The sequence below is a fragment of the Shewanella sp. NIFS-20-20 genome (assembly GCF_019209865.1).
In the GTDB taxonomy this organism is placed as follows: domain Bacteria; phylum Pseudomonadota; class Gammaproteobacteria; order Enterobacterales; family Shewanellaceae; genus Shewanella.
In genome coordinates, this window is sequence record NZ_JAHUTT010000005.1 from 1 (window position 1) to 57,671 (window position 57,671).

Sequence of the window (57,671 nt, forward strand, 5' to 3'; positions counted from 1 at the left end):
GATTGATATGAGTACGCGCCAAAGCTTCTGAAAGTTGCATAAAAAAATCCGATGACAAGGGGTCATCGGATTTTGATCCTTTCAGTGAGATCGTCAAGCGATCTGTCTTAACTGATCGGCATTAGGCCAAGGCCGCTTTTTTGTTTATTTGTTTAATGATTGGGGAAACACATCAGGTCTTATGCGTTAGTTGCATTAGTTGCATTAGTTGCATTAGTTGCATCAGTATCAGTGTTCGCTGCTGTATCAGTCTCAGCCACTGGCATCGGCCAACCCCCTAAAGCTTTCCAGCGATTAACGATATAACAAAATAGCTCGGCGGTACGTTCGGTATCATAGAGCGCTGAATGAGCCTCTTTATTATCAAATGGTATGCCTGCCATCATACAGGCTTTAGCAAGAACGGTATGACCTACAGCCAACCCTGCTAACGTTGCGGTATCTAAAGTTGCAAAAGGATGGAAAGGACTACGCTTTAAATCGCAACGCTCGATGGCCGAACTGACAAATCCATGATCAAAGGCGGCATTGTGAGCAACGATAATACTGCGGTGACAGCCAACGGCTTTCTGCGCCTTTTTGACTTCTTTAAAAATCGTGAGAAAGGCCTCTTTCTCACTCACCGCACCACGCAAAGGGTTGGTTGGATCTATGCCATTAAATGCCAGTGCTTCAGGTTCTAAGTTGGCACCCTCAAACGGCTCAATATTAAAGTGCAAGGTTTTATCAATACTGAGTTCACCGTGACTATTCATTTTTAACATAGTGACGGCAATTTCTAAAAGTGCATCTGTTTTGCAATTAAAACCGGCGGTTTCTACGTCAATGACGACAGGGAAGTAACCACGAAAGCGGTTTTTAAGAAGGTTTGCGTCTAAAGAGTCACTCATAGTAAAGCCTGATAAAAAAACGGACGGCTATTATGCGCAAACCAATTGCCACTGTCATGCTCGAATGACTAATATTTGTGCTAAAGAAAAGAAAAATTATGCCGATAGCACTATGTAAGTGATTTTGGGAGCGATTACATGAACGTAAAAGCAAGTTTGGTGTTGTCGTTGTTAGTGGGGCTCGTGCTATCGGTACCCGCTAAAGGCGAATTAAGACATTATGTGGCGAATTTGGATCAATCGGCTTGGCAGTTAAGTCGCAGCAGCCCCATAGAATGTCGCCTAGAGCATGACATTCCTGCCTATGGCACCGCGGTGTTCACCAGTATCGCCAGCAAAGAGCTCAATTTATTGTTCACTTTGGATATGTGGAATAAACCGGATGAAGTCACCCAAGCCACGTTGATGAGTCGGCCACCGGCATGGCGTCCTGGTGCGAATACCAAGCACCTATCTGAATTAACTTACCAACGTTATTTTAATGGCGAAGTGCCTAAACGGGCGGCATGGAATATGTTGACTGAGCTTGAGCAAGGCATGGAACCGACCTTTTATTATGCGGACTGGCATAATCGGAATAACAAGGTGGCGGTAGGCTTATCCGCGGTCAATTTCCAGCAACGCTATCGTCAATTTAAGCAGTGTATGGCTGGTTTACTGCCATACAGTTTTGATGATATCGCGTTTACCGTATTAAATTATGAGTTTGATAGTACGCAATTGAATCCATTTTCTAAGCAACAGTTGGCTAGAATCGAAGAATACTTACGTTATGATCCGAGCTTAGAGTTAGTGTTGGTCGATGCCTATACCGACAGTTATGGTGGTCGCGGCATTAACGATAAAGTGTCATTGTCTCGGGCGACAAACGTCAAAGATTTCTTTATTGCTCAAGGGATTGAACCTCAAAGGATCCTTACGGTCGGTCACGGTGAACGACGTCACGTGGCAAATAACGATAACAGTGATGAACGTGCCCGAAATCGGCGGGTGGTGATCCGGATCAGCAAATAAGCGTTATCTGGAATAAAAACCTTGCTTGGCAAGGTTTTTTTTTGCGCGCAAAAAAAAAGCCCACTTAACTATAAGTGGGCTGCAAAAATTAGTATTGCAATCAACAAATTGAAGGAAGGAAGTCAAGCATAAGAACCAGGGAGTTATTAACGGGTTGGGTACCCATTAATAAAGATTCTTCGTTTTCAATATCCATAAGCCTATGAACACTTCCTGAAAACTGGCGCCATTGTACGTTTTAGCGGAAATTCGACAACCGAAAAAAATTACCATATAGCATGAGAAAAACTAATGAAATAAAAGGTGATCTTCTTCACTATAGTCATTTTTTCACTTAACAAATAGTTTGTTATCCACTGTTTCTGCATAAAAAATCAGATTGCAAGCATTAGTAATGTTGCGCAAATATTACTAAAGTTTATTGGCGCGTTCTTTTCTGAATCTAGGCTTAATCCCCCTGGCTATTGCCTTCAGTTTTTCGCTCAGTATAGTAATGCCATCACCTGCAATCTTTGACCGACAGTCACAGGTGCTGACTGGGGTTGAAAATGCACTGAGATTGATTGCCCGTTCAAAGGCGTAGACCCGAAACCGGCCTGATAGAGCCGTCGAAATAATACAGGATGTCATCATGAAATCGTCAATTTGGATAAGGCCTAGTGCCTTAGCACTTACCTTTGCTGCAAGTTTGGCCGCTTGTCAGCATCTTCCTGAAAATACACAAACTTCTGCAGCTGCTCGCGAGTATCCTGCGACGGCCAAGCAGCCTTTGGTTGAAACGCTGCATGGTGTCGCGGTCGCTGATCCTTATCGTCACCTCGAAGACAGTAGTAAAGCGACTGAGGCGTGGGTAAAAGCTCAGCAAATTTATGGGGATGAGTATCTGGCCGCGATTCCAAACAAGCAGTCGATTATTGATCGCATCACCGAGTTATGGGATTTCGAAAAAATTTCGGCGCCGTTTGAACATGGTAATCATCAATTTCAGTTCCGTAATGATGGATTGCAGTCGCAGTCTGTGCTGTATGTGACCCCCGTTAATGGTGATATGCGGGTGTTATTAGATCCGAATAAATTATCAGAGAATGGGACTGTTGCTTTGTCAGGCATTGCGGTCAGTCGTGATGGAAACACTTTGGCATACGGGGTGTCTAAATCGGGTTCTGATTGGCAAAGCTGGCATTTTATTGATGTCGCAACAGGCGACAAACTGGGGGATGAACTTGAGTGGATCAAGTTTTCTAGCGCCAGCTGGGATAAAGATAATCAAGGGGTGTATTACTCTCGCTACGATGCCCCTGCGGGTGGCGATGTGTTAGCCGATGTGAATTTTAACCAGAAAGTGTACTACCACAAAATGGGAACGCCGCAATCTCAAGATAGACTGGTCTATGAACGCCCTGATTTTAAAGAATGGGGCTTTGGTGCCAATGTTTCAGACGATGGTGAGTATTTATTGTTATCAATTTCACAAGGAACCGACCCGCGTAATCGAGTCTTTTATCAAGCACTCAATCAGCCGAATGCTGATTTTGTCGAGTTACTGCCCGATCTTGAAGCGGAATACATATTCCTTGGCAATGATGGTAGCCAGTTTTATTTTAAAACGGATTTAGAGGCGCCCAATGGCAAAGTGATTGCGATTGATATCCATCGTCCAGAGCGCCAACATTGGCAAACGATCATTGCCGAATCTGCTGACCCAATTAATCAAGTGGCAATTATCAATGATCACCTTGTTGTCAGTTCTCTGCATGATGTGCTTGGGCAAGTTGAGATTTACAGTCTGGCTGGCGAAAAGCGTCAACAGCTGGAATTACCTGGTAAAGGGGCGATAGCAGGTCCTTATGGTAAGCGCAGTGGTCAATATTTTTATTACAGTTATAACAGTTACATCCAACCCCCGAGTGTGTACAAGTACGACTTTATCAACGGCCAGACCAGCTTAATTGCGCAGGCAAAAGTGGCCTTTAATCCTGATGATTATGTGTCTGAGCAAGTCTTTTACACCAGTAAAGACGGGACAGCGGTCCCCATGATGATTTCCTACAAGAAGGGGCTTAAGAAAAATGGGGATAATCCCACCATGTTATATGCCTATGGCGGTTTCTCTCTGTCGATGACACCGAGATTTAATCCGGCCAATATTGCTTGGATGGACTTAGGCGGCATTTATGCTGTGCCGAGCATTCGCGGCGGCGCTGAATATGGCGAGGCCTGGCATAAAGCGGGGATGTTAGATAAAAAACAAAACGTTTTTGATGATTATTATGCCGCTGCAGAATACCTCATCAACGAAAAATACACTTCACCATCAAAGATGGGCGCTTATGGACGCAGTAACGGTGGCTTACTTATGGGGGCAGCACTGACCCAGCGACCAGAATTGTTTGCCGCAGTGTTACCCGCGGTCGGTGTGCTTGACATGCTTAGGTTTCAAAAGTTTACGATTGGCTGGGCGTGGACCAGTGAGTATGGAAGCAGTGATGATAAGGAGCAGTTTGCCACCTTATTAGCTTACTCTCCTTATCATAATCTCACTTCGCGCGAGTATCCGGCAACTATGGTGATGACCGCTGATCATGATGATAGGGTGGTGCCTCTGCATAGCTTCAAATTTGCGGCCATGATGCAAGAAATGCAGCAAGGTAATGAGCCGGTGATCATGCGGATTGAATCCAATGCTGGCCATGGCGCAGGAAAGCCCACCTCGATGCGCATTGCTGAGCAAGTCGATATTTATGCCTTCTTATGGCACAGCTTTGGATTAACCTTGCCGGAGAGGTTGCACTAATTTTGACCTAAACGCTGGGAAATACAGCTTTTCCCAGCGTGTTATTGTTTAGCTTGGATCATTCACAAGCGCTAGTGCTACAGGTATAGTAAGCTCACCATTAATCCTTGGTTTGTATGACTCACTTATGTTTATTTGGCCCATATCTGTTTATTACGAAGACACGGATGCCGGTGGCGTCGTGTATCATGCCAATTATCTAAAATTTTTTGAACGGGCCCGCAGCGAATGGTTAACCTGTGTCGGTATTTCTCAGACCCAATTGCTCAAGGATGATCTGGCATTTGTGGTGAAACGTGCATCTTTGGATTTTATTTGTCCAGCGCGCTTTGAACAGAAACTGGCAGTACATTCTCAAATAACTGAAATGACACGGACTTCAATCAAATTTACGCAACGACTACTGGATGACAATTCAGTCTGTTATTGCGAAGCTGAGGTCTTAGTGGTGTGTGTTCAGTTATCCAAAATGCGCCCTAAAGGTATCCCATCATTTATTAAGCAGGAGTTGTTAAGTGCACGCTGATATGTCGTTTATCGGATTATTTATGCAGGCGAGTTTATTAGTTAAATTCGTCATGTTGACCTTGTTGGCATTATCGATTGTGTCTTGGGGCGTGATTTTTCAACGCAGAGCTTTACTCACTAGCACCCGCCAACAGTCGTTGCAATTTGAAGATAGGTTTTGGTCGGGTGTGGATTTAGGTCGTCTTTATCAAGACTTATCGACTCGCACGAATCCAGATCTTGGATTGTCTAATTTATTCGTCAGTGGTTTTAAAGAATATTCTAAGCTGCGAGGGCTTAATAATCGGGTACCTGATGCTGTGATGGACGGCACGTATCGAGCGATGCGAGTGAGCTTAAACCGTGAACTTGAAAAACTAGAATCCCATCTTTCACTCTTGGCGACAATAGGCTCGACTAGCCCTTACATAGGTCTATTCGGTACGGTTTGGGGGATTATGAATGCCTTTATCGCGCTTGGCGCGGTAGAAAATGCCACATTAGCCATGGTTGCCCCTGGTATTGCTGAGGCTTTGATTGCTACGGCGATGGGGTTGTTTGCGGCGATCCCTGCGGTCATTGCCTATAACCGCTTTACTGCGCAGGTCGAAAAGCTCGAGATGTTGTATGCCAATTTCATGGAGGAGTTCACCAGTATCTTACATCGCCAAGCCTACAGTGAACGGGATACTGACCAATGATCCCCGCTTACCAACGTAAACGTCGGCGACCCGTGGCCGAAATAAACGTCGTACCTTATATCGACGTGATGCTGGTACTCCTGATTATCTTTATGGTGACGGCGCCGATTGTGACCCAGGGCGTTAAGGTTGATTTGCCTCAAGGCAAAGCTGAAACCTTGCCTGCGGATAGTAAACCACCGGTCGTTGCCTCAATTGATGCGGCGGGTGAGTACTTTTTAGATGTGGGTGCTAGCCAATCTCGGGAGCCTTTAGATTTAGAGCAAATGGCGATCAGAGTCGCTGCCATTATTCAGTTGGAACCAGAGCGTCCAGTAGTGGTCAAAGCCGATAAGAATATTCCTTATGAGCGTGTGATCCAATTGATGGTGACTCTGCAACAAGCTGGTGTACCAACCGTAGGGTTAATGACTGATCCTGTGGAGAATAAATAAGTGTCTTCTAAAACAAGCCTAACCTGGCCGATGGTGATTTCGGCAGGGTTGCATATTACCGTGATTGCGATTTTGATCATTGGCGTAAAATTTGAAAGTAAACCGCCTTTGCCTCAGCCAAGCAGTGCACCGGCCTTGCAAGCGGTGGTGGTGGATCAACGACAAGTGACTGCTCACGTTGAGAAGTTAAAACAACAAGAGTTAGCAGAGAAACGTAAAGAGCAGGAGCGTCAAAATAATTTAGATAGACAAGCAAGGCTTGCTCGTGAAGAACGTCAGCGTGAGCAGCAAAGAATAAAACAACTGCAACAAGAGCGAGCTAAGAAGGAACAAGAAACCAAACAAGCCCAGGCTCAGGCAGAAGCTGCAAAACTCAAGCAGCAGCAAGAAAAGGCGAAGGCAGATAAAGCAGAAGCGGTTCGAATTGCCAAAGAGGCTGAGCGTAAAGCGGCTGAAGCGGCAGCCTTAAAAGCTGAGCAAAAGCGTAAAGAGCAAGAAGTCGCGGCTGCCAAAGCGGAGGCTGAACGCAAACAGCAAGAAGCTGAGCGTAAGCGACAACAAGAGGCAGAACGTAAGCGCAAGGCTGAAGAGGCGGCGCGTTTGGAACAAGAAAATCTGATGCAACAAGCATTAGCTGAAGAACAAGCGGCATTGTCTCAAACCCGTAACCGGCAAGTGATGTCAGAGGTTCAGCGCTTTACCGCCATGATCCAGGCCACTATCCAGCGAAATCTAGTGGTCAATGACAGTATGCGGGGCAAAAGCTGTACTGTGTATTTGCGGTTGGCTAACGATGGTTATGTGACGGCGATCCGAACGGTCGGCGGCGATGCTGTTGTGTGCCGCGCCACAGAAGCGGCGATCAATAAAGCGGGGCGTTTGCCGGTATCATCCCAAGCGGATGTATATGAGAAGATGAAAGAAATTAATTTAATGGTGCAACCGGAATTTAAGTAAGGGAGTTTCATGAAACGTTTGTCTCAACTAGTTGTACTTTGGGCGTTTATGTTGGTTACACCGGCAAATGCTGCGCTGGATATTGTGATTACCGAGGGGGTTGATGCATCTCGACCAATCGCGGTGATGCCCTTTGTTTGGCAAGGCGCAGGCCCCGCGCCACAGCAGATCGCTGATGTAGTGACCGCTGACTTAGCCCGTAGCGGCAGTTTTAAACCTGTGGATGTTCGCAGTTTGCCCCAGCAAAATATCAAGGATATTAGTCAGTTTAAACCGGCGTTGTGGTCAAGTGTCGCCGCTGAAGCTTTGGTGATTGGAGCAATCAAGCCTTATGGCGATAACCAATATTTGGTGAGTTTTGAACTGATTGACTTGCTGAAAACCCAAATGCAGCAATCAGGGGCCAATCTCAATAAAGCCGATTTATTGATGGACAGCCGAGAAACTGTGATTAGTGAAGCCCAGTTCCGCCAGTATGGTCATCGTATCAGTGATATTGTCTATGAAAAGCTGACGGGCGTTCGTGGGGCATTTTTGACTCGCATTGCTTATGTGGTGGTGGATCATAAACAATCTTCACCCTATCAATTAATGATTGCTGATTATGATGGGTATAATGAGCAAATGTTGCTGCGCTCGCCTGAGCCGTTAATGTCTCCCGCTTGGTCTCCAGACGGTCGTCAATTGGCGTATGTCAGCTTTGAAAATAAGCAGGCAGAAATTTTCGTTCAGGATATTTATAGCCAGCAGCGTAAGAAGGTCACCAGTTTTCCTGGGATCAATGGTGCGCCAGTTTTTTCTCCTGATGGCAAACAGCTAGCTGTGACCTTATCTAAGGATGGTCAACCTGAGATTTATGTTGTCACTATTGCCACTGGTGCGATAAAACGCATTACTAATCATTATGCTATTGATACTGAGCCTTCATGGTTTCCGGATGGCAAGTCTTTACTATTTACCTCTGAGCGTGGCGGTCGACCACAACTTTATCAGGTTAATTTAGCGTCGGGTAAAATTAGTCGTATGACATTTGAAGGAGAATGGAACCTAGGCGGTTCAATTACCCCTGATGGCCGCAGTATGGTGTTTGTTAATCGAACCAATGGTAAATACAATATTGCTCGCATGGATCTCGATACACGGTTTATGCAAGTGTTAACTTCAACCCGATTGGATGAGTCGCCAAGTGTTGCCCCCAATGGCAGCATGGTGATTTATGGCACGACTCACAACGGTCGACAATTACTTGCGGCAGTGTCGATGGACGGTCGCTTCAAAGCAAGATTGCCAGTCGGTGAGGGTGAAGTGAAATCTCCATCATGGTCACCGTTTCTATAATTGAATAACAAGGAATAACAAATGCAATTGAATACTCTTTTAAAAGCGATGGCTGTAAGTATCCCATTACTTACCTTGGCTGCGTGTAGTTCAACTTCTGAGTCTGAATTGGACTCATCGTCTTCGACTTCGCAGGCGGGTCAAGAAACTGGCTTGACAAATAATGGCGTAGAAACCGGTGGCGTAGCTCCGATGCTAAGTCCGGAGGAACAACAGAAGCAAAAACTGGAAAATTTGCGTAAAGAACACATCATTTACTTTGATTTCGACCGCAGTGATATCCAACCACAGTTTGCGGAAATCATTCAAGCCCATGGTGAATACCTGCTCGAGCATCCAAACGTACGTGTATTAATTGAAGGGCATTCTGATGAGCGTGGTACACCAGAATACAACATTGCGTTAGGTGAGCGTCGTGCTCAAGCAACTGCTAAGTATTTGCAGAGTATGGGGGTTCAACCGAGTCAGTTGACACTTGTCAGTTATGGCGAAGAAAAACCATTGGACTTGTCTCGCACTGATGAAGGTTTTGGTAAGAATCGTCGAGCAGTATTGGTGTATTAATTCAAAGGAAGAGTGCAATGAAGAAGTCCTTAATTGCGACCTTGCTCTGCGCCAGTTCAGCACTAGCAATCGCGGCTCCAGCGCCAGTGGAAGACCTGGGTTCTGGCAGCAGTGATCAGCGATTACAGCGAATTGAGCGTATAGTAAAAGCGAAACAGCAAGCTGACTTTGCGCTACAACAGCAAGTGGATCGCCTCCAACAAGACGTACAAGATTTGCGTGGCTTGATTGAACAACAAAATTATCAATTAGAGCAGATGCAACAGCGTCAGCGACAATTGTATGACGACATTGCTAAGTTACAGCAAGGCGCGGCGGCTAAACCTGTGGCCGTGTCGGCGGCAAGCGTTGCGGTCACGCCGACTTCAACCGTTGCAACCTCGACGTTAGGTGAAACTGCAAGTTATGAAAATGCGGTCAATTTAGTGTTGAAGCAACGTCAATATGATCAAGCGATCCCGGCGTTTAAGCAGTTTATTGCGACGTATCCGAAATCAACCTATGCTGCCAATGCGAACTATTGGCTAGGACAGCTGTTATATAACAAGGCTGAGTTGGCTGACGCAAAAGTAGCATTTGATACAGTGGTCACTGATTTTCCTCAATCTAATAAACGGGCTGATAGTTTAGTGAAGCTTGGATTGATTGCGGAAAAGTCTAATCAAGTGCCATTGGCTAAAACCTTATATACTCAAGTGAGTAAAGAATACCCTGACTCATCTGCAGCAAGAATCGCGGCGCAACAATTGGCCGGCCTTTAATAATATCGCAGCCTAATGGCTGCGATATTTCGTTATATTTCTGTACATCTTTTAGATAAAAGATGGTGAATTTCGATATTTTTTGTCTAAAGTGAAGGATAAATATCTAAAAAATAAACTGTTAGATTGTTTTTGCGGCAAACAGTTGGAAAATGGGAATTTGCACTTGCATGGGAATTTGAAAACGGTATTATAGGCGCCCTCAGAACGGCTCAGGTCGCAAAGAGAAAGGGAAGGTGTGTTTGATAGTCTTTCCTTGGTCGTGTGCATAGCTCTGACGTTTGCAATAGTGGCGAGAGAGTCGTTGAGTATAAGTCATCAATAGATAACTTTAATTCAGCATCACACATCACTGGCTTGCAGTGTAAAACAAGAAATACCATATGGGTCGTTAGCTCAGTCGGTAGAGCAGTTGGCTTTTAACCAATTGGTCGAAGGTTCGAATCCTTCACGACCCACCACTTTCCTAATAGTGGCTAAAGAAATAGGCAATAGATGGGTCGTTAGCTCAGTCGGTAGAGCAGTTGGCTTTTAACCAATTGGTCGAAGGTTCGAATCCTTCACGACCCACCACTTTCCTAATAGTGGTTAAAGAAATAGGCAATAGATGGGTCGTTAGTTCAGTCGCTTTCTTGTAAAGCCAGGGCAGTTGGCTTTTAACCAATTGGTCGATAGGTTAGAGTCCTTCACGACCCACCACTTTCCTAATAGTGGCTAAAGAAATAGGCAATAGATGGGTCGTTAGTTCAGTCGCTTTCTTGTAAAGCCAGGGCAGTTGGCTTTTAACCAATTGGTCGATAGGTTAGAGTCCATTACTGCACGCCACTTTCCTAATAGTGGCTAAAGAAATAGGTAATAGATGGGTCGTTAGCTCAGTCGCTTTCTTGTAAAGCCAGGGCAGTTGGCTTTTAACCATCAGTCGATAGGTTAGAGTCCATTACTGCACGCCACTTTTCTATTAGTGGTTAAAGAAATAGGTAATAGATGGGTCGTTAGTTCAGTCGCTTTCTTGTAAAGCCAGGGCAGTTGGCTTTTAACCATCAGTCGATAGGTTAAGTCCATTACGGCACGCCACTTTCCTATCAATCGCAAGACCCGCGTCAGGTTCGATATTCCTTATCCCGGTTACCTCTTAGATTATCATTCACTAGATACCATTATCATCATTGTACTTTAAAATTCACAGTTCAATATTTGCTATTCGATAATAAATGCTTGGGTATTCAACCAACACCAACGCGCATTTATGATGGTTGGTGAAATTTGATCGTATCAATTCTAATGTTTTTTCAGTTTACTATATTTTCCTATCACGATTTTATCGATTTATGGCTCGTCTGCTTGGCTAATACACTTTGGTACTATAGACCTTTTGCTAATATAGCAATTGACTCATATGGTTCAAAGTGGCACTTGTCCAAATAATAAAGGGGAGAGTGCTATGAATAAAGTACTATGGTCAGGGATAGCAAGTGTTAGCTTGTTATCATTAGCAACTGCGGTGCACGCTGGCTCATTAGATGATACTAAAGTTACCTTTGGTGGCTATGTAAAAGTTGATGTCATGTTTAGTGATTACAGTAATGGCGCGCCAGATTCAGGAAATTTGTCACGTCAGTTTTATGTTCCAGGAACTATTTATGGTGTGCCTGGTAACGGCAAGGAAGTTGTCGATTTTCAAGCACGTGAGTCTCGGTTTAATTTTAAAGCGGTTAATGATATTGATGGCCATAAAGTGACCGGTTTCATCGAGCTGGATTTTATGACTCATGCAGATGGCAATGAGAGAGTTTCAAATAGTTATTCTCCTCGGATACGTCAAGCTTATGTGAGTTATGATAACTGGCTGGCAGGACAAACATGGACGACATTCCAGAATCCGGGGGCCTTGCCAGAGAATCTTGATTTCGTTGGCGCTGCCGACGGTACACCCTTTGTGAGGCAAACTCAGGTTCGCTATACCAATGGTGGCTTCCAGTTCTCATTAGAAAACCCAGAAACTACAATAACACCGTACACTGGTGGTAACAGGATCTCCAGTGGTTCGGGTGTGATCCCCGATGCAGTCGCCCGCTATAATTTTGCCAGCGATAATGGCGCAAAGTTTGCTCTGGCTGCCATTGGTCGTCAATTGAAAGTTGAGCAAGCCGGAATTGATGCCAGTGCCTTTGGTTATGGTGTGAGTTTTTCTGGCGTCGTACCTGTTGGTAAAGATGACTTTAAGTTCACAGCAACCTACGGTGATGGTTTAGGTCGTTATTTAGCACTGAATTATGCCAATGCGGGGGTATTAAACGCGAACGGTGATATTAAGTCGATAAAGTCTTATGCCGGATTTGCAGCGTATCGTCATTGGTGGAATGACCAGTGGCGTACAAGTGTCACTATCTCAGGCTTTAAGGCTGATAATCAAATTGATTTAACTGGGGGTGCAGCCAATAAAGATGCCTATTCGGCATATATTAACTTGTTGTATTCACCAATTAAGCCATTGACTGTTGGTGTTGAATATATGCATGCAAGCAATAGTCGTGAAAATGGTTTTGATGGCTCGTTAGATCGAATCTTATTCTCAGCGAAGTACGTCTTATAAAAAATAAACGGAGGTTAACTTTATTTAGCCTCCGTTTTCTTACTGATTAGAGTAATTGATTATCTTTAACGTATTGCTCAAAATCAGTACAGCCGCCCACATGAATTTTATCGACAAAAATCTGTGGCACGGTTTCAACGGGTTTACCGACAGTCTTTTCGAGATCCGCTTTACTTATTCCTTCAGCATGAATATCAATATACTTAAATTTGAAATCGTCACGCTTTTCAGATAACTGTTCAGATAATTGTACTGCTCTTACACAGTAGGGACAGCCTGGACGACCAAAAATAACAACGTACATAACAGCTCCTTCCTTTTAAGGTTTGTGGATTTATACCACAGCTTGGCTAACTTGCAAACTTAGCCTGATGAGTTTGATACTTGCCTTGATAATCGAAATAATGTTGAAGAAGATCCCAGCCCTTTTTTGACTTTTTTAAGAGCAATAAATCTGGTGCTCTAAAGGTGAACTGATCATTAACTATTTCAGACGCATGGTTATATTTTGGCGGTTTTATGCCAGGGGTTTTTGTGTGGGGGTAAATGAATAAGGCGTAGACAGCCCGAATTTGTGCGGGCGTTTGCATGGCAAATCGACGGCAGTAATCATTGCCATCAAGGTCAAGATAGCGCACGGTGAGTCCGTTGGCATTTTCTTCCAATAGCATTTCATGCACTTTAAACAAATGATGTTGCTGTTTCTTTAATACTTGTTTTAAGTGATTATCTGGGTCAACTAACACAGATTGGCATTGGTGACATTGCCGGGCGGCAATATCATTTTCTCCACCACAGTCTGGACATATCCTTGCTCTAAAGCGGTATTGGCATTGCTGCTGAGTATCTAGTAAAGCTTGGCAACGGCGTCCGTAATGCTCAATGATATCACCGTCATTATCGGTCTTTCCCCAAAAAGTGTTAGCAAAGTGACAGGCAGGGCAATGAACTTGTACTGGTACTGACTGGCTATCAGGTTTGGGTCTACCAATTTCAGGGGCGTAGAGTGAATAGCCGTTAGCGGCATAATCGATGATTAGGCAGTCGGTCTTGTTTGGTGCTAAGCGTAACCCTCGACCGACCATTTGTTGGTAGAGACTCACGGATTCTGTGGGTCTTAATATGGCGATGAAATCGACGTGTGGCGCATCAAAGCCAGTTGTTAGTACTGATACATTCACTAAGTATTTAATTTTTTGTGCTTTAAAGTTAGCAATTATCTGATCGCGGCTGGCAGAGTCGGTCTCTGCGGTGACAATTGCTTTGGGCTCATCCCCAAGTAAATGCAATATTTCGTCGGCATGTTTGACTGTTGCCGCAAAAATGATCACGCCTGTACGAGATGAGGCCAGCGATACAATTTGTTTGATAATAGCGGTGGTGGCTCGCCCGCTAGCATTAATAATATTTGCCACTTGAACCTGATCAAATTGGCCATCGCGACTTCTATCAAGATTACTAAAATTATATTGGGCTTCAATGGCATCAAATACCACTGGTGAGGTCAGATATCCTTGCTTAATCAACGGCCGCAGTGGCAGCTCGAAAATGCACTTGTCAAACACACTGTTATCAAGGTTACCGACCTTGCCATGATAATGATGTTTGTAAATAAACCCATGGCCTAGCCGGAATGGCGTAGCCGTCAGTCCTAAGATCTTAATATTAGGGTTTATTTGACGTAAATGGTTTATAAACAGTTGATATTGACTGTTTTCATCGAGACTGATGCGATGACACTCATCGACAATGACCAAACTAAATGCTTGTGAAAACGCTGACGCTGCCCGGCTGGCGGATTGAATGCTCGCCACGACCGTTTTTTGATGGGTATCTTTACTGTTAAGTCCGGCCGAATAAATGCCTGCTTCTGATGTTAGTAATCCGACTTTTTCTGCATTTTGCGCCACTAACTCCTTAACGTGAGTTAATACCAGTACCCGGCCTTTCGCTAGCCTTGCTAACTGCGCGATCACTATGCTTTTGCCCGCGCCAGTGGGTAAGACCATCAAGGCTGAATCACGACTGGCCCGAAAGTGAGCTATAGCCGCATCGACGGCCGCTTGTTGGTAATCTCGTAGTTGAATCGCTGTCACGGTCATTGGCTATCAAAGAGGGTGCTTGATTGTAATACCATTCATGTGAAATATCTAATCACACAAGTGTCAAATATGCAGCCGTTGATGGCTAATCTTGATTAAGCTTGACGGCGGTGTCAATACCGCTTGCTATCAATAACATCGCCTAAGTTTCTCGCCAAAAAAAGGAGGTCTTAACGACCTCCTGCAACATAACGCTTAAATTCAACCGTTATCGCGGTTTAGTCGTGCAGTGATTAATGTATCAATCACGGCCGGATCCGCTAGGGTAGAAGCGTCGCCCATATTGGTGACTTCATTGGCGGCGATCTTACGCAAGAAACGTCGCATAATTTTTCCCGAGCGGGTTTTGGGTAAACCTGGAGCAAATTGAATGAGATCTGGTGTCGCTAAGGCTCCAATTTCTTTACGCACCCACTGACGCAGCTCGAGTCTGAGTTCTTCTGTCGGCTCAACATCTCGGGTTAAGGTCACGTAGGCATAAATGCCTTGGCCTTTAATATCATGGGGGTAACCTACGACGGCGGCTTCGGCAACTTGTTCATGAGCCACCAAGGCACTTTCGACTTCAGCTGTGCCTAAGCGGTGACCAGACACGTTAATCACATCGTCTACTCGGCCGGTGATCCAGTAATAGCCATCCTCATCTCGTTTAGCACCATCGCCGGTAAAGTACATGCCACGGAATGTTTTGAAGTAGGTCAGTACGAAACGGTCGTGGTCGCCATACACAGTTCGCATTTGACCAGGCCAAGAATCAAGCAAGACCAAATTACCCTCGGCAGCACCGTCGATGATATTGCCCATGTTATCGACTAAGGCGGGTTGAACCCCAAAGAATGGGCGCGTTGCAGAACCTGGCTTAGTATCAGTCGCACCTGGTAGTGGACTAATTAAGATACCGCCAGTTTCTGTTTGCCACCAAGTATCGACAATCGGGCAATGTTCATGACCTATCACTTCATGATACCAGCGCCAAGCTTCAGGGTTAATCGGCTCGCCGACAGAGCCCATAATGCGCAAGCTATCGCCCTTATAGTTTGAGAACTGCTCTTTACCTTCTGCCATTAGCGAGCGGATAAGTGTCGGAGCCGTATACAGAATATTGACTTGATGACGGTCAATGATTTCACCTAAACGGGCTGGGCTTGGATAATTGGGGACCCCTTCATGCATCAGCATTGTGGCACCATTAGCAAGTGGCCCATATACCATGTAAGTGTGGCCTGTGATCCAGCCGATATCAGCCGTACACCAATAGATTTCACCAGGTTTGTAATCAAAGACATATTCATGTGTCATGGATGCATAAACCAGATATCCGCCAGTGGTGTGTAAGACACCTTTGGGGTTGCCAGTAGAGCCTGAGGTATAGAGCAAAAATAGAGGATCTTCGGCGTTCATTTCTTCTGCTAAACAATGGCTCGATGCGGTGTTCATTAGCTCGTGCCACCACACATCCCTATCAGCTTGCCAAAGAATATCACCCCCAGTGCGGCGTAACACAATGACGCGTTCGATTGAGGTCACGTCAGGATTGGCCAACGCTTCATCGATATTGGCTTTTAGGGGGATTCTACGACCGGCGCGCAGACCTTCATCAGAGGTAATTACAACTTTAGATTTACCGTCAATAATGCGTGATGCGATTGAATCCGGTGAAAAACCGCCAAATACGACGGAATGTACCGCGCCGATGCGAGCACAAGCAAGCATGGCCACTGCGGCTTCGGGGACCATTGGCATGTAAATGGTGACGATGTCACCTTTTCTAACGCCTTGACTGCGCAAGGCGTTGGCAAATTTGCAGACTTGAGTATGGAGTTCAGCATACGTTAGCTGGCGTTGTTCGCTAGCATCATCACCTTCCCAGATGATGGCTGGTGTGTCTGATTTGTCCGCTAAATGACGGTCGAGACAATTGGTTGAAGCGTTGAGCGTGCCATCGTAGAACCATTTAATAAAAAGATTATGATCGTCAAACGAGGTGTTTTTTACCTTAGTGTAAGGTTTGAACCAATCAACACGTTGCCCATGTTCACGCCAAAAGCCTTCTGGATTGACGATAGATTCTTGGTACATTCTCTTGTACGTATCTTGGTCAATATGGGCTGTTGCAGCTATGTCCGAGGGGACAGGGTAGAGAGACGGCGTGCTCATGTGGGCTTCCCTTTATGTATTAATAATGTAGTTTGAGTATCCGATGTGAGATGGGTTAACTCCATTAGACCTTGGTCTAGTTTTGTTTTTCCTTTATTTTTTAGGTTGTTGCAAACTAAGCTCGACTGGATTTTGAGCAGACTTTCACGCACAATCGACAAGATATCCCTGCTTAAGGAAATGACATGAGTTTGACTCTGGTGGTAGCTTTCATTGCCATTTGCTATGTTTTTTTACTGTTTTTATTAGCTTACGGCGCAGAGCGCCGCGTTGGCCAGTTCCCCCTTAGAGTCAGGGAAATTATTTATGGTTTGAGTTTGGCGGTCTATTGTTCTTCTTGGAGTTTTTTGGGAACCGTCGGCCAAGCCGCCAATGACATTTGGTCTTACGTGCCGATTTTCCTAGGCCCGATCCTCATATTTACTTTTGGCTTTGGCTTATTACGTAAAATGGTCATGGTATCAAAGGCGCAGCACATCACATCCGTCGCTGATTTTATTGCAGCGCGCTATGGTAAGTCACAACGATTAGCCGCCTTGGTGACGTTAATTGCGGTGGTTGGCATCATGCCTTACATCGTGCTGCAGCTCAAAGCCATAGTGGCTAGCTTGCAACTATTCCAAACCGACGGGCAGGTCAATAACGTTTGGGTACCATTACTGATAAGTGCGTTACTCGCGATTTTTGCGATCCTGTTTGGCACGCGAAAACTCGATGCCACTGAGCATAATCCCGGCATGATGCTGGCCATTGCTTTTGAGTCATTAGTGAAGCTCACGGCTTTCTTGCTACTGGGTTTGGTTGTTAGTTTTTATATGTTCAATGATGTCAGCGATATTTGGCAGCAAGCCAGTCAAGCGGGTCTCATCCATGGCGCGACAATTCGCCTTGAGAATATATTGCCAGAATTGATTGTTGGTATGGCGGCTTTTTTATGCATGCCGCGCCAATTTCACGTGATGGTGGTTGAGTGCGAGAGTGACACTATGCTGCGGCGTAGCCGCTGGATATTTCCCTTGTATCTGTTGATCTTTGGTTCATTAGTGGTGCCGTTAGCATTAGCGGGCAATCTATTACTTGGGCAAAGCGTTACGCCAGATACTTATGTGATTAATTTACCCTTGATGCAGGACATGCCTTGGCTGGCAGTCATTGCGCTACTGGGCGCATTGTCTGCGGCCACTGGTATGGTGATTGTGGCGGTGGTGACCATTAGTACCATGATTAGCAACGAATGGTTGTTGCCTGTGATGCTTAGAACCGGTGGCATTAAACAAAAAAACTTTGGTCAGTTTTCGCAGTTACTATTAAATTCGCGGCGGTTATCCATCGTTATCATCTTAGCCTTTGGCTATATCAATTATTTATGGTTAGGGCAAAGCGATAGCCTGTCGTATTTAGGGATGCTGTCTTTTGGCGCTTTTGCGCAGTTAGCACCGGCGATGGTTGGCGGTCTGTACTGGAAAAAAGGTAACCGTTATGGGGTGTTTTTAGGCTTAGCCTTAGGATTTGGCCTCTGGGGAAGTCTACTGATGGATGGGGGCGATGTGGCCACTCGTTTGGCATGGCCTGAGACGTTTTCCCCCGATATTAATGATGCACTCTTGGCATTAATCCTGAATAGCTGTGGGTATGTGTTAGGGTCGTTGTGGTTTCGAGCGGGGGTAGCGGAACGTATCCAAGCCAGTAGCTTTGTCAGTCCGGGCCACTTTAAACGTGGACAAGACAAACGGCATGTTGTGATTTCTCAACAAGACTTGTTGATCCTCGCCAGTCGTTTTGTATCGCCGACTAAAGCGTATGAAAGTTTCAGCCGTTTTTCAGCCGATGCGGTAAATAGCGACAGTTGGCATAAATCTGCGCCGGCGGGGTTGATAGCACATACTGAGCATATGTTGGCGCGCGTGTTAGGCGCCTCTAGTGCGGCGTTAGTGATGGATACTGTACTGGAAGGACGAGAGCTTGGGCTGGATGAAGTCATGAACTTAGTTGATGACGCTTCAACCAAGATCATTCTCAGTCAAGATATGTTACGTGGCGCCATCGAACACGCCTATGAAGGCATGAGCGTGGTCGATAAAGATCTCAATTTAGTGGCATGGAATAAAAAATATGTCGAACTATATCAATATCCTGATGGTTTTTTAAAAGCAGGAATGGCCATTAGTGATGTGATCCGTTTTAATGCGGCACGAGGGTTTTGCGGCCCTGGCGATGTGGAACAACAGGTCGAAAAACGATTGCAGCATATGAGTGCGGGTTCTGCCCATGTATCTGAGCGTCAGCGTCGCGATGGGCGCGTGATTAAAATTCAAGGTAATCCAATGCCTAATGGTGGCTTTGTGATGACGTTCACCGACATTACTCAGTATCGTCAGCAAGAGCAAGCGTTACGAGAAATGAACGAAACCCTTGAGGTTCGAGTGGCGGCTCGTACCCGAGAATTAGCATCGCTAAACACGGAGTTGATCGCTGCCAAAGCGCAAGAAGAAATGGCCAATGCCTCTAAAAGCCGTTTTTTAGCGGCCGTGGGTCACGATTTAATGCAGCCGTTAAATGCCGCACGACTATTTACCGCGTCTCTTGCTCAATATCCTCCACTGGATGCTGAAGCCCGAAAAACGGTGAGTCATGTGAATCAGTCGCTCAAGATTGCGGGGGAGTTATTAACGGACTTGCTGGATATTTCTAAACTCGACTCCGGCACCGTAGAAGTCAATGTTAAGGATGTTGCCATTGCCGACTTGTTAGATAATTTAGGCGTAGAGTTTAGTGCCATGGCTGCTGAGCATCATATTGATTTTACATTAGTAAAATCAAGTCTTGTGGTTAAAACCGATGTGGCGTTGCTGCGCCGCATTCTGCAGAATTTTCTCACTAATGCATATCGTTACGCCCGCGGTGATAAGGTGCTGCTTGGTTGCCGTCGTCGCGGCGAGTTTGTGGAAATTCAAGTCATCGACACCGGCTGTGGCATTGAACGTGAACATATTCAAGATATCTTTCGCGAGTTTAAGCGCCTCAATCAAAGTGGTAGTGAACAGGTGAGTGGTTTGGGGCTAGGTTTAGCCATTGCTAAACGATTGAGTTTGATATTGAATATTGAGTTGAGGGTTGATTCGGTGTACGGCCAAGGCTCGCTTTTTTCAGTATTGGTGCCGCTTGGCAGTCAACAGCAATTATTGCAACCCGTGGTATCCCGTCAGCAAATCCCAACGTTAGTGGGTTTGAAAGTCTTGTGTATCGATAATGAAGAAGCCATTTTGGCTGGGTTAAATAGTTTATTATCCCGTTGGCAGTGTGAGGTCGTGTGTGCGCCGAATGTGGCGCAAGCAAAAATAAGTTTAGGACTAAAAGGGATCGCTCCCGAGATCGTGTTGGCCGATTATCAACTCGATAATGGCGAAACCGGGCTTGACGCTATGGATCACATTCGAGCGGTGTATGGCTGCGATATCCCTGGGGTGTTAATCACCGCCAATACGAGCCAGCAACTTATCGATGATGTTCAAGAACGCGGTTATCACTATTTAGCCAAAATGATCAAACCCGCCGCCTTAAGAGCCTTACTTTCAAGCTTGGTTAAAAAATAGCAAGATGGGGCGGAGTGTTTTTAAAAGTCATACGCACTGACAATAACGCCAAAACTGAACCATAATTAGGTTTTGGAGGATGTATGATATTGGAAAATCTGAGCAATCATTTTTGTTGTGGTGGTCGTCTAAAACGTTATCGCTACCACGCCAATTGCCTAGACGCGGACATGTGTTTTAGCATTTTTTTGCCCGCCATGGCCGAGCAGACCGCGTTACCTGTACTCTATTGGATTGCCGATTGTCATCAAGATGACACCAGTATTTTTCGGTGTGGTCATCTATTGCCGTTAGCGGCGCGAAATAAAATGGTCATTGTCAGTCTTGCGGGGATCCCCGCAGACAGTTTACTTGGACGCAGTCAGCAGCCATTTCTCTATTTAAATGCCACTAAAATCCCATGGCAGCAGCATTACCAACTGTTTGATTACATCTATAAAGAATTACCAGAAGTGATCGAAAGTCACTTTCCTGTTCAACTTTATCGCGCCATTGCGGGGATTGGTGCAGGCGGGCATGCTGCGCTGGTGGTGGGTCTGAGTCAGCATAAACGGTACAAAGCCATTTCGGCGATTAATCCGGTTATTTCACCTGCCAACAATCGCAATACTCGTCAATTGTTGTTGGCGTCGTTAGGGGAGCAGGCGTCAAGTTGGTTGCAATACGATGCCTGCGAACTTTTGGCTCTGGCCGTCAATCAAAGACCGGTATTGGTTTCCCAAGCCGAACTCGACCCCGACCAAGACATGCAGGGCACGGCGTTGTTAATTGAACAAGCTCGACGTATTGGTTATCCCCTTGATTATCGAATGCATCTCAATTACGACGCCAGCGATTGGTTTACTATGTCGGTGATTGAATCTCATATGCAATTTCATCGACTCTATAGTTAATGGTGAAGGTTTCATCTCAATCAGCATCGATGTTCATTATACCGAGGTAACTTATAGTCTATGCTTTGCTGATTACAGCCAAGACAACTTAGAGAGTGTATGCCTTCTAACAAACAACTCGGGGTTTTTAGCGTTGCAGCATTAGGCATTGGTTCCATGATCGGTGCAGGTGTGTTCGCGTTGTTAGGCCAAATATCGGTCGCTGTGGGTCCTGAGACTTATGTCGTGTTTATCATCAGTGGCATTGCAGCTATCTTGTCTGGCTATTCTTATGCGCGTTTAAGTGCACATTACCCAAGCAAAGGTGGGGTCAATTATTATTTTCGTATTGGTTTACCGTCAGAGCGGTTGGCCAATGCCTTAGCTATCTTGTTCTTTGTCACTTTAATCTTGACCATTGCCATGGTTGCTAAAGCTTTTGGCGCCTACGGCGCGAGAATAATGCATGAATCCCAAACGGGGATGTGGACCAATATTTATGCCAGTGCCTGCATTATCATTCTGACAATTCTTAATATCATTGGCCCAAAAGCCGTGGGCCGGGTCGAAGTCTGGTTGGTGGCGGTCAAACTGGGCATTTTGGCGATTTTTGTGGTGGCAGGCAGTATTCAATTGCAACCTGAAAAGTTGGTTATACATCATTCAGCTCCCTTTGAAAGCATCTTGGCAAGCATGGGGCTGGCCTTTTTTGCGTATTCTGGTTATGGGATGATGGCGAATGCCGCTGAAGATGTAAAAAATCCTGAAAAGACCATGCCTCGGGCATTTATGTTGGCGATTATTTTAGTCATGGTGGTGTATGTTTTATTGGCGTTAGTCGTGTTAGGTAATGTCACGCCAGCTGAGTTATTGAAATACTCCGATACTGCCGTCGCACAAGCAGCGGAACCTATCCTAGGGCATGCTGGGTTTATTATGGTTATTATGGCGGCGTTAATCGCCACGGCTTCCTCGGTTATCGCCAACATTTTTGCCTTGTTTAATGTCAGTGATGATCTTGTCGAGCAGCGGTTATTGCCTAAATTCTTCCAGAAAAGCCATGGCTCTTTAAGTGTCGGTATGTACTTAGTGCTTGGGGTGACCTTAGTGTTAACCAATTTTGTCGATCTCGCCTCCTTGGCGTATGTAGCCAGTGCCACCTTCTTATTATGTTATTTAGCGGTATTTGTTTGTGCTTGGCGGCTACGACAAATACTGCACGCCAATGCATTACTTTTGGCGGTTGGCTTTGTTTTGATGCTAATAATCATGGTGATGTTTGTGTTTAATTTAGTGTCAACGTCACAAAATTCCGCCCTCATTATTTTAGTGCTAAGCCTGTTAGTGAGTGGTTGGCTCGGTGGCCTTAGACATAACCATGAATAGGGATAGGTTAACTATAGGCAGCCATTGGTGACGAGATTAGCCCATGTTCTTGTGCTTTGTGCACACCCAGCGATTCAGCGATCTGAAGTGAATCGAGGGATGTTTGACATCGCGACCAAGATGGATGGCGTTACTGCCATTGATCTTTACGCGCAGTATCCGGATTTTGCTATTAATGTGGCCGCTGAGCAGCAACGTTTGATTGATCATGATGTGATCATTTTTCAATTTCCTTTGTTTTGGTACTCCACCCCCGCGCTGCTGAAAGAGTGGCAAGATGCCGTGCTCCAATATGGTTTTGCGTACGGTAAAGGCGGTAATAGCCTAGCCGGAAAATCTTTTTTATGTGCGATTTCGGCTGGTGGCTATCAGTCCACTTATGCGGCCGGTGGGGTAAATCACCAATCAATTACCACTTATATAGTGCCGCTCGAACAAACCGCTACGCTGTGCCAGATGCACTATGTTCCGCCTTTGGTGTTATATGGGGCGGGTTTTGCTAAACAGCAGCAACGGCTAGAGTCTCATTTACAAGACTGGCAGTCCCTATTAGCCACTTGTGTTGACGCTTGCCGCTCCGGCGACTCAGTTGCAGAAGCAATAGTCGATGTGTTCGGAGAGCGAGGATGACCGATTATTTTCTTCAAGGTTTTATCTATCTGTGTGCAGCCGTGGTTGCTGTTCCTTTAGCTAAGCGTTGGGGGTTAGGCTCGGTACTTGGCTATTTGATCGCCGGCGTCATGATTGGACCGATTTTTGGTCTTGTTGGCCAAGAAACTGAAACTATTCAGCATTTCGCTGAGTTTGGTGTCGTTATGATGCTCTTTGTTGTGGGGCTTGAGCTTGAACCGAGAATGTTATGGCAAATGCGTCATAAATTACTTGGCCTTGGTGGGCTGCAATTAGTCGTAACGACATTAGCATTGACGCTCGGTGGCATATGCCTGAAATTAGCATGGGAAACGTCACTCGCCATTGGCCTTATTTTGGCGTTGTCGTCGACGGCAATTGTATTACAAACCTTCAATGAAAAAGGGTTAAATCGCACCCATGGCGGTCGCAGCGCATTTTCAGTCTTACTATTTCAAGATATTGCTGTGATCCCCATGTTGGCCTTATTACCTCTGTTGGCGGTCGCCGAGTTTGGATATCATAGCGACACGATGGCTGCCTCATTGCCCAGGGTGTCTTTAGTCAATGGTCTCTCTGGTTGGTTGTATGCCAGTGTCGTTATCTTGGCGATAGGGATTGTGGTGGTAGGGGGCCACTTTCTTAGTCGTCCTTTATTCAAATTTGTGGCCAGTGCCGGCTTGAGAGAAGTGTTTACGGCGACGGCATTAATGCTGGTGGTAGGCATTGCGGCGCTGATGAGTTTAGTTAATTTATCTCCAGCGCTCGGAACATTTTTAGCCGGAGTGGTGTTGGCAAACTCCGAGTTTCGGCACGAGCTTGAATCGAATATTGAGCCATTTAAAGGCTTATTACTGGGGTTGTTTTTTATGACCGTGGGAGCCGATATTGATTTTCTTCTGTTTGTTGCTGAATTTGGCTTAGTCATCACGATGGTGTTTGGGCTTATTTTCATTAAAGCGGCCGTATTATTGGGGTTAGCGTGGATATTTAAACTCCGTCAATCAGAAGGCTGGTTGTTTGCATTAAGTTTGGCGCAAGCCGGTGAGTTTGGTTTTGTGTTACTAGCGTTTACCCAGCAACAACAGGTAATTGATGAGCATCTCGGGGGGGTATTGTCACTCGTCGTGGCCATGTCGATGTTTTTAACCCCAGGCTTATTCCTGCTTTATGATCGACTGATATTACCAAGATATACCGACAGTGCTAATCAAGGCGAAGCGGATCCCATCGATAGTCAAGGACAAGTCATTATTGCTGGCATAGGACGCTTCGGCCAAATCATAAACCGCTTGCTGGTGGGCAATGGGGTGAGCACTGTGGTGTTAGATCATCAAGCTCAGCAAGTTGAGTTGATGCGTTTAATCAATATGAAAAGTTATTTTGGCGATGCGACTCGACCGGATTTACTCCATACCGCTGGTATCGAAAAGGCCAAATTATTAGTGGTTGCTATTGATAATCCGGAGCAAGCCATCACCTTAGTGGAATATGTCAAAATGACCTACCCACAAGTTAAGGTATTTGCTAGAGCGTATGATCGAGGGCATGGTTATCGGCTAACCCTTGCTGGAGCTGACTACCTAGTGTCTGAAACCTATTTTTCTGCACTTGAACTGGCTAAACATGCATTGATTTGCCTCGGGGAACATCCTTTTCAAGCAAGGAATAAACAACTGACTTTTGCAAAATTAGAAGCTAAATATCAGAAAAGCTCTATGAATTGTGGCGAGAAGCCAGTGCAGATGATAAATATAACACTGACTTTAAGGCGTTATTTCTACAACTTGAAGAGGCGCTTAGTTCAAGAGTGGCAGAGGTCGACCATCTACACTACAACAACAGCAGCGCATGGGATCCTCCACCCGAAAAGAACTCAGACGATAAGGAGTAGTGACTTGTCGTGTTATTACAATTCCACTTTATCCCTATCTAATTGTTGCAAGGCAATGACCGCTTGAGTGCGGTTGCGCACGCCCAGTTTGCGGAATATGGCCGTGGCATGGGCCTTAATTGTCGCCTCTGAGACCCCAAGGTCATAGGCTATTTGTTTATTCAATAGCCCTTCAGCAAACATCTGCAACACCTTATATTGTTGGGGGGTCAATTCGGCGAGTTTGTTGGCAATAGGATCTTCGGTTTGATCATCGATTGAATGTAATTGGACCCCTGACGGAAGCCATATGTCACCGTAAAGAATGGTGGTTAAGGCATCACAGAGGGTTTCCATTGAGGCAGATTTTGGAATAAATCCTGAGCTACCGTAATGTATCGCTCGGCTAATGGTGAGATTATCTTCATAAGCTGAGATCACCACCACCGGCACATGGGCAAAGTGATTGCGTAAATGTATTAATGTTGAGTAGCCGTGAGATCCCGGCATTTGTAGATCTAATAGGATCAGATCATAACTGTTTTTGGGGGTGTCTAACAGCTGCTGCAAGGCATCGGCGCAATCAGCTTCGAACCAGCGGGTATCAGCAAAGGCATTCGTCAATGCTTGACGAAGTGCATTGCGAAATAATGGGTGATCATCAGCGATGATAATATTTAAGTTTTCAAGCTTCATGGCTTTGTAATGAGTTATGGTTGCACTTGAAGGTTTTTTTAATGTAACAGAAAAGATACAACAGCACATATCAAAAAATAACCGATTATGAGTTTTTATTGCTTACTCATGCAGTTAAGTCAGTTGTTCGGAGGATCCAGCGGTTGCGTCATGCTGATAATGTTTATCTTAGCGGCATATGGTCAGCTATGCCGCTAAGTCATTGGTGCTTAGGCGGCCAAGATTTTGGTGGGTTTTCTGTGTTCGTCCATAGCCACAAAGGTGAACACTCCGCGAATGGCATGTTGACGATGATCGGTATACATATCTTCCACGAAAATGTTGACTTCGACCTTTAATGAGGTATTTCCTACATGGATGACCCTAGCAATAATTTCAGCCAGTGATCCTGCTGGGATGGGCTGATTAAAATCGATTTTATCTGTGCTCACCGTCACTAAGGTTTTTCGACAAAAACGCGTGGCAGCGATAAAAGCAGTTTCATCCATCCAAGCGAGTGCTTCGCCACCAAACAGGGTGTTGTGATGATTGGTGATGGATGGGAATACCGCTTTAATGACACGGGCTTCGGACTGGTTAATGCGTTGTTTAATGGCCGCAGAGCAACCTGAGCGAGCTTGAGTCAATGGCATAGTACAACCTTATCTGTGCAGACTAAAATCAGGAGTATAAAGCGTTTAGGCGTTAGGCAATATAGACTGCCAAATGAGATGGATAGCCATAGCGCTGAATAAATAGTGTAAACCCCTGATTAACAGGGGCTTAAATTGAAAATTAACCATTGTTTACTGGTTAAGAAAATTGATGCGATCTCGTGATGCCTTGGCCAGTTGACGTAACAGGTTTTTCGAATCTTCCCAATGTAAGCAGGCATCAGTGATACTTTTGCCATACTCTAATGGTTTGTTAGGTAACACTTTTTGGTTACCTTCTTCAATAAAGCTTTCAGCCATGATGCCGGCGATGACGGTATTACCCTGACGCATTTGCGCCATAATCGAGTCAGCAACCTCAAGCTGCTTCAGATGCTGCTTTTGGCTATTGCCGTGACTGAAGTCAATTACCACGCGCTCAGTCAAGCCAATATCATGCAAACGTTCACGAATCTTGTCGATATCTTGGGGGGCATAATTAGGCTGTTTACCACCGCGTAAAATGATGTGGCCATAGGGGTTACCGTGGGTACGGTATACCGACATATGACCATCTTTATCAGGCGAGTAAAAAATATGGGGCACTTTAGCGGCGCGTACAGCATCAACGGCAATGTCAATGTTACCATCGGTGCCATTTTTAAAGCCAACAGGGCAAGATAAAGCCGATGCCATTTCACGGTGGACTTGGCTTTCGGTGGTACGGGCGCCGATGGCTCCCCAAGTCACTAAATCGGCAATATATTGACCATTGACCATGTCTAAAAATTCAGTCGCAATTGGCAAACGCAACTCAGTGATTTGTTGCAGTAATTGTCGTGCCAGTTTTAAGCCTTTGTTTGGACTAAAGCTACCGTCAAGATCTGGATCTGAGATTAAGCCTTTCCAACCGACAATGGTACGAGGCTTTTCAAAATACACGCGCATCAAGATACACAAGTCATCTTTGAGCTCATTGTGCAATTCGGCTAAACGGGCAGCGTAATCCAATGCCGCTTTGGTGTCATGAATTGAGCAAGGCCCCACAATGACCAATAAGCGTTGATCTGCGCCAGTGAGTATGGCTTCCACATCACGTCGTTGCTCGACTAAGTAATCGGCTGCACCTTGCGTGAGAGGAAATTCGGCTGCCAATTCCGCAGGCGAAATGACCTTACATAGTAGGGAGGTACGTAGTTCGTCAGTTTTAATGGTCATTCAGATTACCGGACTTGGTTACAAGTCAATTTGAAACATATTGCGTTGGATTATAACGAATAACACCGTGAAGCACAGTGCCTGTTGCCTGAAATATCAGCAAGCATGCAATTTATTTCGACTAATATATGGCAAACAGGCCTATCAAAGGACAGATACGCCGGCACTTGCAACCCCAAAGGGCTGCGCAGCGTACCCTCGACATTAGAACATATGTCGTTTCATTCCGGTCATATCAAGAATTTTGGCCGCAATTTCTTCGACAGATTGATTGGTGGTATTAAGGAAAGGGATCCGCTCTTTTTTATAGAGCATTTCAACCTCTTTAACCTCAATACGACATTGGCGTAATGAAGAATAGCGACTGTTTTCTAAACGGCTTTGGCGAATTTCATGCAGACGACTGGGATCAATAGTTAAGCCGAACAATTTATGTTTGTTGCGCTTAAGTTCCTCAGGTAAGCGTAAATTATCCATATCATCTTCAGTAAAAGGATAATTGGCTGCCTTAATGCCAAATTGCATGGATAAATACAAACTGGACGGGGTTTTGCCACAGCGTGATACCCCAAGCAGAATAATTTCGGCGGTATCCATGTGTTTCATGGTCTGGCCGTCATCATTGTCCATGGCGTAATTAATCGCATCAATACGAGTTTCATAGCTTTTATTACTTTTGCCATGAGTGCGATGCAATGCTGGGGTCGCTTGAACGCCTAATTGTTGTTCAAGAGGGGCGACAAACGTGTTTAAAAAATCATAATCGAGTCCTTCACTGGAGTAGATTATGTCGCGAATTTCGGGTTTTACGATGGAATGAAACACTAAAGGGCGTTCGCCTGTGGTAATAAAACTATCATTGATTGTCTTCTTTACTGACTCAGCTTTTGCAATTGTTTCGACAAATGGAATAGTAAGTGCATCAAAACTAATAGGAAACTGCGAGAGTACAGCATGCCCAAAAATCTCGGCTGTGATCGCCGTCCCATCTGAAATATAAAATACTTTACGCGACATTTTGGCCTCATTGTAGTAATAAAATTACAAATAAAATTATACATTTACGGTAATTGTGATGGAGTGTAAAATGCCGTTGCCCTCGTGTGAAGGGGCCAATGAAATAAACATGCGGAGATAGAACTGTGCAGCAATATGTACTCTGGTATCAGGAATTAGGCATGGGCGACGTCAACCAAGTCGGCGGCAAAAACGCTTCTCTTGGTGAGATGATCAGTAATTTAGCAAATGCAGGCGTACAAGTACCGGGTGGTTTTGCCACGACGTCTTTTGCGTTCAATGAATTCTTGGAGCAAAGCGGATTAAACCAGAAGATATATGATGTCCTAAACACACTGGATGTGGACGATGTCAATGAATTGGCAAAAGTCGGCGCACAGATCAGACAATGGATCATCGATACCCCTTTCCAGTCGTCATTAGAAGAGGCAGTACAACAAGCCTACGACCGACTGGCCTCTGAAACCCACAATGCTTCATTTGCTGTACGCTCTTCTGCCACAGCAGAAGACATGCCTGATGCCTCGTTTGCAGGTCAGCAGGAAACCTTCTTAAACGTGAAAGGTTACGACTCTGTGATTGTCGCAATCAAACACGTATTTGCCTCACTCTTTAATGACCGTGCGATTTCGTATCGTGTGCACCAAGGCTATGAGCATCATGGTGTAGCCCTGTCTGCTGGTGTGCAATTAATGGTGCGCTCAGATAAATCGGCATCGGGTGTTATGTTCTCCATTGACACTGAATCGGGTAATGAAGATGTGGTATTTATCACATCCTCTTACGGTTTAGGCGAAATGGTGGTTCAGGGGGCCGTTAACCCTGATGAATTTTATGTTCATAAGCCTAGTTTGAAAGCCGGCCATCAAGCGGTTGTTCGTCGCAACATTGGTAGCAAGCTTATTCAAATGGTGTATTCAGATGATGCATCTCATGGTAAGCAAGTCAAGATTGAAGATGTGGCACCCCAGCTGCGTCGTCAATTCTCTATCACTGACGATGAAGTGATGGAATTAGCTAAGCAAGCGGTGATTATTGCTGAGCATTATGGCCGTCCGATGGATATCGAATGGGCAAAAGACGGTAATGATGGCAAGTTGTATATTGTTCAAGCACGTCCAGAAACTGTACGTAGCCGTGAAGATGTCCAATTAATTGAACGTTATCATTTAAAGAGCCGCGGTGACGTGATTAGTGAAGGTCGAGCGATTGGTCACAAAGTCGGTTCTGGTGTGGCTAAGGTACTTAAATCTATTGCCGATATGGATCAAATCCAACCTGGTGATGTGTTAGTGACCGACATGACCGACCCAGATTGGGAACCTATCATGAAACGTGCCAGTGCCATTGTGACCAACCGTGGTGGTCGTACTTGTCATGCAGCGATTATTGCTCGTGAACTGGGTGTACCGGCCGTGGTTGGATGTGGTGATGTGACGTCACGGATTAAGCATGGTCAAATGGTGACTGTGTCTTGTGCAGAAGGTGACACCGGATTTATCTATGATGGTAAACAAGATTTTGAAGTTATCACTAACCGAGTGAATGACTTACCTAGCTTACCGATGAAAATCATGATGAATGTGGGTAATCCTGATCGTGCGTTTGACTTCGCTCGTTTACCTAACGAGGGCGTAGGTCTTGCTCGTTTAGAGTTTATTATCAATCGCATGATTGGTATCCATCCGAAAGCGCTGCTGGAATTTGATAGCCAAACACCACAGCTGCAAGAAGAAATTACTGAGATGATTGCCGGTTACGCATCACCAGTAGAATTCTATATTGCTCGCTTGGTTGAAGGTATTGCCTCTATTGCTGCCGCTTTCCATCCTAAGAAAGTCATTGTGCGTATGTCAGACTTTAAGTCGAATGAATATGCCAATTTAGTCGGTGGTGATCGCTACGAGCCAGAAGAAGAAAACCCAATGCTGGGTTTCCGCGGTGCTAGCCGTTATATTTCTGATTCGTTCCGTGATTGCTTTGCCTTAGAGTGTGAAGCGATTAAGCGTGTGCGTCATGATATGGGTCTGACTAACGTCGAAATTATGATCCCATTTGTGCGGACCGTGTCTGAAGCTGAGCAAGTGATTGCTTTGCTCAAAGACCAAGGGCTTGAGCGAGGTAAAGATGGTTTACGCGTTATTATGATGTGTGAGTTGCCATCAAATGCGTTACTTGCCGACAAATTCTTAGAGCATTTCGATGGATTCTCTATCGGTTCTAACGATTTAACTCAGCTAACCTTAGGTCTAGACCGTGATTCTGGCATTATCAGTCACCTGTTTGATGAGCGTGATGAAGCGGTTAAAGTGTTATTGGCAATGGCAATTAAAGCGGCCAAAGCGAAAGGTGCTTATATTGGCATTTGTGGTCAAGGCCCATCAGATCACGCTGACTTTGCAGCATGGTTAGTAGAGCAGGGCATTGATACTGTATCGCTGAACCCTGATACCGTGATTGATACTTGGTTATATCTGGCGGGTGCAGAAAAATAACTGAGATTTATGTCAGTGAATAAGTAAATTATTCATTTATTTTATAAAAAGCCGCTTTTTGCGGCTTTTTTGTTTTAAATTTATTGCAGCCAAGATCGATCCGCGGTTAACTAAGGCCAAAACAATGAGAAATTTCGGTTATCTCATGCTCGTTATCATTGCTAAGGTTACCCTTGACTGCTATGACCCAACAATTACCCAGAATTGCCCATGAGCACACACAAGAAGCGGTGTTTAGTGCTTACCTACACGCTTTAACGCCTCTCTTTGTCGGTGATATTGACCATAGTTACGCGGCGCGCTTAGCGCAAGCGACCGATAACTCTGTGTATCAATTTATTCCTCAGGCAGTGCTTTACCCCCGCGATCGGCAGGATATTGAAACGGCCATGACGCTGGCTAACCGTCCAGAATTTTCAGAGGTGTATTTTAGTGCTCGAGGCGGCGGTACCGGTACCAATGGTCAGTCATTGACTCATGGGATTGTGTTAGATCTCTCTCGCTATTTGAACCAGGTGCTTGAAGTTAACGTCGTTGAGGGCTGGGCTCGGGTTGAAGCCGGTGTGGTGAAAGATCAGCTTAATGATGTGTTACGGCCTCATGGTTTCTTTTTTAGTCCTGATTTATCGACATCAAATCGAGCCACGATTGGCGGAATGATTAATACCGATGCCTCGGGCGCAGGGTCATTAGTTTACGGTAAAACGTCAGATCATATTTTAGGGTTAACCTCGGTACTGAGCGATGGCTCAACCTTAGTCACGTCACCGATAGATGGAGATGAACTTGCGCGCTATATCGAACAATTAGAGAGTCCATTGGCCCAAGCATTGGTCGGCACGGTCGCCCACGAATGTCAGTCGAATCGTGCGCTCATCTTGCAACAGTTCCCAGAGTTAAATCGTTTCTTAACGGGTTACGATTTAAAACATGTGTGGAATGATGAATTAAACCGATTTGATTTATCGAGAATGATCGCCGGCTCTGAAGGGACACTGGCCGTGGTGACTGAGGCGAAATTAAATATTACCCCTTTGCCCAATACGCGAGTGCTAGTGAACATTAAGTATGACTCCTTTGAGTCGGCACTTCGTCATGCGTCCACCTTAGTCGATGCTCGAGCTACTGTTGTTGAAACCATTGATTCAAAGGTGCTTAACCTTGCTCGTCAAGATATTATATGGCACTCGGTTTCCCCTTTAATCACCGATGTTGTCGGGCATGAGATCATGGGGCTCAACATGGTTGAGTTTGCTGGGGATAGCGACGATGTCAATGCTCGCTTGGCCGGTTTAGACAAGTTGCTGCAGCACAATAATCAAGGGATTGTTGGTTGGCAAATATGTGATGACTTGACCAGTATCAATCTCATTTATGGCATGCGTAAAAAAGCGGTAGGGTTATTAGGCGCGACCAAAGGGCGTCGTAAACCTATCGCCTTTGCGGAAGACACCGCGGTTCCGCCTGAGTCTCTGGCGGATTTTATCTTAGAGTTTAGGGCATTATTAGATAGCAAATCATTAGAGTACGGCATGTTTGGCCATGTCGATGCTGGGGTATTACATGTCCGTCCGGCATTAGATATGTGCGATCCTAATGACGAAGCTTTACTGCGAACCTTATCGGATGAAGTGGCGGCGCTCACACACAAATATGGCGGGTTAATGTGGGGCGAACATGGTAAAGGTGTACGTGGGGAATATGCTCCCACCATCTTTGGTGACCGCTTGTATCACTTATTAAGAGTGATTAAGGGCAAGTTTGATCCCGGAAATAGACTAAACCCTGGCAAGTTAGTGAGTCCAATTGATGCCGGCCCATTGAAATACAATATCGATAGTATCAAGCGTGGCACTTACGATCGACAAATTCCGATCTCGGTACAACAGGTTTATCCTGATGTCATGAATTGCAATGGCAATGGTTTATGTTTTAATTACAGTACGTTATCTCCTATGTGCCCGTCGTTTAAAGTCACAGGTGATAGGATACACTCACCGAAAGGACGCGCAGGATTAATGCGTGAGTGGCTACGCTTGCTAGAAAACAACGGTGTTGACATCAATGCCTTAGCGACAGCCAAAGCAGCCCCCATTTGGACGCGGATCCGCAATACCCTGAACCAAGATAAAACGTATGATTATTCTCATGAAGTGATGGCATCCATGCAAGGTTGTTTAGCCTGTAAAGCCTGTTCGAGCCAATGTCCGGTAAAGGTCGATGTGCCTAAGTTTAGAGCTGAATTTTTTAATATTTATTATCAGCGTTATCAACGCCCAGCCAAAGATTATCTAGTCGCAGGATTGGAAGACGGGATTGCAACCCTGGCGAAAACGCCAGCCTTAGTGAATGCAATCTCAAACAATCGCTTGAGCCGCTGGGTAATAAAACACGCCTTGGGCTACATTGATACGCCTGACTTATCAACCCCGTCATTGACCGATTTACTCAAAGGCCATGCTTGTTTGGGCTATGATTTAGACGATCTGCAAGCCATTCCTGTGGCAGAGCGGTTACGCTACGTGCTTATCGTGCAAGATCCCTTTAATAGTTTTTATGATGCTAAGTTGATATATCATTTTGTGTTACTGGTGGAAAAACTTGGCTTTAAGCCAGTACTTTTACCCTTTAAACCTAATGGTAAACCCGCTCATATTAAAGGGTTTTTAGCTAAGTTTGCCAAGATAGCTCAAACCAGTGCTGACTTTTTTAATCAGCTGAGTGCCTTGGGGATGCCGCTGGTCGGGGTCGATCCTGCATTAGTGTTATGTTATCGCGATGAATATCGGCAAATATTGGCTGAAAAACGCGGTGAATTTAAGGTGTTGTTATCCAATGAATGGCTGAGCATGACCCTGGCGAGTCTGCCAAGAAGCCGAGCTCAAGAGGGCCGCACGCCGCCCAAGTTTGTCTGGTTTAGTCATTGCACTGAGTCGACGGCAAAGCCAGAAACGGGCAACCAATGGCAACAAATTTTTGCACATTTTGGTGCCGAACTTACAGTGAAAAATCTTGGCTGTTGCGGTATGGCAGGGACCTATGGTCACGAATTGGCCAATTTATCGCGCTCTAAAACCTTGTTTAGTTTGTCGTGGCAACCGAGCTTAGCCGAGTTACCCCAACAACAAGTGTTAGTCTCAGGTTATTCGTGCCGTAGCCAAGTGAAACGGTTTGCTCACTTCCGCCCGCGCCATCCACTCGAAGCCTTATTGGATCTTTGTTGATCCCGTCATTGTGTGGCTGGCCAGCCTTTGCAGGTTAGCCACACGGTGCACCTCATTTCAATGTGCTTAACAAAATTAAAATCACCGCTAGTTTATTACGCGCTAGATGGTAGTATTAAGTCAGACACAGGATTTGTCCGGGTCATGAGTGCGATTTAGAACAATCGTGATCATTGCTTTAGTGGTATGGCAGGAGGTGATTTTTGAAGCGTTATGAACACCTTGGGTATTTAGTGAGTCATTTAAATGTGACTCTGCAACATGAATTAGACGAGCGATTGAAGCGATATCAATTGGATATCAAACTCTGGCCGGTCTTATTTACGTTATGGCAAGAAGAAGGGATCACGCAAACGGAACTCTCTAAGCGCTGTGATGTTGCGAATTACACCATGACGCGATTACTGGATCAACTCCAAGTCCTTGGTTATATCACCCGTCACCAAGAAGCTGATAATCGGCGGGCCTTTAAGATTTTTCTCACCGATGATGCTAAAGCCCTTGAACAAGACTTAGTCTATGAGGCGGAGAAAGTGAATCAAAAATACTTGGCCAGTTTATCCGAGGATGAGCGCCAAGCGTTGATCGCGTTATTGACTAAGGTCAATCGCTCTTTGGACTAAATGATGACATCCTATACATATAAGCTGTGCGCTTGCCTCTGCGTGATAGCCGTCAGCGGTTGTCAGCATCTGTCGCCCCCATTGCCGACCTCTCCTCAGACGACTTTCCTTGAATGCAACGCTAATGAGTCTTTTGCTAAAGTGCTCACGCTAGCTAACGGCACTAGCTTAGTGGTGCGAGAAGGGATGTTTGAACCACGCTCAATTGGCACTATTACGGTGATCTTGTATCGAGATCTCAATGTGGGGCAAATGAGCAGTGGCATGGTGTTTAGTCGAGATGGTGTGATCACGGATGCCACATTAGATAAGGCGCAAATTCGCTTAACAATTACCACAGCAACTGCAGGTAGTGGTAATTACACTCACCACTATCGGTTATGTATTGACGACGATAATCAATTAGATCATTGTTAAAGGTTAGCCTTGGTAAGGCTCTATGAGAGTAATACTGATATAGCAAAGAGCAAACCAAGGCTGGCTACCACCATGATTTGTTTTGTTTGGCGTTGACTGTCTCTAAGATGTTCAGCGCCTTGAACTAGGCTAGTTAATAAATGTTGGTTTTTATAAATACGGCAGCGTAATTGATGACTGTCAGGGTCAATATGGAGTGTTAATTGACATTGTTGACCATTATTCAGTGAAAATATATGGCGACTGCTGCGGCCAAAATTGAACTTGAATGACACCAAATGACCATTGAGAAATACACGTTCAAGTCCGCACCAACTACTGGCCTCGATCTTAAGTAATTGCTGATTAATAATGTAATCAAAGTTGACCATATCCTCTCCAAAGCTCCCTTTCTGAAATTTAAGTCAAGCAAAAACTCGGGAGGTTTGCCACCTGTGATAACGCATTATTTGCTATTTGATGCTATCTACCTGTTCCCTTAGGATTTTTAAATTTATCTCACAAAAACAAAGAGCTAGCAAAAGCTAGCTCTTAATTATTCCATTATTCAGTAGTTTAGCGCGCAGCCTCTATGATGGCACGAGCCATTTCATCGGCCACGGCATTGGTGGTTCTATTTTGCGCATCAGCTTGTTGAAATATACTCTCCAACGTTTGGTAAATATTTTCCACCTTGCGCCGAGAACGCTCAGCATCATAGTCGTTTTCAAAGGAGACATTAATGATGCCGCCGGCATTGATGACATAATCGGGAGCGTACAAAATCCCCATCGATTTTAGCTGTTCACCGTGGCGGAGTTCAGCCAACTGATTATTCGCACAGCCTGCAATAATTTTCGCTTTGAGCAAGGGAAGCGTAGTGTCGTTGATCGTGGCACCTAATGCACAAGGGGAATAAATGTCGACATCTTGATGATAAATATCTTGAGGCGCCACTACCAGTGCATTAAATTCATTGGCGACACGATCCAGCGCAACTTGGTCAATATCGGTGACAATTAATTCCGCACCTTCTTTATGCAAATACTTACAAAGATGGTAACCAACATGGCCAACGCCTTGAACGGAAATTTTTAACCCTGCCAGATTATCAGTCCCATTTTGATGCTTATTTGCCGCTTTGATTCCAAGGTAAGTGCCAAGCGCGGTAAAAGGGGAGGGATCACCACTTTTGCCTTCAAGTCCAGCCACATAAGGCGTTTCTTGATGAGCAAACATGATATCTTTTGTACTTACACCGACATCTTCTGCAGAATAATATAAACCCCCTAAGGTATGAACAAAACGCCCGAAAGCACGAAAGAGGGCTTCTCTATCTGTGGATTTAGGATCGGCAATGATCACTGATTTTCCGCCGCCCATGTGTAAACCCGCTAAGGCATTTTTATAGGTCATACCACGCGATAATCGTAACACATCGTTCAGTGCATCATCATCGTTTTGATAGTGCCACATTCGACAACCACCAAACGCGGGTCCAAGGTTAGTATTATGCACGGCAATAATAGCTTTTAAACCACTCGCTTTATCGTGGCAAAATACCACTTCTTGATGATCGTCATAAGAAACATGATTAAAAACAGCCACTAAAAATACTCCCTGTGTTAAAAACCGATACACATATCGACAACTTTTGTTGTAATTTGGCGCAACAATAACATTTTGCCAATAGACGACCAAGTCTATTGTGATGACCAAGTAACGAATGATGGCAAGATTGCTTGCCAAAATGGGTAAATGGAATGATGTTAACTAAAAAATGTCGGAGTATTGTGGCGATATTATTGCGGGAATCCTTGCTATAGGGCAGTATATTGGCAACAAAAAATAATAATGAAGGAAGTGTCGTATGTCTGAAGCTGAGACGAATGCTGCTCAATTAACTCCAGAGCAAGTGCAAGCCATGGAACAACAACGTGAAGTTTGGGTTCGTGAGCAATTTCAAAAAGCTAACCGCTTCCTTGCTGAAAAAGGCATCATGCCAGGTAAGGTGTTAACAGATCAAAGCCGCTATTTAGCTCCCTATGTTGCGGTTTGGAAAATGGAGTCTGCTAAGCCGCAGAAGAAAACCTATTGGGTGATCTCTGGTGATTTACCGACAGATTATGTTGAAGTGTCCGCTGCCGCAACGCCAAGAGACGTGCTCAAACACTTTTCTCTGAATTGGCAAATTAAAGCTGAAAATCTTATTCGTTCAGGGGCTGTTGCCGACCCGACCCAGAAAAAGTTTGCCAACCTGTTGATCTCAAGAGCGCAGAATTTATACCAAGTGCAAGAAGACGAAGCGCTGTGGTCGTAAGGTAATCTTTCGCCAGAATTGGCGACGTTGCCAGTAAAAAGCAGAGAACCTGAGGATCTCTGCTTTTTTTATCGTCGCGAATTATTCCGTTAAATAATAATAGCCGGCATTGATCCATGACAGCAGTAAGGTTTTAATCGCATGGTGTTGGCATAACTCGGTTAGCTGCGTGCCGCTAAGGCAGCGTACTTCGGCTAACAGGCTTAATTGATCCATATTGGCTTGCGGCAACGGGAAGGCATCACCATTGGCAAATAGTCGTGATTGGTGATCATTTTCAAGCAACAACACCTTAAGGCCACCGATACGTTGCAGCATCGCACCCTCACTTATTGCTTCGTCTAACTCATCTTCGCTGAGTTCAGGCTCCATTTCATTAATATCAAGTTCGAAACGGCTTTGACTCAAGAGTCGGCCTAACACAGTTTGGTACTGCGTAGGATCGCTCGCCAGATCGGTTAATAATTGCATTAAGCCTTGCTGTTGCTGCTGACTAAATTGCGATGCTGGTAAGGTTTCTGCTGTTGATACGTATCGGTGTTGACCGAGTTGGTTATCGAGCATGTAATCGGCAAGCTCACCAATCAGTTCCTGTTGTGATGGTGCACGAAAGCCCATCGAGTAACTCATCGACGGTTCGAGCGTGTAGCCGCGGTGAGGGAAGCCGGGGGGAATATATAATATATCCCCTGGGGCTAATACAGTATCTATGATCGGCTCAAAGTCTTCGATTAATGGACTGTTAGCATCATTATTGCGCTGTTGATATTCACCCAGCGGTCCTACTGTCCAGCGACGGCTACCACTGCCTTGAATAATGAAGACGTCGTAGTTGTCTATGTGAGGCCCCACTCCACCGCCAGGCATGGCGAATGACACCATCAAATCATCGAAGCGCCAATCGGGCAGAAAGCGAAAGCTGTTACAGAAAGGATGAGTTTGCTCGGCAAAATGATTGACCGCTTGTACTAACAATTGCCAATTTTGCTCTCCGAGCTGGCTAAAGTTGGTAATCGGCCCTTGTTGAATACGCCAGTTATTCCCTTCGGTAAATACTAGTCGAGAGCTGAGATCTTCTTCCATGGCCAGTCCCGCCAATTCATCAGGCTCGATAGGATCGATGAAATTGACGAAGCCTTGTCGGATCACCAACGGGTGTTTTTGCCAGTGCTGGGCCAGAAAATCCGCGTGATTGAGTTGGAGTTGATACATAGATATGGTTACCAATACTTACGGCCAAATTTTATTGGCACTGGAATACAAAAACGGCAACCCGAGGTTGCCGTCATTGGGGAGAAAGATTCTATTATAGCTCGTCAACAAATTGTGTCGCGCGGCCAATATAATTTTCAGGTGTCATTGCTTTTAATTCAACTTTGACAGTGTCTGGCAGATCTAAACCATCAATAAATACGGCTAACTGCTCCGCATCGATGCGTTTGCCACGAGTCAACTCTTTCAACTTCTCATAAGGCTTTTCAATACCATAACGACGCATAACGGTCTGAACAGGCTCAGCCAATACTTCCCAGTTATGGTTTAATTCATCACGAAGATGAACTTCGTTTACTTCAAGCTTACTGATCCCTTTAAGGGTCGACTGATAAGCAATCAGTGCATGAGCCATACCGACACCTAAATTTCGCAGTACAGTGGAGTCGGTTAAATCACGCTGCCAGCGTGACAATGGCAGTTTCGCCGCTAAATGCTGCATGATGGCATTAGCGATACCAAGGTTACCTTCTGAGTTTTCAAAATCAATAGGATTGACTTTATGGGGCATGGTCGATGAACCAATCTCACCTGCAATGGTTTTTTGCTTGAAATGTCCCAGCGCAATATAGCCCCAAATATCTCGGTCAAAATCAATCAAAATGGTGTTAAAACGAGCGATAGCATCGAATAACTCAGCGATATAATCATGAGGCTCGATTTGGGTCGTATAGGCATTCCAATGTAAACCTAAACTAGTCACAAATCGCTGCGATAGGGCATGCCAATCAACCTCGGGATACGCAGATAAGTGAGCATTGTAGTTACCCACCGCACCATTGATTTTGCCCATGAGCTCGACCGAGCGAATTTGATCCGCTTGACGTTGCAAACGCATGGCAACATTGGCCATTTCTTTGCCTAAGGTCGATGGTGATGCGGGCTGACCGTGAGTACGAGACATCAGTGGTACATCACGATAGTCTTTGGCTAACTTTTTAATACCATCGATCAGTTGTTGACAATAGGGCAGTAATACTTGCTCGCGAGCTTCAGTGAGCATTAAGCCGTGCGCTAAATTGTTGATGTCTTCAGAAGTGCAAGCAAAATGGACAAATTCGTCAATGGCCACTAATTCTGGATTAGCGGCGATTTTTTCTTTAATAAAATACTCGACCGCTTTGACATCGTGGTTAGTCGTGGCTTCGATGGTTTTTACTCGTAACGCATCTTCTTCGTTGAAGTTATCTTTGATGGCGTCCAGCAACGCTAAGGCTTCTTCGCTAAATGGCGGCACTTCGGCAATTTCTGGACAGCTAGACAGCAGCTTTAACCAGTTAATTTCAACTTGGACGCGATATTTGGTTAAACCGAACTCGCTGAAGATCCCTCGTAATGAGGCGGTTTTACTAGCATAACGACCGTCTACCGGAGAGATAGCAGTTAGTGCGGATAGTTCCATATAAAGCTCCTTGGCGAACCTAAATTAACAATTAAAGGGAAAGAGATTTTGTTGCCGCATCGACAATCGCTTTGCGGGCAAACACTAAGTGACGACGTTTGCCACCGAGTTGTCGCCATAGCACAGCACTGCGCATTGCAGACAAGAGTAGGGCACGAATTTTCTGTTGCACCAAGGGACGTTGCAGACAGTTAGGGTTACCTGTAATTTGAATTTTTGGCCCTAATTCGCTAATGATATCACTGTAAATCGATGCTAAATTTGCAATTACTTGTTCATCAGTGATAGCAAAATGGTGTAGTTGTCTTTCGACTTGATTAATGCGTTCAGCCAGCATGCCTAAGGCATTGGCATTGCGACTTAATTTTCGCTCTAGAGCAAGAATGCCCACCAAATAGCGAGTTAATTCGACATCTTTTTGCCCCTGTTCACCTAACTGGCTTTGGATCAGTTGCATACCTTTACGCTGCGAAAATCTATCGGGATAGACATCAGCGACTGAATCAGGATTAGTCACTAAAATGCTATTGAGGCTGGCAGCTAACATGTCTTTGTCTGACTCGCCGTGGCGTGAGAGGTATTGTACCTCTGCCACTGCGTGGAGCAGGCCGGCAAAGGCCTGAGTACTTTCCATTATTGCTTCACTCACTGTGATTATTCTTTTATTAATACGTCAATAATGCCGCCACCAAGACAGACTTCACCGTCGTAAAATACGGCGCTTTGTCCTGGGGTAACAGCGCTCATGGGTTGATCAAAACGAACGGTTATACGGCCATCGTTCATCAGACGTACCTGACATGGGGCATCTTGTTGGCGGTAGCGGGTTTTAACACTGATATTCGCGCCATCAACCGGGCCGTTACCATCAACCCAATGTAATTGGTTAACTTCCATGCCGGCTGACATCAAACGTGGGTGTTCATGGCCTTGACCGACGATAAGCACATTACGTTCAATGTCTTTATCAACCACATACCATGGGTCGTCATTGCTGTTTTTCATCCCACCAATGCCGAGCCCTTTGCGTTGGCCTAAAGTGTGGTACATCAAGCCGTCGTGACGGCCAATAACCTCGCCTTCTGGCGTTTCGATATTGCCTGGTTGTGCGGGTAAATAAGTGGCCAGAAAGTCTTTGAACTTGCGCTCACCGATAAAGCAAATACCGGTACTGTCCTTTTTATTGGCGGTGATCAGTCCTTGCTCTTCAGCAATGCGGCGAACCTCAGGTTTTTCGAGCTCGCCCACGGGGAATAAACTGCGCGCGACTTGCTGTTCATTTAAGGTGTACAAGAAGTAACTTTGATCTTTGTTGGCATCAACACCACGCAGCATTTGGGTGTGGCCATCAATGTCACGGCGTCGAACATAGTGCCCCATGGCAATGTAATCAGCCTCCAGGATATCATCGGCAAATTCTAAAAATGCCTTAAATTTGATTTCCTTATTACACATGATATCGGGATTCGGCGTGCGACCAGCTTTGTATTCTTCCAAGAAGTATTCGAACACATTGTCCCAATACTCAGACGCGAAATTCACTGTGTGCAGTTTAATTCCTAGTTTGTCACATACTGCCTGGGCATCTTTAAGATCTTCGGTGGCGGCACAATATTCATCGGTGTCGTCTTCTTCCCAGTTTTTCATAAACAGGCCTTCGACATCATAACCCTGCTGCTGCAACAGATAGGCAGACACAGAGGAGTCAACACCGCCGGACATACCGACAATGACTTTTAGGGGTTTAGGTGAAGTGCTTGCAGTCATGAAATCAAACCTGAAAAATGAATCGATTAACTAAGTTTTATGGCAGAGCCTCAGTCATAATTACTGAGATGATTAAGCTAATAAATTAAGCGTTACTGCGAATAAAACCAATAAAAAACGGTGGCGTATTCTACCATGCTTTGTAGGTAACGGCTATCACGTGCTGTTCTGATAATGGTTCTATGTGTTCTGTTATAGAATCCATTACCTTGTTAGGAAATCACTATTAATCAGCGACAGGTTAGTGCCATGGCCTTGGCAATAATCGTGTAGGGATGTGAGGACTAATGGACTGCGTAATTGGGGCGTTAAGGCCTCTATTTCATCAATCGTTAGCCAGTGCGTCGCCTTAATTTTTGGATCAAGAGGGATGGCGGTAGGCATGTGTTCTAACGTAACGGCAAAAGTGAACCGCAAAAACGCGAGTTCAGCGGTGGCACTGTATTGATAGATACCGACTAAATGTGTCGGCCTTATCGTTAAACCGCATTCCTCTTGAACTTCTCGAATACAGGCTTCGATTAAGCTTTCATTGGCTTCGAGGTGACCGGCTGGTTGGTTATAGCGAACCTGACATCGATTTGTTCTTCTACCAACAAATAATGTTGTTGGCATTGGATAATACAGGCCACCGTCACATTGGGGCGATAACGTTCCGTCATCATCAGCTCTGTTGGGCTAACACGCGGTACTCACCATTAGCCAAATCGGCGAGATGATACTCCCCAATCGCCACCCGAATTAGCCGTAACGTTGGAAAGCCAATCTGGGCCGTCATCCGCCGAACTTGTCGATTACGACCTTCGCATATTTTAATCTCAAGCCAACTGGTGGGAATGGATTTTCTTTCTCGTACCGGCGGCGTTCTTGGCCACAGGGTGGGTTCATCGATCCTCGTGACTTTGGCCGCTAAGGTCATGCCGTCTTTCAGTTCCACCCCACGACACAGCGTCGCAATGGCGTCATCAGTCACGCTGCCTTCCACTTGTACCCAGTAGGTTTTCCATGTTTTCTTCGCAGGTTGTGTTAATTGAGCTTGAAGAACGCCATCGTTGGTGAGCAGTAATAAGCCTTCACTGTCACGATCTAATCGTCCGGCGGCATAGACATCGCTGATGGGGATATAATCTTTTAAGGTTTGCCGACCTTGTTCATCGGTAAATTGGCATAACACATCAAATGGTTTATTAAATAAAATGACCACAGGATGGGCTGCTCGGGGACGGCGTTGGCGCATGCCCGCTGACGAGCGTTTAGCTGTGGTTGGTCGCTTGTGGTGCTTTATCCCGGGCGTTGCCGAGCGTTTTTGCCATGATTTTGAAACAGTCACATCAGTCTATTATGATTTAGTTTAGGGATAGTTTACTTGTCATTGGGCCTTAGTGGAATTTGAATCTTGCGTTGAATGCTCTATGATGTCGGCTATCACTGTGACTTAAGTTGATATTTAATGTTTTTTGTGAAGCAACGCCGGGCGGCGTAATAGGTAATGACTCGGCTTAACGGATGTTATCGAGTCAGCAGTCTGAACTGCAGCCCTCAGGAAATCATTATAACAGTAGGACGTAAAATGGACGTAACTATACCGACGATCATCTATACCCAAACCGATGAAGCCCCAGCATTGGCGACATATTCTTTACTGCCAATTATTCAATCATTTGCCCACAAAGCAGGGGTCAAGGTTGAAACGCGCGATATCTCCTTATCTGGCCGGATCATTGCAAGTTTTCCTGAGTGCTTAGCTCCAGAGCAACAGATCAACGATGACTTAGCCTTACTGGGTGAATTGGCCTCGTTACCGCAAGCCAATATCATCAAACTTCCCAACATCAGTGCGTCAGTACCGCAATTAAAAGCCTGTATTCGCGAGTTACAACAAAAAGGTTACGCCCTACCAAATTACCCCGATGAACCACAAGATGCTGCCGAGCAAGCAATTAAGCAAACCTACGATAAAATCAAGGGGAGTGCGGTTAATCCGGTTTTGCGTGAAGGTAACTCTGATCGCCGTGCACCCTTGTCGGTAAAAAACTATGCCCGTAAACATCCGCATAGCATGGGCGCGTGGCAGCCAAGTTCACAATCGCATGTGGCGCACATGGCGAGCGGTGATTTTTACGGCAGTGAACAGTCAGTGACGATGCGCTCTGAAGATACCGTCTCGATCATCTTTACTCAAAATGGCGTTGATAAGCCGCTGCGTGCCCCTGTTGACGTACTGGCGGGGGAGATTATTGATGCTGCGGTCATGAGTAAGCAGCAATTGGTGAGCTTCTATCAAACTGAAATAGCCAAGGCGAAAGAAGAGGGCGTGTTGCTCTCATTGCATTTGAAAGCCACCATGATGAAGGTGTCAGATCCCATATTATTTGGTCATGCTGTGACGGTATTTTATCAGGAGGTCTTGAGCAAACATGCCAAGGTTATCGAACAGTTAGGCGTAGATGTAAATAATGGTATTGGCGATCTTTATGGCAAATTAGATCAGTTAGACGAGGCGACTCGTCAGCAAATTCTGACCGATTTAGAGGCGGTATACCAACATCAACCTGCGCTCGCCATGGTTAACTCTGATAAAGGCATTACCAATTTACATGTGCCGAGTGACATCATTATTGATGCCTCAATGCCCGCGATGATCCGTACCTCTGGGCAAATGTGGGGCCCTGATGGTCAACCTAAAGACACTAAGGCGATGATCCCTGACCGTTGTTATGCTGGGGTGTATCAAGCCACTATCGATTTCTGCAAGCAACACGGTGCCTTTGATCCCCGTACCATGGGCAGTGTGCCAAACGTCGGTTTAATGGCACAAAAAGCGGAAGAGTATGGCAGCCATGATAAAACTTTTGAAATTGCTGGCGCTGGAGTGGTTAAAGTCATCGACAGTCAAGGCGTAGTGTTGATGGAACATGCTGTGGAAAACGGTGATGTATGGCGCATGTGTCAGGTCAAAGATGCTCCCATCCGCGATTGGGTTAAACTGGCAGTTAATCGTGCTCGATTGTCCAACACGCCGGCTATTTTCTGGTTAGACGCTGAACGCGCCCATGATCGCCAACTGATTGCGAAAGTTGAGCAATACTTAACTGAGCATGACATCGATGGCTTGGATATTTCGATATTAGCGCCAGTGGCTGCGACGTCGGCGACGTTAGCCAGAATTCGTGATGGTCTTGATACTATTTCTGTCACCGGCAACGTATTGCGAGATTACTTAACCGATTTGTTCCCCATTTTAGAGCTGGGTACCAGTGCTAAGATGCTATCTATCGTGCCATTAATGAATGGTGGTGGATTGTTTGAAACCGGCGCAGGGGGGAGTGCTCCTAAGCATGTTGAACAACTTGAACAAGAAAACCATTTACGTTGGGACTCTTTAGGTGAGTTTCTCGCATTAGCCGCATCATTAGAGCATTTAGGTCAAACAACGGATAACTCGTCAGCCTTGGTGATGGCACAAGCATTAGATACAGCTATTGGCCGTTTCCTCGAAGAAAACAAATCACCGTCACGCCGCGTCGGCGAGTTGGATAACCGCGGCAGTCATTTCTATTTGGCGATGTATTGGGCTGAGGCAATGGCGACACAGACTCAAGATCCAGTGATAGCTTCTGAGTTTATGTCACTGAGTCAAGCGCTGAAGGAAAACGAAGCCGTAATCGTGAGTCAGTTAGCCAAGGTACAAGGTCAACCAGCGGATTTAGGCGGTTATTACCGTTTAGATGACGTCAAAGCCAATGCGGTCATGCGACCAAGTGAAGTGTTGAATCAATTATTATCGATATAATTGAATTTCAGCCAATAAAAAAGGCAGGGTGACCTGCCTTTTTTATTTTATCATCCCCAAGTTACCGAGGTACTCAGTGTTAGAGGACGGGTGATATTGCTGAAGCGTGCATCCCTTTTGGGCCTTGCTCTACTTCGAATTCAACGGGTTGGCCTGCTTTTAGAGTTCTGTAGCCTTCCATCGTGATTGTCGAATAATGCGCAAATACATCTTCACCGCCTTCGTCCGGACAAATAAACCCGAATCCTTTGGCGTTGTTGAACCATTTAACAGTTCCGCTAGCCATACTTCCACTTCCTTCTATTGTCTACTTCCCAGTAAGATAGTAAAACCTAGTGAGCGGTTCCTTTATCTCCGCCTGAGTAACAGAATGAAAGCACGCAAGTTGGAAGTCAAGCAAAAGTTAACAACTAGGTAACATTTGCTTTATTTTTATTTATCAATTGGTCGCAACCAATTTTAGAGGCTAATATTGCAGTATGGGCAAAGTAGGAAATATTGAAAAACAACAGGAATTACAGGTGGCAGAAGTCACCCCTCCATCAATGTATATGGTGATCCTGAATAATGATGATTACACCCCAATGGATTTTGTGATTGAGGTGCTCAAATTATTTTTTAACTTAACCGATGAAAAAGCGACCGACATTATGCTGACGGTTCATCATCAAGGGAAAGCAGTATGCGGTTTGTATCCTTTTGATATTGCGGAAACGAAAGTGATACAAGTAAATCAATTTGCCAGACAGAATGATCATCCGTTACTGTGTTCGTTAGAGAAGGCATAATTCTGATCCTTAACCGCACAAATCTTTGCATTTTTTAGGGGGTGCGTATGCTGAACAAAGATCTTGAAGTCACCTTGAACCTGGCGTTTCAGCAAGCCAGAGATGCGCGTCATGAATATATGACGGTAGAACACTTACTGCTGGCATTAATCGATAATCCTGCCGCGCAAGAGGCATTGGTTGCCTGTGGCGCTAAGTTAGACAAATTGCGTGCCGATGTTGAACAGTTTATTAGTCAAACCACTCCACTGATCCCACAAGTCGATACTGAAGCGCGGGAGACTCAACCCACGCTTGGTTTTCAGCGAGTCTTGCAGCGTGCCGTGTTTCATGTGCAATCGTCCGGTCGTCAAGAAGTCACTGGCGCCAATGTGCTGGTGGCGATTTTTTCCGAACAAGAATCTCAAGCTGTCTACTTATTAAGACGCAGTGATATTAGCCGCCTCGATGTGGTCAACTACTTATCCCATGGTTTTAACAAGCAAGATGAAGGGATGAACTTTGATGAGGAACCTGCGAGTGAAGAGAAGTTAGAAGAGCAAGAGGACAACAGCATGTTGTCTCAATTTGCGACTAACTTGAACCTTGCTGTCGAAGCGGGAAATATTGACCCTTTGATTGGTCGCGACCTCGAAATTGAACGTGCTATTCAGATTTTATGTCGTCGTCGCAAAAATAATCCTTTGCTAGTGGGTGAGGCAGGCGTTGGTAAAACCGCCATTGCCGAAGGCCTAGCTTATCAAATTGTGCATAACAATGTGCCCGAGGTGATGGCGCAAGCCACCGTTTATTCTTTGGATTTGGGCGCCTTATTGGCGGGTACCAAATATCGCGGTGATTTTGAAAAACGCTTTAAGAGTTTATTGAAAGAGTTAGCCGCCGACAGTCATGCCATTTTGTTTATTGACGAAATTCATACCATTATTGGTGCCGGCGCGGCCTCAGGTGGCGTAATGGATGCGTCAAATTTGTTAAAGCCCTTACTCTCTGGGGGCAAGTTACGTTGCATGGGCTCGACGACTTTTCAGGAATATCAAAGTATTTTTGAGAAAGACAGAGCCTTGGCGCGTCGTTTTCAAAAGATTGATATCAATGAGCCAAGTATCAGCGAAACCACCCGTATTTTGCAGGGACTGAAAAGCAAATACGAAGAGCATCATGGCGTTCGCTATACGCAGGCGGCGTTGTCCAGTGCCGCGACATTATCCGCCAAACATATTAATGATCGCCATTTACCGGACAAGGCCATCGACGTGATTGATGAAGCCGGTGCCCGAATGGCGATGTTACCGCAAAGTAAGCGAAAAAAGACCATTGGTCAGGCCGAGATTGAGTTCATTATTGCCAGAATGGCGCGGATCCCAGAAAAATCTGTGTCTATGTCTGACAAGGAAATGCTGAAAAATCTTGAGCGTAACCTGAAAATGGTGGTCTTTGGGCAAGATAAAGCCATTGAAACCTTAAGTGCCTCTATCCGATTATCGCGCAGTGGCTTAGGTCATGAACACAAACCTGTCGGCAGTTTCTTATTTGCGGGCCCAACGGGGGTTGGCAAAACCGAAGTCACCAATCAGTTAGGCAAATGCCTTAACCTGCAAGTGATCCGTTTTGACATGTCTGAATACATGGAGGCGCATGCGGTATCGCGCTTGATTGGTGCGCCGCCAGGCTATGTTGGTTATGATCAAGGCGGTTTACTGACCGATGCTGTGATTAAGAACCCCCACTGCGTTATCTTACTTGATGAGATAGAAAAGGCACATCCTGATATTTATAACCTATTACTGCAGGTGATGGACCACGGTAAGTTGACTGACAACAATGGTCGCAAAGCCGACTTCAGGCATGTCACGTTAGTGATGACGACCAATGCCGGTGTTCATGAGACCATTCGTAAGTCAATGGGATTCCAGCAACAAGATCATACCTTGGATGCCATGACCGAAATCAATCGGGTGTTTTCGCCAGAGTTTAGAAACCGGCTAGATGCCATTGTCTGGTTTAATCATCTTGATATGGCGATTATTGCCAAGGTGGTTGATAAGTTCTTGGTGGAATTACAAGCCCAGCTTGATGATAAGCGCGTGACCTTAGAAGTTTCTGATGAAGCGAGAACCTTGTTAGCCGAGAAAGGGTATGACAAGACCATGGGGGCTCGTCCTATGTCTCGGGTGGTTACTGAGCTGATTAAGCGGCCATTGGCTGATGAAATCTTATTTGGTGCCTTAGAGGCGGGTGGTACAGCGTCTGTCGATGCCGTCGATGGTGACATTGAGGTTAAAGTGGAAGCATTAGTGCCAGCGTAGGTGCTTGTTTGACAAAAAAGGCCGCGCAAGCGGCCTTTTTTGTGCGTAGTATCAGGAGTCGATACTTGCCTCCGGCCTGCAAATACAATAAAAAAACCCGGACTTACCGGGTTTTAACTGTGCGAAAATTCGCAGGCGTGACGTAGAAGTTAACGAGCGCGGAAGACGATACGACCTTTGCTCAGATCATATGGAGTCAACTGAACGGTTACTTTGTCACCGGTCAGGATGCGGATATAGTTTTTGCGCATTTTACCTGAAATGTGTGCAGTCACAACATGACCATTTTCCAGTTCTACGCGGAACATTGTATTTGGCAAGGTCTCCAAAATGGTGCCTTGCATCTCAATGTTGTCTTCTTTCGCCATTAATTAATTGTCCCATAGCCTTCGAATATTAAAATCGGGCGTATCATGCCGCAAAAAGCCGTTGCTGTAAAGCGCTGCGTGAGCTGGAAAGCCGAGATCCGACTCTCATCAACCATCAGATTTTTGTGGACGCCACCCATCCTTGTGTTGTCAGTATTTCATACGGACGGAATTGGCGTTTATAACACATCTTACGGTTAGCATCTATCTGATAGCCTAAATAAACAAAACTTTTTGACTCTTGTTTTGCGGTTTGTAATTGTTTCAAGATCAATAAATTGCCAATTGATAACGGTTCATAGTCTGGGTCAAAAAAGCTATAAACGGCAGAGAGGCTATTGGGCGTGCAGTCGGTCACTGCGACTCCGATTAGCTTGTCGCCATCATACACTTCGATAAAGCGTTGCTCTAACCAATCGCATAATAAAAATTCTTGATATTGGGTTTGACTGGGGGGAAACATACTGCCATCGCTATGACGCAGGCAAATGTACTTTTCATACAAAGGGTAATGCAGGCTCGATGTTTGGTAGCTTAGCTTCCATGACAAATGTTGCGCCTGACGTAGATTGCGTTTATGCCGTGTTGATAACGTAAAATTCTGACTGTTGACCCGTATCGGCTGGCAAGCATTGCACTGCGGGCAGCGGGGTTGATAAATAGATTGGCCACTGCGCCGAAACCCAACGGCGAGCAGGCGCTCATAGACCTCGGGCTCAACCGCTTGTTGGATAACGAGTAATTGTTCTTGTTGGTTGGCTAAATAACTGCAGGGAAATATTTGGCTGATGCCAATGGCAACAGTTAAGGGGTCAGAGTTCAAGCAGTATCTCCTGCGGCCGCCAGCAGTCACTGCTTGTAGGCGCTTGTCGTAATTCAGATAGGCGGGTTAAAAATTGATGACGGCTGATGTTTTTTGCCCCTAAAGAAACTAGGTGAGGGTTCATGACCTGAGCATCAATGAGTTGATAATTAAAGCCAATTAAATGCTGTTGTAATGCCATCATGGCGGCTTTGGATGCATTAGTTGCAAAGTGAAACATAGATTCACCGCAAAATGCTTGGCCAAGATCAATGCCGTAGAGGCCGCCGACGAGTTGCTGGTCGTGCCAAACTTCGATGGAGTGTGCTCGGCCTAGCTGATGTAATTGCTCATAAGCTTCAATAATGTTGGGGCTAATCCAAGTATCAGCTTGTTTTTGACGAGGCGCAGCGCAAGCTTGGATGACTTGGGAAAAAGCGTGATTAACAGTGAAGCGCCACGGTTGCTTGCTCAAATATTTTCTTAGGCTAGCACTGCAATGGATATCACCGGGAACAAACACGGCGCGGGGATCGGGAGACCACCATAAAATAGGGTCATCTTGATTGAACCATGGGAAAATGCCATGGTAATAAGCGCTGAGTAAACGCTCGCTGCTTAAGTCTCCCCCCACTGCCAGTAAACCATTAGGTTCGCTTAATGCTAGCTCTGGGGCAGGGAAAGGACTATGTTGATGTTCAAGATAAGATAAGGTGCTCACTATTGTGTCTACTGACCGATGTGTCTTTATTATAAATTAGCGGAAAATAGCTTATGTTGAAACCTAGAATCTTAATTCTCTTAGCTTTATTAGTCAGTTTTGCCTCATCGGCGCAATCGGTATACCAAAGAGATCAAGCGCTACCGGTAGAGAAGGTCGTGTATGGGGAAATTGAGTCTCGACGGTTAATCAGCCAAACCGAACTTATTGAAGATAGCCATCAAGGCTGGCGCACTTTTGGCGGAGCGTTGCTGGGCGGTGTGATTGGGCATCAATTCGGCGGCGGCAGTGGTCAAGATGTCGCCACCGTGCTCGGTGCGCTGCTTGGTGGGGGGATTGCCAACCAGCAAAGTCAGGCTCGGACTATTCAACATCAATTGCTGGAACTTATGATTAAGCAAGATGATGGACAACAAGTGTTAGTTATCCAAACGCCCGATCCCAGCATGCCACTAGCGGCTGGGGATCGAGTGCGAGTCATTTACTTTCCATCCTCGGTGCGAGTGGATATTGCCATGTAACGCGGCCATAGCCACGGGCTAAAGATTAGCAACCTCTGGGGCGCTTGTTCTTGTGACCTTGATTAGCTAAATGCTGACGCCAGAGCGCTTTTGGTGTCAGTCCGTGACTTTGTGATACCGGGGTGTTATCAGTGACGAGCTGCGGCTTTTTTTGAGCTGGGGCAGGCTCACCGTCATTGCACGACATTAGCATCTGTTCAATCTCACTGAATCGAATTGATTTACCGCCATTGATTTTGTACCAGCTACCCTTTTGTTCAATGGTTACTGTGGCTTGCTGTTGTTGCTCTAGCTTAGCTTGCAGTGCGCTGATGACTTCTTCTTTGGTCAGTGTAGACATAGTAATTAACCTATTATTTATTATTGAATGACTGAAGGTTCTCGCTAATTTTATAAAGTGATCGCTCTAAATGTCCAATCTATGACAAAAATATGCATCGTCTTGTGGGGATATGGCTTCCACAATGACGGTTGCAACAGATGAAATCTTGCCTAATAGTGGGTAAACTATTAGACATTTAGGACATAACCGAATGAATCGACAAGAATTACAGGATTATCTGCATCAATTCCTTTCCTTAGATCAATACCGAGACTATGCGCCCAATGGATTACAAATCCAAGGTAAGTCAACCATTGCTAAGATAGTGACTGGGGTGACCGCCTGCCAAGCCCTTATCGATGCCGCTATCGACCAACAAGCGGATGCTATCTTGGTTCATCATGGCTTCTTTTGGAAGGGAGAAGATCCCTGCATCGTCGGGATCAAGCAGCAGCGAATTCAAGCGCTACTAAGCAATGATGTTAACCTAATGGCTTATCACTTACCGCTAGATGGTCATCGAGTCGTTGGTAATAATGCAACCCTTGGCCAACGCTTAGGCATGAGTCATATGCGCCCCATTGAAGGCGTAGCTCAAGATTTGGTATGGCAGGGGCAACTCGATATCGCCCTAAGCGCGACAGAGTTTGCTGAACAAATTAGTCAAGCGTTAGGGCGTGCGCCTTTGGTATTGGGCAATGCTCAAGCCATGATTAAAACTATCGGCTGGTGTACTGGTGGCGCCCAAGATTATATCGACATCGCGGCCCAATATGGGCTTGATGCCTTTATTAGTGGTGAAGCGTCGGAGCGCACGTTTCATAGCGCCAATGAGCTGGGGCTGGTCTATTTTGGTGCCGGCCATCATGCCACCGAGCGCTACGGAATTGAGGCGCTAGGGCAGCATTTAGCCGACAAGTTTGGTATTGACCATGTATTTATTGATGTGCCCAATCCAGTCTAAGTGTTACCAATATCTGCGGGTTAATCTGATGCACATTGACGCTGCCCTTGGTGATAACAACTCGGTTGCCTAGGGCAAACGTTACCCCGCGAACAGATTAATTTTGCATGAGTGCCAATGCCGCGCTCTACCCAATTAATATTTAGTATTTTGGCCACTGAGGTTAACTTACGCTTAATCGCTGCGGGTATTTGGCTTTCCCCCCCCTGTTGTACACACAAACGTTGTAATTCTTTGGCGATGTCTTGGCTATCACCCGCTTGTGCATCGATGGCCGGGTTTAAATCGATGCCAGCGCATAATACATGTTGGTTACCCACCATATCTTCCACTCGCAATGACTCACAACAATAGATCCGGGGTTGATTGTCGACATTTAAAATGGAAATTTGGGCGCTTGAGCCTTGGGCATTGGCATTGATCATTCTAAACACCGCCCAGTGTTGGCATGGATCTGCCACCATGCGCATATTGCCCCACGGCAGGGGAATACCATTTCCCCGATAGACAGCTTTGAGTTTGCCTGGGGCATAGGCATCAAAATAATGCCAATGTGGGTAAGGGGATGCCACCGTCATGCGCCGCATCGCCACCGATGGCGATACACCAATTTTCTCGTGGACACTGATCTCATAGCCGTGTTGGTCTAACAGCTGGCGAAATGGCACTTTAGGGCACAATAACGCCCCCGCAAAGAAACTGGACTCAAAGTCTCGCCATGCTTGCAAAATATCTTGAGCATTGGGGGTGGTCGACGCTTGGCTGTCATCTTCTTCCAATAACAAGCTACGCCCTACCGCTAATACACTCGCTGACGTTTCGTTATTGTGTAGTACTCGATGGCCAATATGCACCGCCAAATCATATTTCAAACGCGTTGGGTAGTGTTTGAGTAATGAGTTGATACAAATCGTCCTCGGGGGCTCGAAATAGGAGGTCATCACTTGTTGGGAATGCAGCCCAAGTTCGCTGGCTAACGAATGTGAAGCATGTTCTATCCAACGGATGGTTAAGCCTTGCGCATGGCAAAGATGCAGCAAATCATCAACACTCTGACCCAGTTGCTTTAACCCCACGGATTCTGCTGCGCGCTCGAGATCGGGGAAATGATTTTGATTATGTTCTTGATGAGCTCGGATCAAGAGATGGGCAAATTGACGACCAGTAATGCCGGTTTGCGATAACATTTCTGGAATAGCGATTTGTAATATGTCTTTACTGAACAAAAAACTTGGCTCTAAAGCCATACCATTGATGCCGCCTCTGCGCCCTTTGTCGGGGGTGATATCTTCGGTTTGTGGCATATCATCTAAGAACCATTCGAGATCTTTTTGAAAGACGGTCGCAATAACGCTGAGCATGGCACTGCTTGGGACGCGTTTGCCGCGTTCAATCATGGATAAATAGGAGACCGACGGCGCCGAGTTAGGATCCACGCGAATACAACGAGCCGATAAATCCTCCATGGTTAGATGGTTACGTTTTCGTAAGTTACGAATTTTAGTGCCAAGAAAATGAGATTGGCGGATCAGGCTTGTGTGGTTCTTCATTTTGTAAAATTCACAATGTAAAATTTTTATTGTGAAATTGTAATGAAAAATTGCGTAGACTACAAATTAAGCAAGCAACTGCTCGCGAAATTATTAACATCTGGCAAGTATTAATGAGGACACCACTATGGTAACGACAACAATAGCACCAACTCAGACACGCACCCCTTCGCATACGAGTGGTCAACAATACGTTACCTCTCAAGATAAACTGGCCGAAGCCAAAGCATTCTTAGATGTTCATTGCCCATTAACGCGTGGCAGTCATCAACAGGTGGTAAGTTACTTAGTATATTATCAGCATTTACTGGCCTTCTTTGCTGATGGCAGTCACTGTGGCTTGGCCTCTGCGCAACAATTTGTCGGCTTGTGTGGCCACAAGGAAGCGCCAAGTGCGATTTTATTAAAAACAGGGGCAGTGCACGTCGAGCTCAGCTTTGATAGAAAGGGCCTGATTGGCCAGTCTGATCTGGCACATATTGAAGATATCCAGCTGCAAACTCGGGTGGGTAATGGCTTTGATATTTGGGTGAGTTTATTGCACGGTCAAACCAATATGCAGGGTGAGAAGCCAACGGCTAAACATTACACTGCTAAAGATGGAAATGATTATCGCTTTGAGTAATGAGTCTTTTGCCAGAGGCTGATTCATCAAAAAAATGCCAGTCGTAAGACTGGCATTGTGATTTTTCTATAGAAGGTTACTTAACCTTCATACCTGGCTGGGCACCATCATGCGGCTCGAGGATCCACAAATCCTTACCGCCAGGGCCTGCTGCCAGCACCATACCTTCCGACAAACCAAAGCGCATTTTACGCGGCGCTAAATTAGCCACCATCACAGTCAACTTGCCTTCTAAATCTTCAGGGGCATAAGCCGATTTGATGCCTGCAAACACTTGGCGAGTTTCACCACCGATATCTAATTGCAGTTTTAACAGCTTATCGGCTTCAGCCACATGTTCCGCTTTAACGATTTTGGCGATACGTAAATCGATTTTGGCAAAGTCATCAAAGCTGATGGTTTCAGCAATGGGATCATCGACTAACGGGCCCGTTGCTGGCACTTGTGGTTGTAAGTTTTCTTGTGAGGCTTCGACCATGGCATTGATTTTTTCCAGATCAACGCGTTGCATCATGGCTTTAAAGGTATTAATTTCGTGGCCAGCAAGATCCGTGGCTAACGTATCCCAACGTAATTCCAGTTGCATAAATGCTTCGACATCGTCGGCTAAGCGCGGCAACACCGGCTTTAAGTAAGTCACCAGAATGCGGAACAAGTTAAGTGCATTCGAGCATACTTGATGGGCTTGCTCTTGTTTATCATCTTGCTTCACTAACTGCCAAGGTGCTGCATCCGCCACATAGGCATTGGCGATATCGGCCAGTGCCATGATTTCACGCATTGCCTTGCCGTATTCACGACCCTCATAGAAGTCGGCAATGATGTCTTGTTTCGCTAAGAATTCATGGGTGAGGCTCATGTCTTCAATCGCGGCTAACTTGCTATCAAAACGCTTGGTGATGAAGCCCGCAGTCCGAGAGGCTAAGTTGACTAATTTACCCACGAGATCGGAGTTTACGCGCTGGGCAAAGTCTTCAAGGTTTAAATCAAGGTCATCAATGCGGTTAGATAATTTAGCCGCATAGTAATAACGTAGAAACTCCGGATCCAAATGGTCTAAATAAGTCCGGGCCTTGATAAAGGTTCCCTTAGATTTTGACATTTTGGCACCATTGACGGTGACATAACCATGAGCATAAACACTATTGGGTTTACGCAGGCCTGCGCCTTCTAACATGGCTGGCCAAAATAAACTGTGGAAATACACAATATCTTTGCCGATGAAGTGATATACCTCAGCGGTCGAGTCTTTCGCCCAGAAGTCATCGAAATTAAGATCGTCTCGTCGATTACATAAGTTCAAAAATGAGCCCATGTAGCCGATCGGCGCATCTAACCACACATAGAAATATTTGCCAGGAGCATCGGGGATCTCGAAGCCAAAATAGGGGGAATCACGGGTGATATCCCATTGCTGAAGACCTTGCTCAAACCATTCATTGAGTTTATTGGCCATCTCGGTTTGCAATGAGCCTGAGTGAGTCCACTCTTTTAACATGCCTTCAAAGGCGGGCAGGTCAAAAAAGAAGTGCTCAGTATCTTTCAGTACGGGAGTTGCACCAGAGACCACGGACTTAGGGTTAATCATTTCCGTAGGGCTGTAGGTCGCACCACACACTTCACAGTTGTCACCATACTGATCTTCTGAACGACATTTCGGGCAGGTGCCTTTGACGAAACGATCTGGCAAGAACATGGTCTTTTCAGGATCAAACAACTGAGAAATCGTGCGGCTCTTAATATAACCGTTATCACGCAGCTTTAAATAGATCTCACTGGCCAGTTGACGGTTTTCAGGGCTATGAGTGCTGTGGTAATTATCAAAGGCAATATTGAAATCTGAAAAATCTTGCATATGCTCTTGTTGCACTTGAGCAATCATATCTTCTGGGGCAATCCCCAGTTGTTGGGCTTTGAGCATAATCGGAGTGCCATGGGCGTCATCGGCACAAATATAATGACACTCATGGCCACGCATTTTTTGGAAACGAGACCAAATATCCGTTTGGATATACTCTAACATATGACCTAAATGGATCGGGCCATTGGCATACGGCAGGGCACTGGTCACTAAAATTTTACGGGTTGAATTTGCCATCTTGTCTCAAAACTCAGCTTATTAGGACGTCATTGTGGTAGATACTAACCGAAGTCTGGCTTATTTTCATCAAGACAAACGCTAACTGGGGCATTTCTACACTAATGTTTTTGCCAATATCTGATACACTTGGTCAAATTTATTGGAAACATAGTTTTAGGTTGATAGCATTTGCGGTTTATTTGACCAAAGAACAACGCTAACGACCCGAATTGGGATAACCAAATGTCTGCAATTTTACCGGATTTTCGTCTTGATGAACCTTTGCTTACACAAGTACTCACTATTCTTGAAGGCCAAATAGACCCTTATTTACAACAGGGCTTTGTCTCCGCCAATATGGTCACTCGTTTGGCCATTGATGGTAAACGATTACAACTTGGTCTTGTTTATCGTTATCCATGTCAAAGTAGTTACCAAGCGCGCGTCATGAGCTTAACCAAAGCATTGGCCGTGCTAGATGATATCGATGAAGTCGAGTGTGAAATTGATTTTCAAGCTCCAATCTATACTCAAGCGACGGATGCCAATTTACGCCAAGTGAAACAAATCATTGCGGTAGCCTCAGGCAAAGGCGGTGTGGGT

At 45.4% G+C, this 57,671-nt stretch carries 48 protein-coding genes, 6 tRNA genes and 2 pseudogenes (1 of these 56 running past the window's edge); 33 read left to right on the plus strand and 23 right to left on the minus strand.

Annotated features, from left to right (window positions below):
• Nucleotides 1-179: 179 nt before the first annotated feature.
• Nucleotides 180-890, minus strand: a complete 711-nt coding sequence (gene rnt / locus KU855_RS02475) for a ribonuclease T (RefSeq protein ID WP_218528776.1) — start codon at nucleotides 888-890, stop codon at nucleotides 180-182.
• Between the two features lie 138 nt (nucleotides 891-1,028).
• Here rnt and KU855_RS02480 point away from each other — a divergent pair, with 138 nt between their 5' ends.
• From KU855_RS02480 to KU855_RS02555, 16 genes are all read left to right on the plus strand, one after another.
• On the plus strand, nucleotides 1,029-1,904 hold the full coding sequence (locus tag KU855_RS02480) for an OmpA family protein (RefSeq protein WP_371316311.1): 876 nt from the start codon (nucleotides 1,029-1,031) through the stop codon (nucleotides 1,902-1,904).
• A gap of 631 nt (nucleotides 1,905-2,535) precedes the next feature.
• Entirely contained in the window at nucleotides 2,536-4,698 is a 2,163-nt protein-coding gene (locus tag KU855_RS02485; RefSeq protein ID WP_218528777.1) for a prolyl oligopeptidase family protein, read from the plus strand.
• 127 nt (nucleotides 4,699-4,825) lie between these two features.
• Complete coding sequence (gene ybgC / locus KU855_RS02490) at nucleotides 4,826-5,224, plus strand: tol-pal system-associated acyl-CoA thioesterase (protein WP_218528778.1); 399 nt, start codon at nucleotides 4,826-4,828, stop codon at nucleotides 5,222-5,224.
• Entirely contained in the window at nucleotides 5,214-5,906 is a 693-nt protein-coding gene (gene tolQ, locus KU855_RS02495; protein WP_218528779.1) for a protein TolQ, read from the plus strand. The genes ybgC and tolQ overlap by 11 nt, the downstream gene beginning before the upstream one ends.
• Nucleotides 5,903-6,340, plus strand: coding sequence for a protein TolR (gene tolR / locus KU855_RS02500; protein ID WP_218528780.1), 438 nt, complete (start codon nucleotides 5,903-5,905; stop codon nucleotides 6,338-6,340). Before tolQ ends, tolR begins: the two co-directional genes overlap by 4 nt.
• Entirely contained in the window at nucleotides 6,341-7,297 is a 957-nt protein-coding gene (tolA, locus tag KU855_RS02505; protein ID WP_218528781.1) for a cell envelope integrity protein TolA, read from the plus strand.
• Between the two features lie 9 nt (nucleotides 7,298-7,306).
• Nucleotides 7,307-8,635 carry a Tol-Pal system beta propeller repeat protein TolB gene (gene tolB, locus KU855_RS02510; protein WP_218528782.1) on the plus strand — a complete coding sequence of 443 codons (1,329 nt, stop codon included), beginning with the start codon at nucleotides 7,307-7,309 and terminating at the stop codon, nucleotides 8,633-8,635.
• A gap of 21 nt (nucleotides 8,636-8,656) precedes the next feature.
• Nucleotides 8,657-9,199 (plus strand): peptidoglycan-associated lipoprotein Pal, encoded by a 543-nt coding sequence (gene pal, locus KU855_RS02515; RefSeq protein WP_218528783.1) that lies wholly within the window; start codon nucleotides 8,657-8,659, stop codon nucleotides 9,197-9,199.
• A 17-nt stretch (nucleotides 9,200-9,216) separates the two neighbouring features.
• Nucleotides 9,217-9,960: a tol-pal system protein YbgF gene (ybgF, locus tag KU855_RS02520; RefSeq protein WP_218528784.1), complete on the plus strand. Its 744-nt coding sequence runs from the start codon at nucleotides 9,217-9,219 to the stop codon at nucleotides 9,958-9,960.
• Between the two features lie 385 nt (nucleotides 9,961-10,345).
• Nucleotides 10,346-10,421: transfer RNA gene (locus KU855_RS02525), tRNA-Lys, on the plus strand.
• Between the two features lie 36 nt (nucleotides 10,422-10,457).
• A tRNA-Lys gene (locus KU855_RS02530) sits at nucleotides 10,458-10,533 on the plus strand.
• A gap of 36 nt (nucleotides 10,534-10,569) precedes the next feature.
• Nucleotides 10,570-10,659, plus strand: a tRNA-Lys gene (locus KU855_RS02535).
• Nucleotides 10,660-10,701: 42 nt separating this feature from the next.
• Nucleotides 10,702-10,785, plus strand: a tRNA-Lys gene (locus tag KU855_RS02540).
• A 42-nt stretch (nucleotides 10,786-10,827) separates the two neighbouring features.
• Nucleotides 10,828-10,910: transfer RNA gene (locus KU855_RS02545), tRNA-Lys, on the plus strand.
• Between the two features lie 36 nt (nucleotides 10,911-10,946).
• A tRNA-Lys gene (locus KU855_RS02550) sits at nucleotides 10,947-11,034 on the plus strand.
• Between the two features lie 367 nt (nucleotides 11,035-11,401).
• Complete coding sequence (locus KU855_RS02555; RefSeq protein WP_218528869.1) at nucleotides 11,402-12,553, plus strand: DcaP family trimeric outer membrane transporter; 1,152 nt, start codon at nucleotides 11,402-11,404, stop codon at nucleotides 12,551-12,553.
• A gap of 46 nt (nucleotides 12,554-12,599) precedes the next feature.
• Here KU855_RS02555 and KU855_RS02560 read toward each other — a convergent pair whose 3' ends face one another.
• The 3 genes from KU855_RS02560 to acs all read right to left on the minus strand — a co-directional run bounded on the left by KU855_RS02560 (nucleotide 12,600) and on the right by acs (nucleotide 16,812).
• A complete protein-coding gene (locus tag KU855_RS02560) occupies nucleotides 12,600-12,857 on the minus strand; it encodes a GrxA family glutaredoxin (RefSeq protein ID WP_218528785.1) in 258 nt (85 codons plus the stop codon).
• Between the two features lie 46 nt (nucleotides 12,858-12,903).
• Entirely contained in the window at nucleotides 12,904-14,655 is a 1,752-nt protein-coding gene (locus tag KU855_RS02565) for a DEAD/DEAH box helicase (protein WP_218528786.1), read from the minus strand.
• Between the two features lie 201 nt (nucleotides 14,656-14,856).
• Entirely contained in the window at nucleotides 14,857-16,812 is a 1,956-nt protein-coding gene (acs, locus tag KU855_RS02570; RefSeq protein ID WP_218528787.1) for an acetate--CoA ligase, read from the minus strand.
• A 185-nt stretch (nucleotides 16,813-16,997) separates the two neighbouring features.
• Between acs and KU855_RS02575 the strand changes: the two genes are divergently transcribed.
• The 5 genes and pseudogenes from KU855_RS02575 (at nucleotide 16,998) to KU855_RS02595 (ending at nucleotide 25,187) form a co-directional block, all read left to right on the plus strand.
• Entirely contained in the window at nucleotides 16,998-20,405 is a 3,408-nt protein-coding gene (locus KU855_RS02575; RefSeq protein ID WP_218528788.1) for a PAS domain-containing hybrid sensor histidine kinase/response regulator, read from the plus strand.
• 83 nt (nucleotides 20,406-20,488) lie between these two features.
• The gene (locus tag KU855_RS02580; RefSeq protein WP_218528789.1) at nucleotides 20,489-21,298 is read left to right on the plus strand and encodes an alpha/beta hydrolase-fold protein; all 810 of its coding nucleotides are present in this window, start codon (nucleotides 20,489-20,491) and stop codon (nucleotides 21,296-21,298) included.
• Nucleotides 21,299-21,397: 99 nt separating this feature from the next.
• Complete coding sequence (locus tag KU855_RS02585; RefSeq protein WP_218528790.1) at nucleotides 21,398-22,663, plus strand: APC family permease; 1,266 nt, start codon at nucleotides 21,398-21,400, stop codon at nucleotides 22,661-22,663.
• Nucleotides 22,664-22,714: 51 nt separating this feature from the next.
• Nucleotides 22,715-23,293, plus strand: coding sequence for an NAD(P)H-dependent oxidoreductase (locus KU855_RS02590; protein ID WP_371316314.1), 579 nt, complete (start codon nucleotides 22,715-22,717; stop codon nucleotides 23,291-23,293).
• Nucleotides 23,290-25,187: pseudogene (locus KU855_RS02595) on the plus strand (monovalent cation:proton antiporter-2 (CPA2) family protein). The gene KU855_RS02590 and the pseudogene KU855_RS02595 overlap by 4 nt, the downstream one beginning before the upstream one ends.
• Before the next feature lie 15 nt (nucleotides 25,188-25,202).
• Here KU855_RS02595 and KU855_RS02600 read toward each other — a convergent pair.
• The 4 genes from KU855_RS02600 to KU855_RS02615 all read right to left on the minus strand — a co-directional run bounded on the left by KU855_RS02600 (nucleotide 25,203) and on the right by KU855_RS02615 (nucleotide 28,729).
• Entirely contained in the window at nucleotides 25,203-25,862 is a 660-nt protein-coding gene (locus tag KU855_RS02600) for a response regulator transcription factor (protein ID WP_218528792.1), read from the minus strand.
• A gap of 209 nt (nucleotides 25,863-26,071) precedes the next feature.
• Nucleotides 26,072-26,494 carry an acyl-CoA thioesterase gene (locus KU855_RS02605; protein ID WP_218528793.1) on the minus strand — a complete coding sequence of 141 codons (423 nt, stop codon included), beginning with the start codon at nucleotides 26,492-26,494 and terminating at the stop codon, nucleotides 26,072-26,074.
• A gap of 153 nt (nucleotides 26,495-26,647) precedes the next feature.
• Nucleotides 26,648-27,712, minus strand: a complete 1,065-nt coding sequence (locus KU855_RS02610) for a 3-deoxy-7-phosphoheptulonate synthase (protein WP_218528794.1) — start codon at nucleotides 27,710-27,712, stop codon at nucleotides 26,648-26,650.
• A 204-nt stretch (nucleotides 27,713-27,916) separates the two neighbouring features.
• Entirely contained in the window at nucleotides 27,917-28,729 is an 813-nt protein-coding gene (locus tag KU855_RS02615; RefSeq protein WP_218528795.1) for a pyruvate, water dikinase regulatory protein, read from the minus strand.
• Nucleotides 28,730-28,854: 125 nt separating this feature from the next.
• Between KU855_RS02615 and ppsA the strand changes: the two genes are divergently transcribed.
• From ppsA to KU855_RS02635, 4 genes are all read left to right on the plus strand, one after another.
• On the plus strand, nucleotides 28,855-31,224 hold the full coding sequence (gene ppsA, locus KU855_RS02620) for a phosphoenolpyruvate synthase (protein WP_218528796.1): 2,370 nt from the start codon (nucleotides 28,855-28,857) through the stop codon (nucleotides 31,222-31,224).
• Nucleotides 31,225-31,406: 182 nt separating this feature from the next.
• Entirely contained in the window at nucleotides 31,407-34,448 is a 3,042-nt protein-coding gene (locus KU855_RS02625; RefSeq protein WP_218528870.1) for an FAD-binding and (Fe-S)-binding domain-containing protein, read from the plus strand.
• Between the two features lie 203 nt (nucleotides 34,449-34,651).
• Nucleotides 34,652-35,071 (plus strand): MarR family winged helix-turn-helix transcriptional regulator, encoded by a 420-nt coding sequence (locus tag KU855_RS02630; protein ID WP_218528797.1) that lies wholly within the window; start codon nucleotides 34,652-34,654, stop codon nucleotides 35,069-35,071.
• A 3-nt stretch (nucleotides 35,072-35,074) separates the two neighbouring features.
• Nucleotides 35,075-35,488 carry a PliI family lysozyme inhibitor of I-type lysozyme gene (locus KU855_RS02635; protein ID WP_218528798.1) on the plus strand — a complete coding sequence of 138 codons (414 nt, stop codon included), beginning with the start codon at nucleotides 35,075-35,077 and terminating at the stop codon, nucleotides 35,486-35,488.
• A 20-nt stretch (nucleotides 35,489-35,508) separates the two neighbouring features.
• Here the strand turns inward: KU855_RS02635 and KU855_RS02640 are convergent, their stop codons facing one another.
• On the minus strand, nucleotides 35,509-35,859 hold the full coding sequence (locus KU855_RS02640) for a hypothetical protein (protein ID WP_218528799.1): 351 nt from the start codon (nucleotides 35,857-35,859) through the stop codon (nucleotides 35,509-35,511).
• 184 nt (nucleotides 35,860-36,043) lie between these two features.
• Nucleotides 36,044-37,075, minus strand: a complete 1,032-nt coding sequence (locus tag KU855_RS02645) for a Glu/Leu/Phe/Val dehydrogenase (RefSeq protein WP_218528800.1) — start codon at nucleotides 37,073-37,075, stop codon at nucleotides 36,044-36,046.
• 262 nt (nucleotides 37,076-37,337) lie between these two features.
• On the opposite strand from KU855_RS02645, the gene KU855_RS02650 reads away from it, so the two are divergent.
• On the plus strand, nucleotides 37,338-37,787 hold the full coding sequence (locus tag KU855_RS02650) for a DUF4826 family protein (protein ID WP_218528801.1): 450 nt from the start codon (nucleotides 37,338-37,340) through the stop codon (nucleotides 37,785-37,787).
• A gap of 81 nt (nucleotides 37,788-37,868) precedes the next feature.
• On the opposite strand, the gene KU855_RS02655 is transcribed toward KU855_RS02650, so the two are convergent.
• The 6 genes and pseudogenes from KU855_RS02655 to KU855_RS02680 all read right to left on the minus strand — a co-directional run bounded on the left by KU855_RS02655 (nucleotide 37,869) and on the right by KU855_RS02680 (nucleotide 43,558).
• Nucleotides 37,869-38,999, minus strand: coding sequence for a cupin domain-containing protein (locus tag KU855_RS02655; RefSeq protein WP_218528802.1), 1,131 nt, complete (start codon nucleotides 38,997-38,999; stop codon nucleotides 37,869-37,871).
• A gap of 94 nt (nucleotides 39,000-39,093) precedes the next feature.
• Entirely contained in the window at nucleotides 39,094-40,461 is a 1,368-nt protein-coding gene (purB, locus tag KU855_RS02660) for an adenylosuccinate lyase (RefSeq protein ID WP_218528803.1), read from the minus strand.
• A gap of 31 nt (nucleotides 40,462-40,492) precedes the next feature.
• Nucleotides 40,493-41,095 (minus strand): high frequency lysogenization protein HflD, encoded by a 603-nt coding sequence (gene hflD, locus KU855_RS02665; protein WP_256260842.1) that lies wholly within the window; start codon nucleotides 41,093-41,095, stop codon nucleotides 40,493-40,495.
• Nucleotides 41,096-41,115: 20 nt separating this feature from the next.
• Nucleotides 41,116-42,228 carry a tRNA 2-thiouridine(34) synthase MnmA gene (mnmA, locus tag KU855_RS02670; RefSeq protein ID WP_218528805.1) on the minus strand — a complete coding sequence of 371 codons (1,113 nt, stop codon included), beginning with the start codon at nucleotides 42,226-42,228 and terminating at the stop codon, nucleotides 41,116-41,118.
• A gap of 204 nt (nucleotides 42,229-42,432) precedes the next feature.
• Nucleotides 42,433-42,890 (minus strand): annotated as a pseudogene (locus tag KU855_RS02675) (NUDIX hydrolase).
• Between the two features lie 2 nt (nucleotides 42,891-42,892).
• Nucleotides 42,893-43,558 (minus strand): rRNA large subunit pseudouridine synthase E, encoded by a 666-nt coding sequence (locus KU855_RS02680; protein ID WP_371316312.1) that lies wholly within the window; start codon nucleotides 43,556-43,558, stop codon nucleotides 42,893-42,895.
• Nucleotides 43,559-43,798: 240 nt separating this feature from the next.
• Between KU855_RS02680 and KU855_RS02685 the strand changes: the two genes are divergently transcribed.
• Nucleotides 43,799-46,021 (plus strand): NADP-dependent isocitrate dehydrogenase, encoded by a 2,223-nt coding sequence (locus KU855_RS02685; protein WP_218528806.1) that lies wholly within the window; start codon nucleotides 43,799-43,801, stop codon nucleotides 46,019-46,021.
• A 79-nt stretch (nucleotides 46,022-46,100) separates the two neighbouring features.
• Here the strand turns inward: KU855_RS02685 and cspD are convergent, their stop codons facing one another.
• A complete protein-coding gene (gene cspD, locus KU855_RS02690) occupies nucleotides 46,101-46,307 on the minus strand; it encodes a cold shock domain-containing protein CspD (RefSeq protein WP_218528807.1) in 207 nt (68 codons plus the stop codon).
• Nucleotides 46,308-46,500: 193 nt separating this feature from the next.
• Between cspD and clpS the strand changes: the two genes are divergently transcribed.
• The gene (gene clpS, locus KU855_RS02695; protein WP_218528808.1) at nucleotides 46,501-46,809 is read left to right on the plus strand and encodes an ATP-dependent Clp protease adapter ClpS; all 309 of its coding nucleotides are present in this window, start codon (nucleotides 46,501-46,503) and stop codon (nucleotides 46,807-46,809) included.
• Nucleotides 46,810-46,856: 47 nt separating this feature from the next.
• A complete protein-coding gene (clpA, locus tag KU855_RS02700) occupies nucleotides 46,857-49,115 on the plus strand; it encodes an ATP-dependent Clp protease ATP-binding subunit ClpA (RefSeq protein ID WP_218528809.1) in 2,259 nt (752 codons plus the stop codon).
• Between the two features lie 149 nt (nucleotides 49,116-49,264).
• Here clpA and infA read toward each other — a convergent pair whose 3' ends face one another.
• The 3 genes from infA to aat form a co-directional block, all read right to left on the minus strand.
• Nucleotides 49,265-49,483: a translation initiation factor IF-1 gene (gene infA / locus KU855_RS02705; RefSeq protein ID WP_026959988.1), complete on the minus strand. Its 219-nt coding sequence runs from the start codon at nucleotides 49,481-49,483 to the stop codon at nucleotides 49,265-49,267.
• A gap of 115 nt (nucleotides 49,484-49,598) precedes the next feature.
• The gene (locus tag KU855_RS02710) at nucleotides 49,599-50,306 is read right to left on the minus strand and encodes an arginyltransferase (protein WP_218528810.1); all 708 of its coding nucleotides are present in this window, start codon (nucleotides 50,304-50,306) and stop codon (nucleotides 49,599-49,601) included.
• Nucleotides 50,296-51,006, minus strand: a complete 711-nt coding sequence (gene aat, locus KU855_RS02715; RefSeq protein ID WP_218528811.1) for a leucyl/phenylalanyl-tRNA--protein transferase — start codon at nucleotides 51,004-51,006, stop codon at nucleotides 50,296-50,298. Before aat ends, KU855_RS02710 begins: the two co-directional genes overlap by 11 nt.
• Before the next feature lie 53 nt (nucleotides 51,007-51,059).
• Between aat and KU855_RS02720 the strand changes: the two genes are divergently transcribed.
• Nucleotides 51,060-51,527: a glycine zipper 2TM domain-containing protein gene (locus tag KU855_RS02720; RefSeq protein WP_218528812.1), complete on the plus strand. Its 468-nt coding sequence runs from the start codon at nucleotides 51,060-51,062 to the stop codon at nucleotides 51,525-51,527.
• Nucleotides 51,528-51,552: 25 nt separating this feature from the next.
• Here KU855_RS02720 and KU855_RS02725 read toward each other — a convergent pair whose 3' ends face one another.
• Nucleotides 51,553-51,867, minus strand: coding sequence for a hypothetical protein (locus tag KU855_RS02725; protein ID WP_218528813.1), 315 nt, complete (start codon nucleotides 51,865-51,867; stop codon nucleotides 51,553-51,555).
• A 193-nt stretch (nucleotides 51,868-52,060) separates the two neighbouring features.
• On the opposite strand from KU855_RS02725, the gene KU855_RS02730 reads away from it, so the two are divergent.
• Nucleotides 52,061-52,813 carry a Nif3-like dinuclear metal center hexameric protein gene (locus tag KU855_RS02730; protein ID WP_218528814.1) on the plus strand — a complete coding sequence of 251 codons (753 nt, stop codon included), beginning with the start codon at nucleotides 52,061-52,063 and terminating at the stop codon, nucleotides 52,811-52,813.
• 20 nt (nucleotides 52,814-52,833) lie between these two features.
• On the opposite strand, the gene KU855_RS02735 is transcribed toward KU855_RS02730, so the two are convergent.
• Nucleotides 52,834-54,363: a DUF3612 domain-containing protein gene (locus KU855_RS02735; protein WP_218528815.1), complete on the minus strand. Its 1,530-nt coding sequence runs from the start codon at nucleotides 54,361-54,363 to the stop codon at nucleotides 52,834-52,836.
• Nucleotides 54,364-54,490: 127 nt separating this feature from the next.
• Here KU855_RS02735 and KU855_RS02740 point away from each other — a divergent pair, with 127 nt between their 5' ends.
• Entirely contained in the window at nucleotides 54,491-54,988 is a 498-nt protein-coding gene (locus KU855_RS02740) for a malate synthase (protein ID WP_218528816.1), read from the plus strand.
• A gap of 76 nt (nucleotides 54,989-55,064) precedes the next feature.
• Here the strand turns inward: KU855_RS02740 and metG are convergent, their stop codons facing one another.
• Nucleotides 55,065-57,086: a methionine--tRNA ligase gene (metG, locus tag KU855_RS02745; RefSeq protein WP_218528817.1), complete on the minus strand. Its 2,022-nt coding sequence runs from the start codon at nucleotides 57,084-57,086 to the stop codon at nucleotides 55,065-55,067.
• A 225-nt stretch (nucleotides 57,087-57,311) separates the two neighbouring features.
• Between metG and apbC the strand changes: the two genes are divergently transcribed.
• Nucleotides 57,312-57,671: the 5' portion of an iron-sulfur cluster carrier protein ApbC gene (apbC, locus tag KU855_RS02750; protein WP_218528818.1), read on the plus strand. It continues 753 nt past the right edge of the window; only the first 360 of its 1,113 coding nucleotides appear in the window; it begins with the start codon at nucleotides 57,312-57,314; its stop codon lies beyond the right edge, outside the window.

Bases quoted from the DNA above. Each gene is read 5' to 3' on its own strand.
- rnt (WP_218528776.1), bottom strand. From the start codon at position 890: ATGAGTGACTCTTTAGACGCAAACCTTCTTAAAAACCGCTTTCGTGGT.
- KU855_RS02480 (WP_371316311.1), top strand. From the start codon at position 1,029: ATGAACGTAAAAGCAAGTTTGGTGTTGTCGTTGTTAGTGGGGCTCGTG.
- KU855_RS02485 (WP_218528777.1), top strand. From the start codon at position 2,536: ATGAAATCGTCAATTTGGATAAGGCCTAGTGCCTTAGCACTTACCTTT.
- ybgC (WP_218528778.1), top strand. From the start codon at position 4,826: ATGTTTATTTGGCCCATATCTGTTTATTACGAAGACACGGATGCCGGT.
- tolR (WP_218528780.1), top strand. From the start codon at position 5,903: ATGATCCCCGCTTACCAACGTAAACGTCGGCGACCCGTGGCCGAAATA.
- tolB (WP_218528782.1), top strand. From the start codon at position 7,307: ATGAAACGTTTGTCTCAACTAGTTGTACTTTGGGCGTTTATGTTGGTT.
- pal (WP_218528783.1), top strand. From the start codon at position 8,657: ATGCAATTGAATACTCTTTTAAAAGCGATGGCTGTAAGTATCCCATTA.
- ybgF (WP_218528784.1), top strand. From the start codon at position 9,217: ATGAAGAAGTCCTTAATTGCGACCTTGCTCTGCGCCAGTTCAGCACTA.
- KU855_RS02555 (WP_218528869.1), top strand. From the start codon at position 11,402: ATGAATAAAGTACTATGGTCAGGGATAGCAAGTGTTAGCTTGTTATCA.
- KU855_RS02560 (WP_218528785.1), bottom strand. From the start codon at position 12,857: ATGTACGTTGTTATTTTTGGTCGTCCAGGCTGTCCCTACTGTGTAAGA.
- KU855_RS02565 (WP_218528786.1), bottom strand. From the start codon at position 14,655: ATGACCGTGACAGCGATTCAACTACGAGATTACCAACAAGCGGCCGTC.
- acs (WP_218528787.1), bottom strand. From the start codon at position 16,812: ATGAGCACGCCGTCTCTCTACCCTGTCCCCTCGGACATAGCTGCAACA.
- KU855_RS02575 (WP_218528788.1), top strand. From the start codon at position 16,998: ATGAGTTTGACTCTGGTGGTAGCTTTCATTGCCATTTGCTATGTTTTT.
- KU855_RS02580 (WP_218528789.1), top strand. From the start codon at position 20,489: ATGATATTGGAAAATCTGAGCAATCATTTTTGTTGTGGTGGTCGTCTA.
- KU855_RS02585 (WP_218528790.1), top strand. From the start codon at position 21,398: ATGCCTTCTAACAAACAACTCGGGGTTTTTAGCGTTGCAGCATTAGGC.
- KU855_RS02600 (WP_218528792.1), bottom strand. From the start codon at position 25,862: ATGAAGCTTGAAAACTTAAATATTATCATCGCTGATGATCACCCATTA.
- KU855_RS02605 (WP_218528793.1), bottom strand. From the start codon at position 26,494: ATGCCATTGACTCAAGCTCGCTCAGGTTGCTCTGCGGCCATTAAACAA.
- KU855_RS02610 (WP_218528794.1), bottom strand. From the start codon at position 27,712: ATGACCATTAAAACTGACGAACTACGTACCTCCCTACTATGTAAGGTC.
- KU855_RS02615 (WP_218528795.1), bottom strand. From the start codon at position 28,729: ATGTCGCGTAAAGTATTTTATATTTCAGATGGGACGGCGATCACAGCC.
- KU855_RS02625 (WP_218528870.1), top strand. From the start codon at position 31,407: ATGACCCAACAATTACCCAGAATTGCCCATGAGCACACACAAGAAGCG.
- KU855_RS02635 (WP_218528798.1), top strand. From the start codon at position 35,075: ATGACATCCTATACATATAAGCTGTGCGCTTGCCTCTGCGTGATAGCC.
- KU855_RS02640 (WP_218528799.1), bottom strand. From the start codon at position 35,859: ATGGTCAACTTTGATTACATTATTAATCAGCAATTACTTAAGATCGAG.
- KU855_RS02650 (WP_218528801.1), top strand. From the start codon at position 37,338: ATGTCTGAAGCTGAGACGAATGCTGCTCAATTAACTCCAGAGCAAGTG.
- KU855_RS02655 (WP_218528802.1), bottom strand. From the start codon at position 38,999: ATGTATCAACTCCAACTCAATCACGCGGATTTTCTGGCCCAGCACTGG.
- purB (WP_218528803.1), bottom strand. From the start codon at position 40,461: ATGGAACTATCCGCACTAACTGCTATCTCTCCGGTAGACGGTCGTTAT.
- hflD (WP_256260842.1), bottom strand. From the start codon at position 41,095: ATGGAAAGTACTCAGGCCTTTGCCGGCCTGCTCCACGCAGTGGCAGAG.
- mnmA (WP_218528805.1), bottom strand. From the start codon at position 42,228: ATGACTGCAAGCACTTCACCTAAACCCCTAAAAGTCATTGTCGGTATG.
- KU855_RS02685 (WP_218528806.1), top strand. From the start codon at position 43,799: ATGGACGTAACTATACCGACGATCATCTATACCCAAACCGATGAAGCC.
- cspD (WP_218528807.1), bottom strand. From the start codon at position 46,307: ATGGCTAGCGGAACTGTTAAATGGTTCAACAACGCCAAAGGATTCGGG.
- clpS (WP_218528808.1), top strand. From the start codon at position 46,501: ATGGGCAAAGTAGGAAATATTGAAAAACAACAGGAATTACAGGTGGCA.
- clpA (WP_218528809.1), top strand. From the start codon at position 46,857: ATGCTGAACAAAGATCTTGAAGTCACCTTGAACCTGGCGTTTCAGCAA.
- infA (WP_026959988.1), bottom strand. From the start codon at position 49,483: ATGGCGAAAGAAGACAACATTGAGATGCAAGGCACCATTTTGGAGACC.
- KU855_RS02720 (WP_218528812.1), top strand. From the start codon at position 51,060: ATGTTGAAACCTAGAATCTTAATTCTCTTAGCTTTATTAGTCAGTTTT.
- KU855_RS02725 (WP_218528813.1), bottom strand. From the start codon at position 51,867: ATGTCTACACTGACCAAAGAAGAAGTCATCAGCGCACTGCAAGCTAAG.
- KU855_RS02730 (WP_218528814.1), top strand. From the start codon at position 52,061: ATGAATCGACAAGAATTACAGGATTATCTGCATCAATTCCTTTCCTTA.
- KU855_RS02735 (WP_218528815.1), bottom strand. From the start codon at position 54,363: ATGAAGAACCACACAAGCCTGATCCGCCAATCTCATTTTCTTGGCACT.
- KU855_RS02740 (WP_218528816.1), top strand. From the start codon at position 54,491: ATGGTAACGACAACAATAGCACCAACTCAGACACGCACCCCTTCGCAT.
- metG (WP_218528817.1), bottom strand. From the start codon at position 57,086: ATGGCAAATTCAACCCGTAAAATTTTAGTGACCAGTGCCCTGCCGTAT.